Raw genomic sequence first — 51,307 nt, forward strand, 5'->3', positions numbered from 1 at the left:
TTTTATATCTTATCACAGTGATTCATTTTTGTCAACCACTTTTTTCATTTTCTTCAAAACTCTCTCAGCGGTCAGGCCGGACGTTTTTCGGAAAAGTTTGCCGCCGTTTTCAGCGGCGAGGTATATCATACCAAAGCATTTGACAAAAGTCAACACTTTTTTCGCATTTTTTATTTTTTCTTTCGCGGAGCCGCTTAGCAGCCTGTTGGGAGGGGTATCCCGACTATCGATTACGGTTTACTCTACGAAAGAAGCCGGTCCGTGTTTTGCGCGGGCCGGCTTCTCTCCGTCCAGTTCTCAGTTACGTTATAGGATTTCTGCTGCGCTTTCTGTTTTTCACGGTTCCGCCATCACTAAATCTCCCGCGGCCTTCACTTTCACACGGTTCGTATTTCCCGGATAATACGCCAGCGGCACATCCTCCACTTCAATGATTTCCACTGTCTCACGGACAGCCCCGGCCTCGACAGCGAGTTCCACCGCCTCGGCCCTTGCCCGCTCCAGTGCCGCCTCACGTGGAATCTCATCGTAATTAATCAGCTGCTCCAATGTCCCGCTTACCTTTGATATAGCCGATCCGATGGCATTGGCAGTCCCAAAATAATCAGGTTTCACCACAGATTTCGTTCCGGCCAGCCGGTCCGCGGGAATAATGACGGAGCCGCCGCCTACCAGGATCACATCAATGTCTGCGCTGGACACCTTCATTGCATCGATGCTGTCCTCGACCATGGAACGAATCACTTCCATGGCTTTTTTAGCCGTATCAACACTCAGCTTCTCTACCTTCGACTTATCTCCAATATCTGCCATCCCCAGCTTTACCGCCACATCCGTGGCAGTCAGAGTATCCCCGCCAAATACAAGGGCTTTTTCTGTAATCCGGTATCCCACACTGTCAGGACCTACCGTCACGCTTCCGTCCTCCTGCTGCCTGACAATGGATCCGCCTCCAAGACCGATGGAGATTACATCCGGCATGCGAAAATTCGTACGGACGCCGCCGATGGTCACAGCAACGCCGGATTCCCGAGGAAAACCAGCCTGGATCACGCCAAGATCCGTGGTTGTCCCTCCGACATCGATCACAATTGCATCCTTCAAATTGCTTAAGTAGCTGGCACCACGGATCGAGTTGGTTGGTCCGCAGGCAATTGTCAGAATCGGATACTTCTTCGCATATTCCATCGTCATGAGTGTACCGTCATTCTGTGACAGATAGACTCTGGCTTCCGCAACACCCTCTGCCTCCAGTGATTTTGCAAATCCGGTCGTAAACCGTTCCGCCACTTCATATAATGCGGCATTTAAAATGGCGGCATTTTCCCGTTCGATCAGTCCCATGGAACCTATTTCACTGGAAATTGACACATGGACCTCCTCACCCAGCACTTCCCGGCACAGAGCCGCCGCCTCCAGTTCGTGATCATTTCTCACAGTGGAGAAGACACAGGAGATCGCCACGGATTTTACCTTTCCCTTGAGTCCTTCAAAGAAACGGCAGGCCGCTTCCCGGTCAAATGGAGCGAGTTCTTTTCCGTCATACTCGAAGCCGCCTCCCACAACCGCATAATCCACGGCAATTTTCTGAATGTCCTCTTCCCAGTCCACCATAGGCGGTATGCCCAGGGTTGCCGGAGCCCCAATCCGGAGGATTCCAACAGGTGCCAGGGTTTTCCTTTCCACAATAGCATTGGTGCACTGGGTGGTTCCCAGCATGGCCTGGCTGATCTCTGCCCGGTTGATTCCGGACTTTTTAAGACAGGCGCGCACTGCACCCAGAATTCCGTCATAGATATCGCCGGAAGTCGGATATTTGACTTCTGCTACCACATTTCGAGCGCTGTCAATCAGAACCGCATCCGTATTCGTCCCTCCAACGTCAATTCCTAATTTATACATCTGCATTCCCTCCAATCCGTTCTTCCAGCGGCACATAGTCCGTATCTATCCCAAAATAACGCGGCCCCACCAGTTTAAGGCCCGCCTCACTTCTCCATGCCTCGAAGCATTTGAGTCCAACTGCAAGGACACGCTTCCCATATTTTAAGGCATCTGTAGTCACTGGAATAAAAGTCTCCGTGTCGACCAGACAGATCAGATCCGGCACGGTGGCAAGAATGACGCCATCCACGGCGGCAGACAGATTTTCATTCTGAAATACTACTTCCGCCTTTTTCCCCCGGTCACTTCCGATTCCCTCGATGACAACCCGGCCCAGATTAAATGCTCCATTAGTCTCCCGACGCACATCGGCAATCTTCCCCTTGAACAAACGGTACCCTTCGGAAAATTGCAGAAAGCGTTCTTCAGGAGTCATATCCGTTATCTCCTTTACTCTGCGTATGGCCTCTCCCAGCTTCTGGCTTCTGGTAACAATCCCTTTCACTGCGTGCTTTTTAAGAATGGAGCCTTCCACACAGTAGAGGGAAACCGAGACCGAACCTCCGCAGCTCATGGTAACCGACCGTGCCAGTTCCTCGGTCCACTGATTTGTGATGGTATTAAAGATCACGCTGTTTCCTTTTTCATCCACCAGAGCCATGGGTGTCGCCGATATTCCGGCCATGGTAAATGTCACCATCTGAAGCTCCGGGAACGCCCTTCCCATTCCATCCGCATCCACCATGGGAAGCCCCAGTCTGGCCGCAGCAGCGATGGGAAGCATGGAGTTGACGCCGCCCGCCTCAATAGGCATAAATGCATAAATCTTTTTGCCGTAGTATTGGGAAATCATTTGATACAGCACTTCGTACTCTTTTCCCCCTACGCCCTTTTCACCGAGAATCGTTGGCGCTCCCATCATGGCAATGGGGACCACCAGCGCATCATCCGGAATCTCTTCCGGGTCCAGAAGCGTCACCGGCCCCCGTTCCCTGACCGCTCCCATGGCTACCAGTTTTCCTATGTAAGGGTCTCCGCCTCCGCCCGCCCCCAGCAGGGAAGCGCCCAGGGCAATATCTTCAATTTCACTCAAACCGATTGTACGCATAAACCGCCACACTCCTTATCTTCCTGACTTACTGCTCTCTTTCTGAAAAACAGAAAGGCCAACGTCTTCGTTGACCTTTCTACTATCATAAAGGATTCGTGTAGAAAAATGAATCCCTCATAAAAACGAAAATCAGCCGGTTTCTTTGTCACTTTGGACAAAAAGTCAGCAGCCGGTTTACCGCCACCGCGCAGTACAGAGAAAATGTATCCGGGAAATCTCCGACGCGGTAGCCCAAAATATCTGAAAAACGCTGAATGCGGTATTTCACCGTATTTTTATGGAGATAGAGCAGTTCTCCTGTCTTTAAGTAGCTGCACTGGGCATCCAGGAGATAGACCTCCAGCGTCCTGATCCCCTCCTTCTCCTCCTTTGCATCCCGAAGGGCTTCTAACGGCTTTAAGGCTTCCTGCACCGCCTCTTCCCCTTTCCCGATCCTGTCCCGGCATTCTCTCGCAAATCCCAGTTCCTGAAGGCGGTACGCCTCCTTCTCCGGAAAAATTGCAATCGCATCTTCTATATAATCCCGGTGCAGCAAAAACGCCTCCCTCACCGCAGCAGTATCAGCCAGGTGATTACAGCAGGTAATGGTATAAAAAACCTTAAACGGTTCCATGTATGTCCGGATTGCCCCCAGCACTTCCTTTTCTTCACTGAGAGACTGCGGTCCCTCCACGAAGATCACGATCTCTCCCTCATAAGTGTCTGCAACCACCGTCTTATAAAAAGAAGACAGCAATCCGGAAAGGCCTTTCAACACAGAGACACCGTTCAGTTTCTGCCGCTCCGCTTCCATATGAAAGATCAACATGGAATGGATAGAGGCCACATCAATATGAAAAATATCAGCCAGCCGACGCATCTTCATGGGCTCGTCTTTTAAGATTGCGCGGACCAGTTCCGTCACCTCCACCTCATCATGCTGCGTACTCCAGATATTGACCGCCAGCTGCACAGCCCGGGCGACCTGCTGCCGCACGACCGCCGGCAGCGGCTCTCCCTCTTTAAAAATGAACAGTTCCATATGGCGGTCTTTATGAAGCGGGATCGGAAATCGGGCCAGTAAGTATTCCGTACCCGCGATGTGCACGGTTCTCTCATTCCCCATCTCCGGCAGCGTCCCCTCTGTCAAAAAGCGGCTCAGCGTCCTCTCCTGATTTAACGGCCAGACTGCCTCGTTTAAAACGCGGAACGACTGGTCGGTTAAAAGGAGCGATGCCATGATTCTCTCACTGAGCATCCGGAGCATGGTTCCCACCGAGCGCTGATGCTCCGGAAGACGCGCCACCTGATCGAGAAGTTCACCGACGAAGGCCGTATTATTTAACCGGTCTTTGACAATGGCTTCCATGATTTCACTGATCGCGTCGGAATACCGGAAATCCATACGTTTTTCCGGCATGACGATCAGAACAAAATTATGATCATCGGCGATCCGCTTCATCGCTTCCGGTATACGCGGCATAAAGAGGCCGACGTAATACAGAATCAGGCCCACCTCACCGGCCTCGGCCAGCCGTTTCGTCACAGCGCACTGCCGCTCCTCATCCTCTGGATTATTCATAAATCCGGTTATGACGATTTCGCTGCCATAGTATTCATCATTTCTAAAAAAAGCATCCACCATCTGATCCGGATCGGCATACTCCAGCACGGACAGAGACGCCACGATGCGGGACAGGCCACCTTTTCCCGCCTCCACCCGCGCATTTCGCAGGGAGGAGAGCCGGAGTAAATCCGCTACGGTCACACTCATGTTCATGGTCCCCTTTCTCTGTTGCTTCTGGGATCATTGTACCATACGCAGTAAATTCATGAAAGATAAGTATTTATTCTGCACAATAATTTTATTATACCTGATCGATAAGAATTATTATAGATTTGTTCTGACTTTCCGCTTGCGCGCACCATCCCGTCATGATAAGATAGGGATAAGTATAACTGGGGGAAATTGAGGGAAAAACCGTGAAATGGAATATCGCTGCTGAATGCATATCAACCGTCATGCTCTGCATCATCTGGAACTACTCCAGACAGAGCCATTCGTTGCCAACATTGAAAAACAAACTGTTTCAGATTTGTTTCTTAACGACGTTCCTGGCTATGACGTCGAATATTATTTCTACAATCTGTATTCAAAATACAGGAGTAATTCCGCTGTATGTAAACTGGACGGTCACGACGATCTATTTTATCGCCACTCCGCTTATGGGAGTCACGTATTTTTATTATGCGCTTTCCATACTTTATGAAAATCAGCCTTATTTTCCGAAACGGTGGCTGCTTTTACTGCTTCCGGCCGCCGTCTATCTGCTTATGGTTTTAACCAATCCCTTTACCGGCTGGCTGTTTTCTTTAAGCCTCGCTGCCCGGTATACACAGGGACCGCTGATCATCACCACGTACATTGTCTTCTATATTTACTGCCTTTTCACCTGTGTCACGGTGATTGCGCTGGGAAAAAGAGTGGATCCCACGATTCGAAATATTCTGGCCTGTTTTCCGTTGATTGCCGCTCTGGTTGTCATCATCCAGCAGATCTTTCCGGAAATCATTCTCTCCGGCTCTGCTGCCACCTGCGCGCTGCTGATCCTTTATCTGTATCTGCAGAATAAGCAGATTTCGATCGATTATCTGCTGGGGATACCAAACCATAAGGAATTTTTAAATTCCCTGCAGCTTCATATCAAACGGCACAGGGATTCCTCCTTCACGGTACTCCTCATTTCGCTGAGGAACTTCAAACAGGTGAATGACACCTACGGTCAGCAGAACGGGGACGAATTTTTGAAAACCATCTGTACATACCTGCGCAACACCGTAAAGCCGTATCAGCTTTACCGCTACAACGGGGATGAATTTGCCGTGTTGATTCCGGAACTAGATAAGGAAACCCTTCTTCGTCTGGTTACAGCCATAGACGACCGGTTCAGCCAGCCATGGGATATCCGCGACTTTCGCTGTATGATCGGAATGGCGGCCGCCGTGATCAACTATCCCAAAAGCGCGGACACCATGGAAGACCTCATTAATGCACTGGAATACACGGTTTCCATCGCCAAAGACGGTAAAAACGGCAATATCTGCTACTGCGGCCCGGGTATGCTCGATCACGTCAAACGCCGATTTAGGGTGATCGATATCCTGAAGGATTCCCTGACACGGGGAGATTTCAAAGTATATTACCAGCCTGTCTGGTCTGTGGAGAAGCATTGTTTCACTCTTGCGGAATCGCTTCTGCGCCTGCCGGCCACGCCCCTTGGCCCCTTATATCCCTCGGAATTTATTCCCTTAGCGGAGGAGACCGGACTGATCGTGGACATTACTTACTATGTTCTGGATACGGTATGCCGTTTTATTCACGACCTGCTGGAAAGCGGGATCACGATGCTGGAAAGCGTCACTGTTAATTTTTCCGGCGTACAGTTTTCCCAGCACAACCCGGCCGAAAAGGTGATCTCCATCATCGAAAGTCACGGGATTCCATACCGGATGATCAAGATCGAAATCACAGAAAGCGTTCTCGCAGAAAACCGTCAGGAACTGGAAGAATTTATTGATCTCATGCATACAAAGGGGGTGGAAGTGAGTCTGGATGACTTTGGAACCGGCTACTGCAACCTTGTATCCGTACTGAGCATGGATGTCGATGTGATCAAGCTGGACAAGAGCCTGCTGTGGGCGGCTCAGAAAGACCAGAAAACGGCCATCATGATGAAAAGCCTTACCCGCTCCGTTCACGATCTGGGCATGCGTGTTGTGTCAGAGGGTGTTGAGACTGAGGAGCAGAGACTATTCGCTGAAGACTGCTGCTGCGACTGGATTCAGGGCTATTATTACGCGAAACCGATGCCAGAGGACAAAGTGAAAACGTTTCTGGCAGAGCGAATGATGACAGAATCATGAGTCACGGTATTCCATAAAAAGTTGATAAGACGAAAAAGACAGGGTGTGGATCATAATCGGTCCACGCCCTGTCTTCTTTGTCCTGTTCTTATATCCTCCAGCTGATCCCACTGTGTGTCATCTGATCATTCTCGCTGTTGGATATCACATAAGAAGTATTCTCTCCTTTTAAAATGCTGATGGAAATATGCTGTGCCACCCCTTCGTCATTATACGTAATCTTGAAGATATCAAATACAGGGTCGCCCGCCTTACACTTTAAATACTCAGAAAATTCCTTTGATGCCTTTCTAACCTTTAACACCTTATAATAACGGTCCAGCTTTGCATGATACTCCTGGCGCAGAAGCTGAAAAACAGAGACATCGCCCTCCATCTTTTCGAAAATCCCCGGGAAACGCTTCAGCGGAATATAAGACATATCAATCATCATGGGAATCTCATCCGCATACATAATACGCTTCAAATAAACCACCTTGTCATCCACCGCAATCTGCAAATCATTGGCATAGGATGGCTTCACTAAAATGATGGATTTCTCCAGTATCTCCGTCCGGACTGCCCGTCCCTGGCTTTCCATGGAATCATGAAATCCGGCCAGCTGGTCGAACCGGCTCTGAACTCCGCAGCTCAGCACAAACGTTCCCTTACCCTGTTTCCGAACCAGAATTTCTTCCTCACATAGCTCTTTCACAGCCCTGCGGACCGTAATTCTGCTTACCTGGTACTTTTCCTCCAGTTCCGCCTCACTGGGCATCCGGTCACCCGGCCGGTAGATCTGTGCCTGGATATCCTCTTTAATTGCGTTTTTCAGCTGCTCATATAACGGAGTCAATGCGTTCTGATTTAGCATATCTGCATCTCCTGTTCCCTTCTTCATCTAATGCCTATGATCAATTATAGCTCACAAAATCAGTCAAAGCAACCTTTTTAACCAGAGGCGAAGGGACCTTATTATTCCATTTTATGAGGATAGCCGAAGCCTCCCCGAATCATACAGGTGGCCGCGGAACGGGAAGCCGCATAGTCAAGCGCCTCCTCCATCCCTTTGCCGTCTCCGTACGCGGTCAAAAAACCGGCAATAAAGCTGTCTCCCGCCCCCATGGTGTCGATGGCGTCCACTTTTTTAATTCCCTGGCGGTATACCCGCTCTCCATCATAGAAGACAGCTCCTTTATGCCCTCTGGTCACGCCCACAATTTTCGTTCCCAGTTCATGGACTTTTCTCATCAGGGCAATGCACGCTTCCTCCTCTAAGTCGGAGCCTGAAAAAAATGCGAACGTCAGATACGGACACGTCCGCTCTAAATACTCTTCATCCCGTTTATCAGAGAAATCGAAAGATACGCTGCAAATCTCCTTCAGCGTCGGAAGTTCATATTCCAGATTCGAGTAACAGCTGGAATGGCAGATATCATACTCCTTTATGATCTCCATATCCTCCGGAACGATTTTTATGGCAAATAAGTGCTGGCAGCTGTCACGCAGTCCCGGAGCGAAGACACGGTCACCGTCTTTTAAGTACACCCGGGGCTGTGCCGTGTGGGCATATACCTTTCTCGACCGGTCGTAAGTCACGCCCTCTTTCGTCAGACACTCCTTAATATAATCCGCACGCTCATCATCCCCGAATACACCAATATAATTGACGCGCTCCGCTCCGTTTCTCTTACAGTTAACCGCTACATTGACGGCATTCCCGCCGGGAAAATACACACCCTCGTCCATATAGCAGTCCGTTACATTATCTCCAATTGCAATTAATTTCATATCTCTATCCTTTCACTGCACCCGCGGTCATACCCCTTACGAAGCTCTTCTGCATCAGCAGGAAGAGAACGATAATCGGCAGACAGGAGATGACCATACCTGCTAATACGACGCCCCATTCCGTCATGAGGCCGTCACGGAATACCATCAGTCCTACCGGAATGGTACGAAGCCTTGAGCTGTCCACAAAGATCGTGGCAAATACGAACTCGTTCCACGCATAGTATGCCGTCATGATGATAACCGTTGAGATGATCGGTTTGGACAGCGGCAAGTAAATATGACCGTAAATCTGCATCAGCGTAGCCCCGTCGATGGTTGCAGCCTCCTCCAGTTCCTTAGAGATTCCGACGAAAAATGACCGGATCAGCATAATCGAGACAGGAAGCCGGAACGCGATGTAGGGCAGTATCATGGCGAACAGCGTATTTTTAAGCTTCAGGCTTTTTAACAGCATAAACAGCGGAAGCAGGCAGACCTGAGGGGATAACAGCAGGCCGCAAAGACAGAACAGGAATATGGCATTTCCCAGTCTGCCTTTCATCTGGCAGATACCAAAAGCCGAAAATGTCGATACAAAGACCACTCCGACCAGCGTACAGGCTGTTACAATCAGGCTGTTGACAAAATACTGGGAGATTCCTCTGTTCCAGGCCGTCATATAATTTTCCGCGTGCCAGATATCGGGAAGCCCCCATACATCACCGTAAATGCCGTTGTAGTCCTTAAAAGACGACATCAGAATCCAGAACAGCGGATACAAAATCAGGGCGGCTAAGAGGAACAGGATTGCCAGCCAGAGGATCTCGCCGGGTCCATATACTCTTCTTTTTCTTACTTTCACCTTCTCCATCAGCGATCCCCCTTTTCCGTTCCGAAGCTTGCGAACTGCACGGAAGACAAAATTGCCGTTATGACGAAAATCAACATGGCGATCGTGGATGCATAGCCCATATTGTTCTTAACGAAACCGGTCTGATACATGTGAAGCGACAGAACCATGGTTGCCGTTCCCGGCCCCCCTCCGGTTAAAATATACGGTTCGTTGAACACGGTAAATGCACCGACAACCGTTAAAATCATGGTAACAAAGAACATCTGGCGTACCTGCGGCACCGTTATGTAGAAGAAGCGTTTCAGCTTTCCGGCGCCATCCACCTCTGCCGCCTCATATAAATCCCTGGGGATTTTCTGGATGGCCACAATGAACAGCATGGCAACATATCCGGTACTCTGCCATTGAGAAACCGCAATCACCGCATACATCGCTGTCTTCTTGCTTCCCAGCCATATCCTCGTGAAACCGTCAAGTCCGACCAGCTCCAGGAAACTGTTTAACAGCCCCATCTGTGGATTGTATACAAAATCAAACAGCAGACATACAACTGTCATGGATATAACGGTTGGAATAAAATAGATGCTGCGCAGTGCAGGAGCAAACTTATGGAACGCGATATCCTCCAGTACCGCCGCCAGCACGAGTCCGAATCCCACCTGAATGACAATAGAAATGACAGCATAAAGGATGTTGTTTTTCAGGGAGACCAGAATGATCTTATCGGAAAACAGATGCCTGTAGTTATCGAACCCCACCCACTCCTTCGTTGCGGAAGACAGGGTAAAGGACTGAAAACTATATATGAAATTTTCAATCAGCGGAAAATATACGAATATTCCCAAAATCAGAATAGCTGGTACGGCAAATGCCAGTGCCTGTAAATTTCTTTTTTTCTCTCTTTTCAAGCGGATAGTCCCCCCTCATATGCATTCGGCGGAATGTTATGATCCATCCCATTTCTTCTTTCAGCTCTGTCCGGCCCCCCGATGGAGGTATCCGGACAGAACTGTACTCTTATTAATGTAAGGCAGCCGCAGCCTCCTTTACCTGTTCCATAACACTTTCCGGTGTCTCATCACCCGTAGCGATCGCCTGTGCCCCCTGGCCGTATACGGTATAAACAGACGCGTCGCAGGCATTGTCAAACCACGGTACCAGCGTGGATGCGGACTTGATAATCTCCATCGCCTCCAGCTGTGCCGGAAGGGCATTGGTTTCATCCACTGCACCAGCCACACTGGAGATCTCTCCGCTCTTTGTTGTCAGAGCCTCTCCGCCCTTCTTGCTGACCAGCCACTTTAAGAATTTCACACACTCTTCCGGATTTTTAGCCTTGTTGCTGATCATAAATCCTTCCGGTGCGCCGGTCAGTCCTTCCGGATCGCCTTTCCCGTCTTCAAAGGCCGGGAAATTGAAGAAGCCGTATTCAAAGCCTTCCGGAATTACCTTTTCAAGCATCGTAATCTCTGCAAACTGCAAATACATAATCGGAGCCTCACCGGTTGCAAAGTATGTATTTCTGGCAGTCTCATGATCGATGGCTACGCAGGTATCACCCATGTAGGAGGTGAGCTGTTTCCATTTTTCAAGCACTTCCACGTAAGCCGGATCTGTAAATTCACCGGTTGCCGCATCGTAATCCTTCGCGATCACAGCAGGATCTACCATTCTCTGATTCATGGTTCCCAGATAGTGAAGAATTGCCCAGTTATCGGATAATCCCTCTACCACCGGTGTTTCATAACCGGCTGCCTTCAGTGCATCCAGCACTGCGATAAACTCGTTCCATGTCTTCGGCACTTCTAAGTTGTTCTCTGCGAATATCTTCTTATTATAATAGAAAGCCTTGCCATCCTGTGACCACGGAACCCCGTAGATCTTTCCGTCAAAGGTAAAGCCGTCGACGCTGGCGCTGGCGATCTTGGAAGACCACTCTGTATCACCGTCATAAATATCGTTCAGCTCCATGACATTACCGGAATCAATCATCTCTTTCGCAAAGGTTCCCGACCAGGAAGAGAAGATATCCGGAATTTCGTCCGTTGCAACTACCATACGGATTTTCTCTTTATACTGATCGTTTAAAATGCAGTCCATGTTGATCGTCACATTTGGATTCTCAGCCATATATTCCTGAATCAGCTCCTGGAACATGGAATTCTTCGGATCATTGGGCCAGCGGTGGAAAAAATTGATTACAACCTTCTCTCCGGAGCCGTCTTTTGCCTCGCCGCCTGCTGCGGCAGTATCTGATGTCTTATGATCCGGTGCCGCGGTTGTCCCCGCATCTCCTCCACTGCCTGATCCGCCACATCCGGTCAAAGACAGACCCATGGTAAGAGCCAGTGCAAGCGCCATGATTTTCCTGATACTTTTCCTCATATGATATCCTCCTTTTTCTAAAAACGACGGAATTCCAGCCTGCCTGCCAAAACTCCGTCGTTCCCTCTTATTCTGTCAATGTTCCTATTAATATTCCATTCTCCACATATAGCGGCGCACACTTAAATCATGACCTCTCTCATACGCAAATGCGTCTGCCAGGGAACGAAGTACCGCTCCGGCCAGAAGCGGGGCAAAGTACTCTCTCACTTCCTCGTCAATGCCCGTCATATCAAAGGTTTCCGCATCTACCAGCATAATCTTATCGGAATACTTCTGGCAGAAGTTGTAAGCTCTCTCATCGAGCGGTCTCGTTGCGCCGACACCTTCGATAATGATGAACGGAACATCAAAATCAGTCACCTCAAACGGACCATGGAAATATTCGCCGGAATGGATGGCGTGGGAATGAATCCACTGCATTTCCATAAGCAGACAGATTGCGAAGGAGTATGCCTCGCCGTAGCAGGCACCGCTGCCCATGGTATAGATCAGCTGCTCTCTCTTATACTTGCTTCCCCACTCCTTAATGGTATCCGCGTACTGCTCTTTGGCTTTCTCGATCGCATCGTTCAAATTCGCCACAGAAGCGATGCCCTTCTCATATTTCTCACATGGGCTGACTGCATTTAAAATACTGAACATTAAATAGTATAACACAGCCTTGTTTAAATCGCTTGCATCAGCATCTTTTCCCCAGTCATAATGGATCGGATATTCCGCTGCATTCCATAATGGAGAGTCCTCTAAGTGAGATAAGGCGATAGTCAGCGCACCTTTTTCTCTGGCGACTTCCGTTGCCTTTACTGTCTCAGGCGTATTGCCGGAATGGGAACAGGTAATGACTACGGAATCCGGGCCCAATGCCTTTGGAGCTCTGTGCACAAATTCGTTGGAAGAGTAGATGCTGGCCGGAATCGAAATCTCACGGTCGAACGTGTACTGGGCCGGCATCATGAAGGCCTGGGAACCTCCGCACGCTACAAAGTAAAAATGATTAATAACTTCCTTGGCCGCTACTGCCGCCACTGCTGTGTTAATCTGGTCGATGTGCTCTTGTCTCATAATGAATCCTCCACTCGATATTATTATATATTGTTATATAACGTTATATGATGTATTTATATAATATATGATCACAGCGCAGATGTCAAGCATTAATTGTAAAATATGTTCAAAAATTTTTATAATGCAATTTTTCTTATATGCAAATTGCTTGCTTCCCAAAAAGAAAAAGACATACCGACTATGGAAATCCATTGATTTCAATCATAATCTGTATGTCTTTCTGCTGTAGCCACGCAATGTGCCTTTTTTATAACAGCTCTTCACCGTCAAAGACAGCCAGCTGTCCGATGACTTCTTTCTCCTGAGGAATAATTGATATCTCCCCTTCCCCGGCTACCGCAACAGTCAGTACTTCAGCGCGAGTTTTAAAAAATTTTATGGGTGTACGGTTAAGGAATATAAGCATAAAGCCGGGTGACTGCAGCAAAAAGGCCGCTTTCATAACATCTCATTGAAAGCGGCCCTTCTATATTCTATACAGCCAAACCTCTGCTGCCTTAATGCAGCAGGAAAAAATAACCTGCACCGACAACAATCAGCAGAATAACAAGTACAACCGGTACCAGCATGAGGAATGCTGACAGCATCATGGCCGCTACATCCCCCTTCTCCACCTCCAGCCGGTCTCCCCCGTATTGGTCACAATACTTCTCTGCCTTTTTCATCTGCTTTTTATGATGATATTCCATGGCTTTATCCATCTTTTCCTGAATAACCATGCTGCCACCGCCTCTCTTTTTTACGGATTACCTATGTTTCAATCACCACCCCGGATGCACCTGGGCGTTTTTTGGATACTGTCATTTCTGATTATTGATTTTCAGCTTATGGTGACACGCCACAAAATGATTGGGACTGATCTCTTCCCAGTCAGGAACGACCTGCTCACAGATTTCCGTGCAGTACTTGCACCGGGTATGAAACTTGCAGCCTTTTGGCGGATTAACCGGACTGGGTATGTCACCCTCAAGAATCTGCAGTTCCTTCTTATTGTCGCCAATATCCGTCGTAGGGATAGCGGCAAGCAGCGCTTCCGTGTACGGATGCCCCGGATTTTCAAAAATCTCCTGGGCTCCCGCCAGTTCCACCATTGCTCCCAGATACATGACCCCGATCCGGTCGCTGATATATTTTACCACGGATAAATCATGGGTAATAAACAGGTATGTCAAATTTTCTTTTTCCTTTAAGTCCTGAAGCAGATTGATCACCTGAGACTGAATCGATACATCCAGCGCAGAAACCGCCTCGTCACAGACAACAAATTTCGGTCTTACGCCCAGACTTCTGGCAATACCGATTCTCTGTCTCTGCCCTCCTGAGAACTGGTGGGGAAAACGGTGAAGGAAATACGGAGCCAGCCCGCATTCTTCCATGACCCGCAGCACTTCCTCCTGCATCCTTCCGTCATTTTTCCGAAACATCCCGTGGGCCAGCATCCCCTCTCCGATAATCTGCCCTACCGTCATCCTCGGATTCAGGGAAGAATAGGGATCCTGGAAAATCAGCTGCAGATCGCTGCGCAGGAGCCGCATCTCATTATAAGTAAGCCGGGCGAGATCAATCCCGTTATCCTGGTATGTTTCAATACGCTGAAACTCTTCGTCTTCGGAATAAGGCGTTCTCATCTGGTCGATCTTTTCCAGGATGGCAGCCAGTTCTCTCTCGATGGCGACAATCTCGTCCTCCGCTTTTTTTACCTTTGCAGCGTCCTCGTCCACCTTTTTCTGCCTGTCATTCCCTGACTTCCCCGCTTCTTTGGCAAGCTTTGCCTTATACTCTGAATCGGCCAGCTTCACCTTCGCTTTCCGGAATTTCTCCTTCGCACGTTTCGCCCTCAGGGAAATTTCATATTTCTGCAGAAAAACCTCCTGGACAGGCCTTAAATCCTCCGCTGTCATCAGGCCGCCTACAATACTGGCCATATCTAAAAATGCATCGTTCGCTTCCTTTACAGCCCGGTCAAGCTTCTCCTTCTCCACATACTTTTGTTTCTCGTCCATCGTTTCATACACGGCCTGCAGTTCCCTCTTCTTTGCTTCCAGTTCCCGGTACTCCCTGCGGCGCTTTTCCAGACTGCGTATCGTCTTCTTTACGTATCCCGGCGCAAACTCTTCCACATTGCGCCCGTAATACATCGTTCTTCCATCCGTCTGTTTATAAAACTGCAGCAGCGTCCTTCCAAGCGTAGACTTCCCGCAGCCGGATTCCCCCACCAGGCCAAAGGTCTCCCCCTCATAAATATCCAGGGAGATACCGTCATTTGCCTTAACGTACTGCCCCTTTTTTTTCAAAGGAAAGTACTGTTTCAAATTGCTGACTCGAATCAGCACCTTATTTCTGTTTTCCATGTCTCTCCTCCTTTAACGGATAGAAACAGCGGACCTGCTGCCTGTTGGACACATTCACAAGTCCCGGTTCCTCTGCCCGGCATCGTTCTCCCGCATATTTGCAGCGTGGTGCAAACTTACACCCCTTTGGCAGATCCAGCGGATGAGGCACCGAACCCGGAATCGCCTCCAGCCTTTTTCCCGCCGGCGTGTCCAGCCTCGGAACAGAAAACATCAGCCCCTCCGTATACGGGTGAGAAAAACGGCAGTCCGGCGCAAACAGTACATCAGCCGGCGCCAGCTCCACCACCTGGCCGCAGTACATGACCGCCACATCGTCAGCCATCTGATTAATGACGCCCAGGTCATGGGTCACGAACAGAATCGAAGTCCCGTGTTCCCTCTTCAGTTCATTCATCAGGTTTAAAATCTGCGCCTGTATCGTCACATCCAGGGCGGTCGTCGGCTCATCCGCAATCAAAAGCTTCGGCTTGCATGCCAGAGCCATGGCAATCATGACACGCTGGCGCATTCCTCCGGACAGCTGGTGCGGATACTGCTTTGCAACCACCTCCGGATTGGGAATCTTTACATCGGCCAGCATTTTTACTACTTCCTTGGCCGCCTGCGCCTTATTCATCCCCTGGTGGATGATGAAAGGTTCACTGATCTGCCTCTCAATGGTAAAAACCGGATTTAAACTGGTCATCGGTTCCTGGAAGATGACGGAGATATCGTTGCCGCGGATTTTGTACATGTCCTGGCGGCCAAGCTTCGTAAGATCCTGTCCGTCAAAAATAATTTCGCCGCCGGCAATATAGCCGTTCCCGTCAATCAGCTGCAGCATGCTCATTGCTGAAACACTCTTTCCCGAGCCCGATTCTCCTACCACTCCCAGCGTTTTACCCGCTTCCACCGAGTAGGATACACCGTTAACTGCCTTCACAATTCCACGTTTTGTATGAAAAAAGGTATGAAGATCCTTCATTTCAAGTAATGGCATCATTCCACCTCCTTATCTTTCTTCTGATTTTGGGTCCACAGCGTCTCTTAAACCGTCTCCCATCAGATTAATGGCAATCGTACAGATACCAAAAATCAGAGCCGGGAAAACCCATCTCCACCAGTACTGCTGGATTACCACCGAATTGTTTGCTCCGGTCAGCATATTTCCCCAGGTAGGCGTGGGCGGTATAATCCCGAATCCCAGATAAGAAAGGGAAGACTCTGTCAGCATACACGTTGCAAAATCCAGTGTAATATTAACCAGTACCACAGAAAGGATATTCGGCAGAATATGTTTGAATACGATCGTAGTTTCCCTCACCCCCATGGCTTTCGCCGCCATGACATACTCCTGCTCCCGGACCGCCAGAATCTGCGCCCGCACCAGCCTTGCCAGAGGCGGCCAGCTTAAGACGCCCAGCACCACCATTATTAAATACATTCTCTGGGTCAGAGACACGCTGGAGCTGACCACGGAAGACAAAATTAATGCAAACGGCAGGAACGGAATCCCGCTGATTACCTCCGCAATACGCATCAGTACCACATCCAGCCGTCCTCCAAAGTAACCGGAAAGCCCGCCTGCGATAATTCCAATCACCAGCATGATGATAACGGAGACAGCCCCGACCGTCATCGTCACGCTTCCACCGTTTACCAGCCGTGTCAGAACGTCACGCCCCAGGTTGTCGGTTCCCATGATATACCCCTTAAGTCCCCAGGTATCAATTTTCCCATCTTCCTTCACGGCGTAATTCTGATAATAGCCGACGTAAATATCCTGAACGCAGTCTTTCCCTTCCGCCAGATTATCCGGCACCTTTGCCTGGCCGAAATGGTTATTTCCCCAGGAGATGATTTTTCCCGTATCGAGAAGAGCCGTGTAGTGATAACGGCCGCCGTATATCTCCCTGATCTCTCCCTCAAATTCAGGAACATCATTCTCCCCATTCGTCACATTTCCCCAAATGGCAACCTTACCGTTGCCGTCAACCGCCGCAAACGTGGTGGAAGAAGCCGCAATATCGGTCACTCCGCTCTCTAACCCCTCCGGAATCTGGGCATAGGAGGTCGTTGCATTGTAGCCGGTATACTTCACACTGCCGTCATCCATGAGACAGACATAGGCGTAATCAGACAATGCAAACTTTACAATATGGTTCTGATAATCCTTTTTTACTTTTATATCCGCAGTATTTCCGTTTCCCCACAGGTATAAGTAACCGTCCTTTGTCAGTGCTACAGAGTACTGCGTGCTGGCTCCGATCTGGACGAACTCCTTCCGCTGTGCTTTCTGAGGGATATCTGCCTGAGATAAGCGGGTATTTCCCCAGACGTACAGCTTACCCTGATCCGACAGGGCAAGCACATGATCGTAGCCCGCGGCCACATTCACGATATTGGCTTCCTGAACCTCTTCGGGAATCTCCGCCAAATCAATTTTGTCCGTAATCTTTGTATATCCCCACGTGTGAACCTTTCCATCTTTGCTGCACCCGATCCCGTAGGTAGTACCGACCGACAGCACATTTAAATTATCCTTAAGCTCCTCGGGAACTGAGGCCAGCTTCCTGGTAGGCGGTACATTCTGCTGGGTGGCATCTGAATACGATAAATCCAAAGGCAGAAAGATCGGTCCGATCATGACCAGCAGAAGACAGGAGATAAATACGATCAGTCCCGTCATAGCAATTTTATTCGTAAAAAAACGCTTCGCCATCGAACGCAGAGGGCTCTGCACCTGTTCTTCTTCCAGAAAACTGAGTTCCTTGCCGGGGCCAAAGAACATGCGCCGAAACCAGGTGGAAATGCGACAGCGTCTTTTCTCTTTCTTATCCATAGCGTTTCCTCCTTTATTTGTCTACGCGGACACGAGGATCAATCAATCCGTAGCTGATATCCGTAATCAGGATGCCCACCAGGCTGATGATCGTATAAAACAGCTGAATGGCCAGAACCAGTTCGTAATCGCTCTGCTTTAAGCCGGTTACGTTCAAAGCTCCCATTCCCAGGAAGGAGAACGTGTTCTCCACCACAACGGAACCACTGAAAATCCGCAAAAACCATCCTATAATAACCGTCACAACCGGAAGCAGGGCGTTTCTCCACGCATGAGAGTAGATAACCACTTTTTCCTTAAGCCCCTTCGCACGGGCCGTCCGTATGTAATCCATCCCCAGAGCATCTATCATAGCCGCCCTCACATAGCGAGTCATACTTCCCAGGTTGGCAAACGTCGTAACAATCAGAGGAAGCGCCATATAGTACAGTCTGTCCTTAACAGCAGCAAACCCGGTATATTCCACTCCCGAGCTCTTAACGCCGCCTACCGGAAAAATCTTAAATTTCACAGCCAGAAAAAAGATAAACACCAGCCCGATAATATAGATCGGAATGCTGTAGCCGACGATGGTAAAAACCTGCACAGCCTGATCAAATTTTCCATTTTTCCGGACTGCGCAGAAAATTCCCAATGGAATTGTAATGACCAATGCCAGGATCGTGGCAAAGACATTCAAAAACAGTGTGTTCTGTAAGGGAGCAGCAATAATATTCACCACATTGTCCTTATACATCGTGGAGTACCCCAGATTCCCCTGAAATACGCCATCCAGATTTCCTTCTACAGAAGGATATAAACCAAGCCATCGAAAATAACGAATCACGATAGGGTCATCCAGTCCCAGGCGTGCTCTCACCTGCTGATACATTTCCTCATAATCATCCGCACTGATTTCGTCACGGATTGTCTGGAGTTCGATGGCTGCCGGGTCCCCTGGGATCATATTATACAGCATGTACATGATAAACGAGATGACAAAAAAGACGACGACCATATACACCAGCCGCTTCCCTATATATTTCGCCATACGATACCCTCCTTTCTCTAAAGAGCCTTTATTCATAAACAGCAAAAGCGGGGCAGGCGCATTCCCACCCCGCTTTGGGTCACATCACTTTTATTATCCTGCTATTTTACTGTCGCATAAAGAATCGCATACTGGAAGCTCCAGATATTCGTTTCCTTAAATCCATCAAGCTTACTGTTGTATACCGCACAGTAAGTCCAGTTAAATAAAGGAACCTCGGGCAGTGTTTTATTAAATTCTTTCTGATATTCGAACCAGATATCCTTAAACGTATCGTCATCACCGGCTTCCACACCGTATATCATATCCATGGACAGATCATCCAGCGTATGGTTGAAATACCGGTTTTTGTTATTTGCAATCAGATTTTCATCGAAGGTCCAGCTGTAGGTCTTGTCAAATTTAGCCGCGCCCAGGCCGGAGGCCAGGGAAATCACGTGATAGCTGGGCTGTGTATACTTTTCTTCACCGTTTGCACCGCGGCGGTTTAAATAGCTCAGCAGCTCGGAATCGGCCATGACGGTGCGGTTAAACTTCATACCGGCCTTGGCTGTATTGTCATTTTCACATAGATAAATGGTCAGAAGCTCATCGAGAACGGTCTCGATTCCATCGCCTTCCGCATGGCCTAAATACTCCAGTACCAGAGGCATGTACCATTCTCCGTTTACTTCCACGCAGCCGTTCATATATTCCGTTTCTTCCTTCGGAACCTTTTTATAGCGGATCTCACCGCTTCCATCCGCATAATCGCTGCCGTCGGCGTTATAAACCCATCCGTCTTCTTTTAATATCTCGACCGCCTTATCCGGATTATAGGCGTAAGCTTCCAGCTCCGTGCTCAGTTCCTCTTCCATATCCTGGGCCATCCACTGGGCAAAGCTGTACTGTCCGTTCGTTACATTGCCGTATCCAAGCGTGGCTTCCTGACACATCTCTTCCCGGTTGGTTAAATAGGCAACCGCCTTTCGGACCGGCTCGTACTGGGTCGGCCCCCAGTCACACTGGTAGAACAGCTTCATATAACCGCTGTATTTATAACAGTCGGCGCCGTATTCGCCCGTATCCGCCAGGTCAAGGCACGCGTTGATAATATCGCCCTCACCGATTCCGTCAATCAGATCGACGCTCCCTGTCTTTAAGGCATCCAGCATCGTCGCCGAGTTCACCGCTTTTACAATAATCGTCTCAATCTGTGCCTTCTGTCCCTCAAAGTTGCCGTTATAATACTCGTTCAGCTTTAAGGTCGCTTCTCCGGCGCCTGTATCCAGGCTTTCCAGATAGTACGGTCCGGAACAGATCCGGCCCTCGTAAAGATAACGGCCGGCTGTGATTGCTTCACCGCAGTTTGCGCCGTTGAACTCCACATCCCCCTTGAAATAACAGCCGTTTCCATCATCAACGATATCCCAGTTTCCTTCCGGAAGCCACTGCTCGTAAGCCGTCGGGAAGATATTTAAAAGCGCCAGTCCATAGTAATAAGGGTTATAATCCTTTGCAACGGTAATACTGAAGGTCAGGTCGTCAATCAGATGAATACCCTCGAAAACGCTGTTCTCGCCATTTTTATACGCCTGATGTCCCACATATTCCTTTCCTGCGGTACCGTAAGCGCTGACCCCTACCGCGGCCGGCGAAGAAAACAGCAGCGGATACGCCACATAATGTTTGGCGGTAATCTGGGAACCATCGCTGAACCGTAGATTGTCCTTCAGCTTAATGGTATAGGTCAGCGTACCATCGTCATTCGATTTCGAATCATGGGAATCCACAACCGTTTCGTCCCACAGCCAAAGGGCATCCTGATCGTAGCAGGTCGGCGAATATGCGTTGATCAGAAACAGAATCGGCTTGTCCCCTCCGACGCTGGACCACTGATTCAATCCCATATCACCTGCGATTGTACTGGTCACGCCATACACGATCTGGTCAGCGGCCGCTTTTTCTCCCCCCGCGGACTCGCTTTGAGACTCATTTTCCGCCTCTGCTTTGGCGGGCTCTGTCGTACTTACCGTGCTGGTTGTGCTTTTATTCCCGCCGCACGCGGCCAGGGAAAGTACCATCACACCAGTAAGCAGTAATGAAACCATTTTTTTCATTAGAGTTCCTCCTCTTTTTTATACTTTAAACAGGTTTCCCCGCTTAAGTTTGTGGATATCCGCTTCATTTTAAGTTTTCCGGATTCAATCCCAGAAGCTCCGGCAGTATAAATCTTCCATCCCTGCGGATCAGCACGTCGTCAAAATACATCTCTCCTCCGCCGTATTCCGGTGTCTGGGCATATACCAGATCCCAATGAATCGAGGAGTGATTTCCGTTATCACAATTTTTATAAGCATTTCCGGGCGTAAAATGGATACTGCCCGACATCTTCTCATTAAACATGGAATCTTTCATCGGTTTTACCACATAGGGATTCACTCCGATCGCAAACTCCCCGATTCCTCTGCAGCCCTCATCGCGGTCCAGAATCTGGTTCAGCCGCTCCGAATCATTGGCAGTGGCCTCTACAATTCGTCCGTTCTTAAACCGGAAACAGATATTTTCGAAGGCAAAGCCATCAAAAAATCCCGTCGTATTATAGGTAATCACACCGTTTATAGAATCCTTTAAAGGAGCCGTGAATATTTCTCCATCCGGTATATTCTGCTTTCCCGCACAGGGAATGGCAGGCATCCCTTTAATAGAAAATGAAATATCCGTTCCCCTGCCCACCAGACGAACCCGATCCGTCTTCTCCATCAATTCCTTCAATGGCTCAAACGCCTTCTCCATCTTAGAATAATCCATGGTGCAGACCTCGAAGAAATAGTCCTCCAGTGCCTCCATACTCATACATTCCGCCTGCGCCATACCATCGGTGGGATAATGCATGACGCACCATTTCGAATCCGTGCTTCTCCTGCTGTGTACCGGCCGCTGATAAATTGCTGCATAATCCGCCATATTTTCAGAAGGTACATCGCTCATCTGGGAAGTGTTTTCCTCTCCCCTCACCCGGATATACACATCCATCCTGCTCATCATCAGGCTGTCGACTTCCTCCATTACCTTTAACTGCTCCCTGTTGCACTGCATCAGAAGCTCCCTCTGCAGTTCCATCGTCCGAATCCACAGAAACGGACTTCCTCCCGCCGCATACACTTCCCGGATCAGGGCTTTTACCAGATCGTAATTGTGATTGCCAAACGATTCAATCACCACGTTTTCCCCCGGCTGCACATTGCAGGAATAGGTCACAATGTTATGTGCCATCTTATCCACTCTTGCATCTCTCATTTTTCTTTATCTTCCTTTCCCACAGAGCGGTATCGCTCTGAGACTTTCCATGTCAAAGAGCTTTTAACAGTCTCGTAAGAAGTATCCAGGACCGGTCAAAGGAAGCGAGGTCAAGAAATTCCTCCGGCCCGTGTATATTTCCGTAGATTGCCCCGCTGGTTACTATATCCATGTCCGGATGCATTTTTTTAAATACTCCGCATTCATTTCCCCCGTGTCCGATCAGGCAGTTTAACGGTTTTTGATAGAGATCAAAGAATACCTGCTTCATAATCTCCCGAAGTTCAGAAACAGCCTCATATTTCCAGCCCGGATAATAACCGGAATACCCAGCACTGGCCCCGAACAGCCTGCCAAGCAGCGCCGCCTGATGCTTCAGTTCTTCCACGGCTCCCTCCAGGGCACTCCTGGCAGAGAGCACGATCACCGCCTGAGTTTCTTCTATAGAAATAATTCCCATGTTAACGGAAGTGACCGGCGGGTTTCCCTCCACCGCCGCATTCCTCGCCTGCAGGCCGCATGGCAGCAGCCCGATCAGGCTTATAATCTCCCGGCTGTCCTCTTCTTTCATGGCTCTTTCCGCCAGACTCTCCGCCGTAAGCTCCACCGTAATATCAGGATCGCTCAGTTCAAACTCTTCCGAAATATTCTGTCCGCACCGTGAGACCAGCTTTCGCAGTACCATTTCCTCCACCGTCGAAGTAAACGTAACTTCCGCCCGGGGCATGATTACATTATGCTTTGTCCCGCCCTGAAAATCACACAGCCTGAAATCAATTCCCCGGCGAATGAGAAAGCCCGATATCCTGGCCGCCAGTTTGCCGGCATTGGCCCTCTCCCGGTCAATCATTCCGCCTGAATGGCCTCCTAAAAGTCCGCTTACAGTCAGACGGTATGTACGATTCCGGTTTTCATCCCACGTGACAGGACGTGTCAGCGTAATCTGCTCTCCACCGCCCATGCTCATATACGTCTTATACTCGCCGGCTCCGTCCAGATTGATCATACGCCTTGCTTTGAAATATTCCGGTTTCAGTGCCTGTGCCCCTGTCAGCCCGGTCTCCTCCTGTGTGGTAAAGCAGCACTCCAGATATGGATGGGCAAGCGTATCGTCTGCCAGGACAGCCAGCATATAAGCACAGCCCATACCGTCATCCGCTCCAAGCGTTGTCCCCTCCGCCCTTAACCGGCCGTCCTCCACATACAGTTTCAGTGGTTCTGTTTCAAAATCATGGATCCAGCCCTCTTTTTTTTCACAAACCATATCCATGTGAGCCTGAATGATTACGCCGGGATGGTCCTCGTATCCCATGGTGGCATCTTTATAAATGATGACGTTCCAAAGTTCATCCTGGATATAGGAAAGCTGATGTTCTTTTGCAAACGATACCAGCCAGTTGCTGAGCTTCCTCTCATTTCCCGAACCATGAGGAATCTTACAGATTTCATTAAAATACCGGCAATACGGTTTTGTCAGATCAAATTCCATTGCTTCTCCTTTATAACTCTTCGATGAATGCCTTCAGGAAACGAATCGAACGGTCAAACGATTCTAAGTCTAAGTATTCTTCCGGGGTGTGATGCTTCGCGTAGACAGCACCGCTGGTTACGATATCCATGTCCGGGAACATATGCTTAAAGGCTCCGCATTCATTCCCGCCGTGGGCGGCAACATGGTTCAGCGGTATCCCGTACTGTTCTAAGAATACGCGGTCCATGGTATCTCGCAGGGGGGAGTCTTTTAAGTACCGGTAGCCGTAGTAATCACGCTTCTCTCTGATTTCCGCATGAAACTTCTCACAAAGAAGCGAAACCGTATACTCCGCTTCATCCATTAGAGATTCAAAGGGGCTGCGGGCTGCATACGCCACCACCGCGGTTTTTCCGCTTACCGAGATGTTCCCCAGATTAGCCGACCAGGAGGGCAGCCCGTCCAGGGTTAAAAACCTGGAAAAGACGCCGTATGGCAGAAGATACAAAAGCTCAATAAATTCCCTGCTCTCCTCTTCCGACGCCGCCGGTACAGCCTCCGTTTCCCTAAGAACCATGGAAATACCGGGATCGCTGAATTCATATTCCTCCGCCACTGCCCTCTCTGTCCGTCTTAACACCCGATCCAGTTCCTCCGGCGCTGCATCAGCAGTAAAAACGACCTCCGCCTCCGCTGCAATTCCCGTTTTTTTACTGCCTGCCGTCATATCCCCTATCCGGCAGACGATTCCCGCATCCAAAAAATGATAGAGCACCCTGGCCGCCAGCTTTCCCGCGTTTGCCCGTTCTTTACCGATATCATCTCCCGTGCGTCCCCCCAAAAGCCCTTGTATCGTAAGGCGGTACGTCCGTCCGGGAGCCTCCGTCATGGACATTTTCTTTTCAATCACCAGATTGCGTGATCCGGCAAGTGTCGTATAGGTCCGGTATTCACCAGCACCATCCAGGTTAATCAGCCTTCTTGCCTTAAAATATTCCGGCTTCAGCGCCATGGCTCCATACAGTCCGATTTCCTCCTGAACGGTAAAGCAGCATTCCAGATAAGGGTGGCCGAGTTTTTCATCGGATAAGATATCCAGCATATATGCGGCTCCCATGCAGTCATCTGCACCGAGCGTCGTTCCTCTGGCTCTCAAATGTGTGTCTTCCACATAAAGCTCCAGCGGATCTGTGTCGAAATTATGATTTGATTCCGGCACCTTCACACACACCATATCAATATGAGCCTGCAGGATGACGCCGGGATGTGTCTCATAACCTGGTGACGCCGGTTTATAGATGACAACATTTCCCATTTCGTCCTGCACATAGGAAAGATTGTGATCGACGGCGAACCGCACAATCCAGTCACTCAGCATTTTCTCATTTTTTGAACCATGGGGAATCTTACACATCTCATTAAAGTAATAGCAATGTGGCTTTGTTATATCAAATTCCATACCAGTTTTCCTCCATAATCTTATCATTATCACAGCTTGGTCAATTTATATTGACCAAATGATACCAGTTTATAAAAACACACCTCTTTTGCGTCTAAGTATAATAAAAAATGATCGTTTCGTCAATAGTATCTTATGAATTTTTCACATAAAGTGTTATAAATATTGTCAAATTCTTGTCTTATTCTCTTCTTGCTTTTCATTTTATGTTGCAAACTTTTCTATTTCCCTCTCTTTTCCGTCGATAATTTAAGCATTTTATTGAGATTTCTTTTTTATTCTGCTCAATTTTTTATTGACTTGTTTTCACAACATTGTTATAATACTGTCATAATATAGATAAGGAGAAGGTTTATCCATGGCTAAAATAACAGATTTAAAAGGCTTTTGCTACCCGCTGTCTCCGGAAGGAACGTGTTCTTTATTAGGCTGCTATCCCTGGCATTACGGTACGGAATACTTAAATATTGTCTACCGCACTGATCCCAATGCACTGGCAAAATGGATCCCGGAACCCCTTACGCCAAGCAGAACGCATCCGGATATCGCCTACGTTGCATTCAGCAAGTGGTGGTCCGTCTGGGAAGACTGCAGGGAGATGCCCAGTATGAATCCGGAACGCACCCAGTATAAGGAAGCGGCCATCTGGACCGGCTGTAATTATAATGGTGAAGAGGCTCAGATCTGCCTCCCCATCTGGGTAGACAACGATTTTTCCATGGCGAGAGGCTGGGCCATGGGCTTTCCCAAGAAGCTGGGACAGATCAGCATAACAGACTATAATCCCTACAATCCGGGCATGCCGAAGATGGGGCCGGGAGCAAGCTTAACTGGAACCGTCGCCTCTCATGGTGAAAGGCTAATAAAAGGCACGCTCACGATTGAGCGTCAGATAACCCCGGATCAGCTGCCCAAGCCCATGGGGCTGCCCCTGATTCATCTGCGTCACTTCCCAAGCCTCGTTCCCGGGCACCGGCCTTCCGTATGCGAACTGGTTAAGCTGGGAGCGGTCAATAAGCAGTCCGATCCGGTCGCATGGGCAGGAAGCGGCCAGCTTGAATTCCTTCCATCCGAACTGGAAGAGCACATGCCTCTGGCACCGAAGGGGGACATTCTCGGAGCCTACTGGTTCCGTAACGGATATACCTTTGATGGAGCTGAGGTTTTACATGATTATACAAAAGACTGGAAATAGAGATAAAAGGCGCCTTCGGGTGCCTTTTATCGGCTTGCTCGTCTTTTTATTTCCATGTTTTTCGCCTCTTCATGTCTTGACTGTTTTATTGCAATATTGTAATAGTATTTTTAAAATATTATGGCAATAAGTAGTTGACATATGGATTCTCTTTGCTATAATAAAGGCATAAGAAAGGCATATTCATTTCATATGAGGGAGAACAAAAACATGCGAACCTACACAAGTGCAAAAGAGTATATTGACGCAGTGATTGAAACGGCAAGGCGCAGGGACGGGGACAAACAGGAATTTTTACAGTGTGTGAAGGAAGTCTACGATTCCCTGGAAAAGGTTATCGAGGCTCATCCGGAATACGTTAAGGCCGACATCCTGACCCGTATGATCGAACCCGACCGTTTTATTTCCTTCCGGGTCGCCTGGGTGGATGATAACGGATTTACCCAGATCAACCGCGGATACCGGGTACAATTCAATTCAACCATTGGACCATACAAGGGAGGCCTCCGTTTCCATCCAACCGTAAACCCCAGCGTTATGTTTTTCCTGGGATTCGAGCAGACCTTCAAGAACTCTCTTACCGGACTTCCTATGGGGGGAGCGAAAGGCGGTTCTGATTTTAATCCGGTCGGAAAGAGCGACAGCGAAGTCATGAGATTCTGCCAGTCCTTTATGACCGGGCTTTACCATTACATCGGACCGGACACCGATGTTCCCGCCGGAGATATCGGCGTTGGTGCAAGAGAAATCGGTTATCTGTTCGGTCAGTACAAACGGATCCGGATTGCATTCGAAAACGGAGTGATCACAGGAAAACCACGTGCCTACGGCGGTTCCCTGATCCGCCCGGAAGCCACCGGCTACGGCGCCGTATACTATACCAATGAAGTTCTGAATCATGAACACGAATCCATCAAGGGGAAAACCTTTGCCATCTCCGGTTTTGGCAATGTCGCCTGGGGCGCTATCAAGAAGATTGCGGAGCTGGGGGGAATTCCTCTTACGATTTCCGGACCGGATGGCTATGTATATGACAAAGATGGAATTATCACTCAGGAAAAAATTGATTACTTATTAGAGATGCGTGCCTCCCGAAACGATCGTGCCAAAGACTATGCAGACAAGTTCGGCGCACAATTCTTCCCGGGCAGACGGCCCTGGGAAGTAAAAGCGGACGTGGCAATGCCCTGTGCGACGCAGAATGAAGTTGATCTGGAAGATGCTAAAAACATTGCGGCCAATGGAACGAAGTATTATATCGAGGTAGCCAATATGCCTACTACCTCCGAGGCCTTAGATTATCTCACTTCCAGAAAAACAATCATTGTAGCTCCGTCGAAAGCAGTCAATGCCGGCGGCGTCTGCGTATCAGGTCTGGAAATGAGCCAGAACAGCCAGAGACTATCCTGGAGTGCCGAGGAAGTTGACAGCCGGCTGAAGGCTGCAATGAAGAACATCTACAAGAACTCCGTAGACGCGGCAGAACGCTATGGCCTGGGCTACAATCTGGTTGCAGGCGCCAATATCGCAGGCTTTGAAAAAGTAGCCGACGCGATGATGACGCAGGGTGTCTATTAACAATTTCATTTCACATGCCTTTCTTAAATTCAAGAGATCCTTCAGCCCGCCGGGTCTGAAGGATCTCTTTTCCTAATGCTTATTAATTCTCTGGATAAACTGTTTCGTCCGCTCATGCCTGGGATTTGCGAAAAATTCTTTTGCCGGCCCTTCTTCCAGGATTACGCCATCCGAAAAGAAGACTACCCGGTCCGCGACCTCCCTGGCAAACGCCATCTCATGTGTCACAATCATCAGAGTCGTTCCCTGATGGGAAATGGAACGGATCACATCCAGAACCTCCCCCACCATTTCCGGATCCAGCGCAGAGGTCGGCTCGTCGAACAGGATCACCCTGGGATTCAAAGCCAGAGCCCGGGCGATTCCCACCCGCTGCTGCTGGCCTCCCGACAGCTGATGCGGATAATAATTCATCCGGTCCTTCAGCCCCACCCGGGCGATTTCTTCGGCGGCAATCTTTTTAGCCTCCTCCTTTTTCATTTTTTTTACCACTACCAGGGCTTCCATCACATTTTCCAGTGCCGTGCGGTGGCTGAACAGATTAAAGCCCTGAAACACCATGGCCGTGTTCCGCCGGACGTCAAGAATCTCTTTCCTGCTGATTTTATCCGACATGTCCAGCGTGATATCTTCCAGCTTCAGCACGCCCTTCTCCGCTCGTTCCAAAAAGTTTAAGGTTCTCAGGAAAGTGGATTTTCCAGACCCGCTGGCTCCGATAATGGCGACAACATCCCCGGTTTCTACCCGGTAGTCCACACCCTTAATCACCTGATTGTCGCCAAAACTTTTTTTCCAGTTTTTAACCTCAATCATCCTTCTTTTCCTTTCTTTCCCTGTAGTTTACCTTTTTCTCCAGCCACTTAAATGCAAAACCGATCAGAATACAGCACCCCCAGTAGATAATGGCAGTGCAGATATACGCCTCAAAATAACGGAGCGTTCGGCCGCCGATGATTTTTGCTTTCCCCATGATGTCCACCACTGCAATCATAAAAGCCAGCGACGTCCCCTTGATCAGTGACGTAATCTGATTACCAAACGTCGGTATCGCCACAACAAGAGCCTGTGGGATCTCTACCTGCAGCATGGTCTGAAATGCCGTCATGCCCAGGGATTTTGCCGCCTCAATCTCTTTTTTATCGATGGAAAGAAGCGCCGCCCTGATAATTTCCGATTCATAGGCAGTCTCCTGAATCACAAATGCAACCAGGGCAAACGCAAAGGCAGGAACCATATTAACATTGAGATCCGTTCCGTGTTTTACATTAACCGCCCTTAGCAAAAGCGGAATCCCATAGTAGGAAAGATACAGCAAAACCATCAGCGGAACCCCTCTGACAAAGGACAGATAGACCGAGCAGAACTGGCTCAGTACAGGGATCTTTCGAATTCTGGCAATTGCCATGCCAAATCCCAGGACCACGCCCAGAATCATGGCCACCACAGTGAGTTCCAGCGTAACAGGAAGACCCTCTAGTATCTTGGGCATATACTCCCAAATAGCTTTCATATCAAATATTTTATTCATATAAAGTCTTCTCCATCTAGTGTTCCGGTACTAAGTCTGTTCCAAAATACTGTACACATAACTCTGCCATTGTACCATCATCGCGGATCTCCGCAAGGACCGCATCAATTTTCTTCTGAAGCTCCGTATTATCTTTTGCATAGAGATAGTAAGAGTCAGGCTTCTGAATTTCGTCGGCGTTTTCAATATCATACAGCTTTAAATCAACGCCCAGCTCCTGACTGGCAATCGCGAAATCGGCCGCCGCATGAATGCAGGCATCGTAGCGTCCGGTAGAAACCATGTTCATAATCTCAATGGCGCTGGCATCTACATAATCTATATTGATCTTTTGCTCCGGATGCTCCTCGTTATATGCTTCCAGCCACATGGCCTGTGCAGTCCCTGCAATATGAGCGATGTTCTTACCGGCCAGATCTCCGATCGTCTTTATCTCTGTCTCGTCCTGACGGACGCCCAGCACGGTGGGGCTGTGGAAATAGGGGACTTCCGAGTATAAATAGTTGTCCGCCCGCTCCTGCTTCCACGAAATCCCGCCTCCAATGATATCATACTGGCCGGATTCCAGTCCCGGGAACAGAGCTGAGAACTCCCCGGTATAGACCAGTTCGATCGCAACGTCTTCCAGACGTTTATCCACTTCCTTCATAATTGCAATCTCATATCCGTCCAGTTCCCCATCCTCATTTACAAAGTTATAACGGGCTGATTTTCCGGGGCAGGCATATGTAAGTTTCGTAATCGCCTCACTCCCTCCCGCCGGACTGCCGGCCTTGCCGCCGCAGGCTGTCAATGATAGAATCGCCATAAGTGCCATTACAGTTGCCGCTGTTCTCTTCATATTTCTTTCCTCTCTTTCTTCCAGTTAGACTGTTCCGACAAACGTTTTTTAAAGCAGTACTGATACCGCCGGCATCAGCGTCTACTACAGATATACAATATCATGACAACTTTGTCAATTATTTTTTAACATTTTTTGTATATATTCCTCTAAATACAGTCATGATATCGTATTTTAGTTGTCATTATTCATTATATAAGCCCGGCTTTTTTCCATAATCTGGAAATATTTTCTTACTTTTTCCCTTTTCCTTGCTAAAAATCCTATTTTCTGATAGAATGAAAGAAAAATGATGGAAACGGAGAGACTTTTCATGAAAATGTTATCAGTTCAGCGTCGTGAAGCGATTCGTGCGATGTTACTAGAAAAAGAAAGCATTACCATTTCAGAGGTAATGGAAAAATTTCAGATCAGCGTGGAGACGGCTCGCCGTGATTTTGATGCATTGGCAGATGAGGGGTTTCTAAACAAAGTTTATGGAGGCGCCACCTTAAAAAAGCGTACTTCCGCACTTCCCCCAAAAGAGCTTCTCAACAGCACCTTTTCCGAAGGGAAAACCCGCATTGCCAGACGTGCCGTACGCTTTATGAAAGCAGGTGATACCATTTTTCTTGATAATTCCAACACGGTCTTTCATATGTGCGAGGGCCTTCTGAATATGGATATCACAGTTTTGACTAATTCGCTTGCCGTAATCAACTACTTATCAAAGAGCAAAACCATTAATCTAATTTGTGTGGGCGGCCGGTATGATGCTAACGAGGAATCCTTTTTAGGGCCTACGGCGTCCGAGTACCTGCGCCGTTTTCAGGTGGATCGCGCTTTTTTTTCCTGTAAATCTTTTGACATGACAAGAGGCCTGGGAGTCTCTGACGAAAGAGTCGCCGACATGAAGAAAACCATCATCCAGTGCGCCGAGCAGACCTGCCTGCTTGCTGATCACAGCAAATTCGGCAAAGTATCCTTTGCACATTTCTGTGACTTTGAAGATGTTGACAACCTGTTTACCGACGAGCTTGTAACCGATGACTGGAGAGACTACCTGGAGCGTCATAATGTAAGACTCTTTGAATGTCCCGAAAGCGGTGAGATCCAGCCGGAGGAAAATTATTATTAGACCAGCGCAGGAAACAAAAAGGGAGAGAAACAGAAAAATCAGTCTTCTGTTCCTCTCCCTTTTAATTCTTCGGCAGCTGTCCCTCCGGCCGGCTGCCGAGCCCTTTCCCTTAATTTTTCTGACCCAGCCGAAACAGTGAATCCATAATAAAGACAGCCATTGCAATAGCTCCCGCGATCTGAAGTGTCTCTGTCAGATAATACGAGGATAAATCACTGACACTGCGTATCATATAATAAACGCTGCGGTAAATCGAGGCTCCCGGCACAGACGGCAGTATGCCTGCAACCAGAAACACCGTGACCGGCACCTTAAACCGCCTTGCAAAGATATGGCTGATAAAGGCCACCACCAGAGTGGATACAAAGGCCGCAACAATCACAGAACTCGTATAGTTTAAGGAAATCAAATAGATCACCCAGCAGGCGGCTCCTATGAAACCGGCATGAAACACATATTTCCGCGGCACCTCCAGAATCAGTGCGAAGCTTAAAACGGCGAAAAACGCCCCCATCGTCTGAACTACCATATCACGGCACCTCCAAGCACCTGGCTGAACAAGGCCATTCCCATACCGACACCGGCCGCTACGGCCAGGGCGACGACTGCCGCTTCCATGATTCTGGCTGCCCCCGCTGCGTAATCCCCATTCAAAGTATCCCGGATAGCGGTTGTAAAAATCACGCCCGGCACCAGGGGCATGATGCATCCAATGATGACAATATCACGCTTCAAGTCAGGAAACACCCATTGTTTCATCATAAGAGCTGCCACGGCTATGGAAAATGCACCCAGAGACGTCTGGCAGAACACATTAAGCCTGATCCGGCCCGACATCCAGATGACTCCCGCAGACAATGCGCCCGCAAATGCGGCGGCCGTACAATCTACAGTTCCTCCGCCCAGAAGCAGGGCAAAGAACAGGGATACACAGATGACTCCTGCATTCTTCATCCAGGGCCTGTACTGCTGTGCCTTACACGCTTTCTGAAGCTCTTCATAAGCGGCTTCCACAGTCATATTACCGCTGCAGAACTGTCTGGAGACATTATTGACCAGGTAAACCTTATTAAGATTTGTAGACCGGTCGGTCACCCGCCTGATCACCGTGATCGGTTCCAGTTCCGGATCGTTCAGCGTCACGAAGATCCCCGTTGACAGTACGATCGCTTCTGAGGTACGCCTGTCCGCATTTTGCAGAATGCGCTTGATGGTGTCCTCCACCCGGTAGATTTCCGCTCCGCTCACCAGCATTACTTCTCCGGCCAATACAGCCGTCTCCACAAGCAGCTTGTCATTCATCTGAATATGCTCCTTTTATCTTCCATTCTTCAATTTTTCCAGTTATCACAGGGTCTTCCGGCCCATCGACCATCATATCACAAATTGATGTATCTTCGCAATCCCAATGAGCCTTTTCCCTGCACCCATGGCACGATGCCGCTTTTTAATCAGGCAGACAGAGAGCGATGCCGTTTTTGTTTCGGCATCGCTCTCTTATGATACTGTCCTATTTTTTTCGTTTGCTCAGATCCAGCTTATCGCCCCAGAAGGTATTATGGATACCGGAAAATCCGGCTTCCAGATCCAGCCATTCCTGTACCGGATAAAATGGCTGTGCACTCTGTCCGGAGATATTGTAAGGCATATCATCACGCGGATAAATATTGTTCTGATCCTCCGCCACACGAAGCGCATAGTCCAGCATTCCCACCATGGCTCCTTTCATCAGGAAATGCATGGTGACAATATTATAACCCAATGGATACAAATCCTTTGCATCCATGGTCGGCTGTTTTACGGACTGGTTGATATCGGGGAACATCCTCCAGACATCCGGGAATTCTTTGGAAACCCGTTCAGCCTGTTCCATGGTCTTTAACTGATTGATCAGCAGCATGTCCGCACCGGCTTCCAGCGATCCTCTGCAGCGCTCAATCGCATCCTGAAAACCTTCTTCTGTATTAATCAGCACATTTGTACGCGCAATAAAAATACAGTCTGTGCCTTCCAGAGCCGCTTTTGCCGCCCGAACTTTTGCCCAGTACTCTTCTTTCGGAATAATATTTTTCTCTACAACGCCTTTGGCGAATCCCGGTTCCGATTCATCTTCCATGAGAATTGCCGCAGCTCCGGCTGCAGCCAGGCGCTTGCAGGTACGGTATACGTTCTGTGGTCCTCCGAACCCGTCTTCCGCGTCCACGATAATCGGAAGTGGGCAGTTCTCTGTGATACGGCTGACAATCCACTCCAGCTCCGGCAAACTAAGAATGCCAAGATCAGGCAGACCGTCCATAGCCATGGAAAGTTCCGCGCCGCTTAAGCACAGGGCTTTGAAACCGGCCAGGTATGCAGCTCTTGCTGAAGCAGAATCAAATACACAGGGGGCTATAACCCCTTTTTCCTTCTCCAACAGTTCCTTAAAAGATACTCTTTTCTCTCTGATACTCATGAAAATCCGTCTCCTTTCGGCTTAGCCATTAAATTTTTCTCCGTTTTGCATTTGGAAGCAAAGCGGAAAATGATTTTATCTTCATTCTTACTATACTTGCCCGCATACGTTTTGTCAATCCGTTTTGATAAGTTTTTGATAAGTTTTTATTTTTATTAGACAAGTTTATTGTTATATATTGCAAACTTTATATTGAAAATCGATTGACAAACTATCATCATCATGTTACAATCTGGGTAATTATTACAATATGCAAAGGAGCGGATTATCCATGTTTGAACATCTGGCTCAGGGCTATGCCCTGAAAAAAGCACCATCTACCGTCATTCCGGTAGGCATTTCCATTAAGGCTGCAAAAGAAAAATACAACCTTGATACACTCTACAAGCTGGCATCTAACGAAAACCCCTATGGCGTATCACCTAAGGCTCTGGAAGCGATGGCAGCGTCTTTGGCAGACTGTCATCTGTACCCGGATTCTACCCGCGATACTGTTTTAAAAAACAAACTGGCACAGAAGCACAGCTTGCTTCCTGAGAACATCATGATCACCTGCGGCGCTGCCAATGCACTGGCCTTTGCGGGTGAGGCATTCATCAAACCCGGAGACGAATGCATTATCACCTCCCCGGCTTATCCGCCTTACTACTATATTGTCTATAAAAATAATGGAACGATTGTAGATATCCCTTCGAGAAAGGATGATATGAAGCTGGATACCGAGGCTGTGTTAAATGCAGTTACGGATAAGACCCGCCTCGTATTTGTATGTAATCCCAACAATCCTACAAGTACCTGTCTTTCCGGAGATGAACTGTATTCCTTCATTCAGAAATTCCCAAAGGACGTTATCGTTGTTGTAGACGAAGCTTACATAGACTTTACAGATAACCCGGAGAAGACCACCATGGTCTCTCATCTGAAGGATCTTCCCAATATGATTGTGGTACGTACCTTCTCAAAGCTCTATGGTATGGCCGGCATTCGTATCGGCTATGCTCTGGCCTGCCCGGAAATCATTGGATATATGAACAAGGCGATGGCAGCCCGTTCTCTCAACACCGTGGGAATCGAGGGGGCAATCGCAGCCCTGGATGACGAAGACTTCCGTCTTCTGACAATTAACAGCAACCGGGAAGAGCGGGATTATCTGACCAGAGAGTTTACAGCGCTGGGATACAAAGTATACGAATCTCAGGCGAATTTTATCTACGCAGATTTTGGCTGTTCCTGTCAGGATCTTTATTTTGCACTCCTTCCCTATGGAGTAATGATCCGGGGCGATTTCCCATACGCCCGTATCTCAATCGGCACCCACATCCAGAATGAAACTCTTGTAAATGCAGTAAAAGATCTCAGAGAGAAAGGCGAACTGTAGATCCTTCCATATTTGTGCATCAAAGGTCATATCATTTTACGGCCAGGTCTTAAAACAGAAGGTTTACTGTTTTAAGCCTGGCCCTTCCTCTACGTGGCTGCAGGTATCAGTAAAGCCAAAAGAAAGCGGATCTCCATCACTGGAAATCCGCTTTCTTTCTCTTATTCTCAGAGCGCGAGACGGGGATCGAACCATACCGCTTTTTCTCCATCAGGACAGCATGAGAAGTGTCTACAACTGTCTACAACATTTTGGAGAACGCAAAAGGCTGAAACCCCTTGTAAATCAAGGAAATTTCAGCCTATGAAAAGAGCGCGAGACGGGACTCGAACTCTCCCAATGTCGAGAAAGCTACTAAAATCAAGGAGGAACGCACACTGTCTACCGTGTGTCTACCGGCTGTCTACAACTTGAAAATCAGAAAAAAGGAAATTACGTAGTAAACATTATTTACCCTTCTACTGCCTTTTGTAGTAATTGATACAACAATTCTAATAAGTAGGGACATACCTTCCTGCCGCTTTCCTTGCCTCTATTATATCTTGCGGCAGATTAGTCCAGAAATTTTTACAATTCTCTTGAAAGCTTTCAGAACTGCTAGTTAGGGCGAAATCTGAATCCGGCCAATTAATAATTTCATTTTTAGTTTCTTCTGAAATGCCCACTGTTAATCCTTGTAGGCCCTCATAAGAATATTTTAACTCCCACCACTGCCCATCTATAAAAAACAGAAGATTTCTGTTATAAGGTCTTACAATTCGAACTTCGTCCGTTGTAATATCCGAAGTAGGATATGCTACTTCTTGCCAATATTGATGGAATAAATAAGAAATAAACAGTGCATGCTCCTTCTCATTTAAAGCAATATTTCCATTCCATATATCGTAACTCATCTTTCGGAGTTGAATCCCCTGCAAATGCAAATCTATGGTGCTATTTCCTGTAAACTCACTCTTGTCTACTTCCCATGGATATATTCTATGGGGAGCATTGATGTCCATTTTTATTCGTGTATTCACCTCTTTTAAAAATGTATTCAATTTCTCGACACGGTTATTCGAACTACTTTTACTTTTTAATATTACGTCATCAATAATTGGCTGAAGTTTATTCTCCCATTCTTTTTCTATTGGAATTAACTCATCAACTCGTTGCTGTGCACCGGGATTTTTCCTACAAAAATCATCATTTAGGTCAAGTGCTTTTGTATCGAGTTCTACCTTGTTCCAGTCCCAAAAATCATGTAACTGCCATTTCTCTATCGGAGATTCGTAACCATCACAAAACCTGATTGTATCATCTAAACCGTCACCATTCGTGTCTATAGCCTCCCATGCAAAGGCATTTATAGGAAACATCGCTAAAGACATCACTACAGAAGATGTTATCGTTGCAAGAATCATTTTGGTAAATCTCATTTCTAAAATCCTCCTTTTTTGTTCTATCAGTTTATATAATTATACACCTAAAGTTTATGTTTTGTCTATAAACTTCTAGTAAACGGAGGTGTAAACTTATAATGAATAGTGCTGAAAGATTGAAAAATTTGCGTGAACGCTATCATCTATCACAAAACGATGTTGCAAAAGTCTTGAAAGTATCTCCCGCTTTAATCAGTTCATACGAAAGAGGGGAACGCACTCCAAGTCCACAGAAGCTATCTTCACTTGCTGATTTATACCATACGTCCACTGACTACTTGCTTTGCCGTAGTAACAGCTATGACGATACATTATTTATCCCCGTTGATGGGTTAACATCCAGACAGATAAAACTATTAAGAGAATTGATAGATACCATGAAAAATAATTAATATTTCTAAATCGGAGGGGCAAAAGCACCCTCCATTTTTATTTTAGAAATCAGCTTTTTCTAAAATGGTTACACACTTTTATCAAGCGAAACAACTCTTTATATTCCATAGCTTCTTTATCATTATATGATAATAATATTTTCATCAGCTTATATACATACCGTTCTTCGTCACAGGCTATTTCAAAACAGATTGCTTGCCAGTCATAGGGATATAGCTTTACAAGTTCTAGTAAGTATGTTGAATACAGCAATAATAAAGGAGCTTTTATATCTATCTCAAATCTTTTAAATCTCCGTCCCCATTTGGCTAAATCCTTTTTTACGATAGATTTATTTTCTTTGCAAAGTTTTTCTATATTTCCCCACTGTTTATCGTCTTTACTCGGCGGAGTTGTATTATCTACAGCTACTTCTAACAGGAAATCTATATATGCATGAATAAGTGTTTGAGAGGTTTTATCCAACTTACTATACATATAAACATTGATATTGTCTAATATATATAGCATGGTATCCATTTCGCTGACTAGTCGGTAACATTCATATGGCTCTTTTTTTTCCCAAAAAAGAACAGCCTCATGAAACATATTATCAAACAAGTTTTCTTTATGGCTATATTCTTCCTTGGCGTTTGGAGATTTTTTGCTTAAGTTCTCAATGTAATAATCTTTGCCTATTATATCTCTGAATACATAATCCGCTTCTTTTTTATCAGTTAAAATAGTTATTTGTAATTCACTTTCTAATTTTCTAATGACCTCTATATTTAATCTGTAATTATTTCGGGATAATAATGCACGGTTTAGAATTTCCGTACTAATATTTAGCCTTGAAGCTGCCAAATACCGTTTTTCCTTTTCTGCCCCATTTTCAGGTATCTTATTCACCCACTCCGTAATCTCTTTTGCATTTTCAAGTACACTTACATTTACACTGGGATTGTCTACAACAACCTTTAGGTCAGTTTACAAGGAACTACACGCAGACCACGAAACGGGGGCTGCTGACAACAAATAAAGGCTGAGTATCAAGCACCGGGAAAGTGCGGGATATTCAGCCTGTTTTGTTGTCAGGGGTTTCCAAAGGGGCTTGCCCCTTGGCACACGACTTTGCTCGCAAAGTGTAGTGTGTTATACGCTCTGTCGGCGTTGCCGTGAAAATGCCGTTGCCGCCGGAGAGGGCAAGGGCATTTGAAGCGGCAGGAAAGCAGGGCTGTGATTGCGTGGCGTGGAGCCGCAAACGCAGGACTGGTTTTATCAGCAGACAGGGCGTATATGAAAGCCCCCGTTCCTCGTCCCACGCCGGACTTCGGGACAAAATGTCCCGAACTTGTGGACACACTCACGAAAAAACAGACGGATTTTTCTCTCAAAATTGAAATGGGCGGGAAGCCGTTTTAGGGCTTTGCTATTTCCCCGATAAACTTGAAGTTGTACTTATGCACAGGCAATCAAGCATCCCGTTTAATCAAAGCGGCATCGGAGTCCGGGCAATCACAATGACTGCCAAAACAGCGCCCGCAAACGCTGCTGCGCCGATAACTGCCGCCGTTTTTTTGCTGAGGTTCTTCTTTACTGCCTTACAGATTAGCATGGCGCAAACCACGCAAACAGCCGCAACCGCAAGCGCAATAACCAGCGTCTCCCATAACCATGAAAGTTCGTATAATATTCTCATTCGCTCACCATACCTTTCTCTTGCAAACTGGAAGTTACTTTTTCATATACACGCCTTTGCCAAATCCCGATTTATCCCTTTACTTTCTCCCCCGCTGCGGTTTTGGGTTTTTCAGCAAGTCCGACTTCTGCGCAATCCTTTTCAGCCACTTTCTTTCTTCCTCCGACAGCTTCCCATAGTTCAGCTTGAGCCGTTTACAGATAAACGCCATCGCCGCCTGTTCCGGGTCGCTGCCCGGAGTGGACGCTGCTTCTGCGGCTTGCAAAAAATCTTCCAGAGGATTGTCCTCCGGGACGCTGAAAAAATCGTCCTTATGGGCTTCCCGCAGGTCAAGGGCTATGCCGTTTATGTCCTGCTGTATTACATAGCGGCAAAAGCTGTCATCGTCAATATGGGCGGCGATAAGCTGCCTTAGCTGCGGGTCGGACAAGCCGGGATTGTGCTGCTTCATAATGGTTGCGCTCATAATATCCACAATGGCATTTGCGCTCTGTACCTGCTTGACTGCCGTTCCGTTCACATAGATTTCAAGGTCAGCCATGAGCCGGGGGAAATCCGGGTGTACCGCCAGTTCACACAAGAGGAAATTATCCACCAGCCCGCTTTTCAACAGTTCAATCATATCATCACTCACACGCAGGTCTGCAAGATCGGCGTTTGGGTGATTTTTTGTTTCGGACAGCCCCAGCAGGTAATCGGCGGTCACGCTGTAAAACTTCGCCAGCTTGATAAGGGCATAGTGGCTGATGTCCTTAAAATCCTCCGCTTCATAACTGCCCAGCGCAGACTTGGAGAGGTGGGTCTGCTCCGCAAGCTGTTCCAGCGTCAGCCCACGCTCTACACGCAGGTCTTTTAGGCGCTCTTGAATGGTTAAAGCCATATTTTGTTCCTCATTATATTGCCGTTATCATATTTTCTAACTTAAATCTTTCGAGCTGCGGAATGTTCTTGGCAGAAATATTTAGGCCATATTCTGGTTTCGACTTTTTACCCTCGTATGAATGGTAAACAAAAGTATTACTACTGTCGTTATCCCATGTGGTCGCAGGAATTAAATATTCTATGGGGTGTTCGCCATCATTTAGCAAAAGCAAGAACAAGTAAAGTGATTGGTCTGAAATATCAAAATATTCCTCCCGCATAAAAACATAGCCTGTTCCTTTGCGAATGGCTTTAACTTGAAACTTCAAAAATCCTCTCTTGCTTTCTGCAATAAAATCTATTCCATGGTCATCAACCTCGGAAGTATAAATGCTCACTCCATAAGAGGCTAATGACATTTTTGCGTAGTATTCACAGAACGTCCCCAGCTTTTGCCGGGTGAGGTCACTTCTTGACCAATTTAGGTTATACATTTCATTTCCACCTCCTGCTACATTTCTCTTTTTCATTCTACCACAATTCCGAGAGCGTGGAAATAGGCAGTTTTTTTGGCGGATTTCCTACCTCTTGGATATACGGGACGAACGGTCATTTAGGTGTAGACTTAGGGTAGTTCATCGATGGACAGCACCTTGAAAACCGAATGACCGTCCGAAAAGAAATACCCCGGCCGGGGAAGCACCGCAAGGAGACGGACTTCTGGACACTTTGTCCAGAGGTCACTTCGGGACAAGTGTCCAGAAGCTGCGGGGAGCGTGCCAACGCCGGAACACGCCGCAGGAATGGGGCAGGAAGCCTTTTCGGGGCGAACGGCAAAAGCGAAAAATGGAGGGAACGCATGAGAGATAACCCCTATAAAGACTTGCCACCGCTGGAACGCAGGCCGGACGGTTCCCTTTACCGCATGACCCCAGCGCAGCGGAAACAGGCAAACGCCCTGATCCGCCGGGAGTGCTGCTGTTATGAGGACGGGAACTGTATGTTCCTTGACGATGGGGACACCTGCACCTGTCCGCAGACGGTTTCTTTCTCGGTCTGCTGTAAGTGGTTCCGCTGGGCGGTTTTGCCGCTGGACAAGACGCTGGAAGCGGAGATTTTCCGGGATAAGGACTTGAAACGCTGTGCGGTCTGCGGCGGTGTGTTCGTCCCTAAATCCAACCGGGCAAAGTACTGCCCCGACTGCGCCGCCAGAGTTCACAGGCGGCAGAAAACAGAAAGTGAACGGAAAAGGAGGTCTACTGTGGACAGTTAGGGGCTGAAAAGTCCTTGATTTTCAAGGCTTTGCAAGCACAGAACAGGGGCAGGCAATAGAAACTACCGTCTGCCCCCGGAAACAGGCTTCTAACCGTCCACAAAACACGATATGGCAAACACCATTTATATCCATCAGCCGGAAAAGGCGGTCAGCTTTACCCGGCTTCCCAATTTCCTTTTTGAAGCCCCCACATTCACACCCCTGTCCAACGAAGCAAAGGTTCTGTACGCCTTTATCCTGCGCCGGACAGACCTATCCCGAAAAAACGGCTGGGCAGATGAATACGGGCGGATTTACCTCTACTATCCCATTAACGAGGTAGTGGAGCTGCTCCACTGCGGGCGGCAGAAAGCGGTCAATACCCTGCGGGAGCTACAATATGCCGGACTGGTGGAAATCCAGAAGCAGGGCTGTGGAAAACCCAACCGCATTTATCCAAAATCCTATGAAGCGGTTTCAAACACCGACTTCAAGAAATCCGGTTATGGAACGCCGGAGGACTGAAAACCGCACTCATAGAGTACGATAATCAATCCTCTTGAAGTACGAAAACCGGACGGTATATAGAAATACAGAGATTAAAACGATTTTATTTATATCTATTCCATTCCAATCCTATCAGAGATAGTTTCGGCGGGATTTTCCCTGTGGAAAACCCGCTGGAAAAGAATGGAACGAGGAAAGGAGCAGAATGGCACAACACGCAATCTTGCGGTTTGAGAAACACAAGGGCAACCCGGCAAGGCCGCTGGAAGCCCATCACGAACGGCAAAAGGAACAGTACGCCAGCAATCCCGACATTGACACCAGCCGGAGCAAATACAACTTCCACATTGTTAAGCCGGAGAGCAGGTACTACCACTTTATACAGAACCGTATTGAACAAGCTGGCTGCCGCACCCGTAAGGATAGTACCCGGTTTGTGGATACGCTGATTACCGCCAGCCCGGAGTTTTTCAAGAAGAAGCCCCCAAAGGAGATACAGGAATTTTTCCATAGGGCGGCTGATTTCTTAATCGGGCGGGTAGGCCGGGAAAATATCGTATCGGCAGTGGTACACATGGACGAGAAAACACCCCACCTGCATTTGGTCTTTGTCCCTCTGACAGAGGACAACCGCCTGTGCGCTAAGGAGATTATCGGCAACAGAGCCAATCTCTCAAAATGGCAGGACGATTTTCACGCCTATATGGTGGAGAAATATCCCGACTTGGAGCGTGGGGAAAGTGCCAGCAAGACAGGCAGGAAGCATATCCCCACCCGTCTGTTCAAGCAGGCGGTCAATCTATCCAAACAGGCAAGAGCCATTGAAGCCACGCTGGACGGCATTAACCCGCTGAATGCCGGAAAGAAAAAAGAGGAAGCCCTCTCCATGCTGAAAAAGTGGTTCCCACAGATGGGGAATTTCTCCGGGCAGTTGAAAAAATACAAGGTCACAATCAATGACCTGTTAGCGGAAAATGAAAAGCTGGAAGCAAGGGCAAAAGCCAGTGAAAAAGGCAAGATGAAAGATGCGATGGAACGGGCAAAGCTGAAAAGCGAACTGGACAATTTACAGCGGCTGGTTGACCGTATCCCGCCGGATATACTGGCGGAACTGAAACGGCAGCAGCGGCAGCATGGAAAGGAAAGGTGATTTTATAAGTACCACTATCAGATACAAAAAGGAAACGGAAGTCGTGACTTTTCAAGGCAGGGAAATCACGCTGGAAAACCTCTCCCCGGTGTTCACGCCGGAGCAGGAAGCGGCAAAACGCCGGGAACTGGAACAGCAACTTTATGAGGTGTTCCGCAAGTATGCCGACAAACGGCAGAGTGAGGAAGCCGGGGCATAAGGTTTTCCAAAGCCATCGTTGATTTGCGGGGCTGCTGACGGTATAATAAAGGTGTCAGCAGCTCCGTTTCTTTTTTAAGAAAAGGAGCGACAATATGAATAATCGAATAGACGCAATCTATGCAAGGCAATCGGTAGACAAAAAGGACAGCATTTCCATTGAAAGCCAGATTGAATTTTGCAAATACGAGTTGAAAGGCGGTAACTGCAAGGAATACACAGACAAGGGGTACAGCGGCAAGAACACAGACCGTCCGAAGTTTCAAGAACTGGTGCGGGACATCAAGCGGGGCTTGATTGCAAAAGTCGTGGTTTACAAACTCGACCGTATCAGCCGTTCCATTCTGGACTTTGCCAACATGATGGAGCTGTTCCAGCAGTACAATGTGGAGTTTGTGTCCTCTACGGAAAAGTTTGATACCTCCACCCCGATGGGGCGGGCTATGTTGAATATCTGTATTGTGTTCGCCCAGTTGGAACGGGAAACGATACAGAAGCGGGTAACGGACGCATACTATTCCCGCAGTCAGCGGGGCTTCAAAATGGGCGGCAAGGCTCCTTACGGCTTCCACACCGAGCCTATCAAAATGGATGGTATCAATACAAAAAAGCTGGTGGTAAATCCAGACGAAGCGGCAAATATCCGGCTGATGTTTGAGATGTATGCTCAGCCCACAACCTCCTACGGGGACATTACCCGGTACTTTGCCGAACAGGGGATTTTATTCAACGGCAAAGAGCTGATACGCCCCACGCTGGCGCAGATGTTACGCAATCCTGTCTATGTGCAGGCAGACCTTGATGTGTACGAATTTTTCAAAAGTCAAGGGACGGTCATTGTCAATGACGCTGCCGATTTTACTGGCATGAACGGCTGCTATCTGTATCAAGGGCGAGATGTGAAGCCCAGCAAAAAGAACGACTTGAAAGACCAAATGCTGGTACTGGCTCCCCATGAGGGCATTGTTCCCTCCGACATCTGGCTGACCTGCCGCAAGAAGCTGATGAACAACATGAAAATCCAGTCTGCCCGAAAAGCTACCCATACATGGCTGGCGGGAAAAATCAAGTGCGGGAACTGCGGGTATGCCCTTATGAGTATCTTCAATCCCTCCGGCAAGCAATACCTTCGCTGTACGAAACGGCTGGATAACAAGAGTTGTCCGGGGTGCGGGAAAATCATTACTTCGGAACTGGAAGCGGTTGTTTATCAGCAGATGATAAAGAAACTGGCAAGCTACAAGACGCTGACAGGCAGAAAGAAAGCGGCAAAGGCAAACCCTAAAATTGCCGCCCTGCAAGTGGAACTTCTCCATGTGGACAGCGAGATTGAAAAGCTGGTGGACAGTCTGACGGGTGCAAACAATGTTCTGCTCTCCTATGTGAATGTGAAGATAGCGGAACTGGACGGGCGCAAACAGGAACTTGTGAAGCAGATAGCCGAGTTGACGGTGGAAGCCATCAGCCCGGAACAGGTCAATCAGATTTCCGGCTACCTCGACACATGGGACAATGTATCCTTTGACGACAAGCGGCGGGTGGTGGATTTGATGATTACCACCGTTGCCGCTACAAGCGACAGCTTGAACATCACATGGAAAATCTGATGGGTGGAACCCCTCCCGTCAGATACCTACCCTGTGTAGTCCCTTGTAAACTGTACTTTGCTATTAAATAATCTACTAATTCCTCATACGTTTTAAAGTTCATTTTTCCCTCTGTCAATTTTCGATTTATGCAATTTTTTTTCGGCATTTTCCTGCATTTTTCAAAAATTCTCAAATTGCTCCATGTGGAGTATACTAGCATTATAACACAAAGCGCTTTGAGTTAAAACATATTAATACGGAGGTAAACATAATGGAGAAATCCATATCTGACTTAGTCTCTTTAATAGAGGAGACACCTAAGGGAACTTTCTTCTCTTACAAAAATGGTGTCATTCAAACATATGCTTGTAGGGACTTTCGCGGTAATCTATATCTCAATAGATTACCCGCGCTGAACTACTACATAGAGCGTCCGAATGAACTTAGCCTTTTTTTCGCAAATGATAACTCTTCACACATTAGCTATGAGAAGTTTGTTTTCAGCGGAACCGACAGTATCTACACAATAGCAACCGTTGCTAAAACGTATGCAATCGCTCCACGGATTGTTGCATATTTTAACGAGTTGTTAGACTACACAGAAAAGGGAGGGAAATTATATGTTAAGACCAAGTGACTTTATCATCACCAATTTTTCAGACTTAGCCCAAGGACAGACCGCACTGTGCGTAGGGGTACGCCCTAATTATAAGGATTACAAGAACGGTATTGCCGGAGATATTTGCGGCTATAGTTACGAACTCGTATTGCCGTCACGGAAGTACGAACATATCGCTATGAAGGTGCCCGGTTCTGCCTTGATTAATCCTGAATTGTTCAGCACCCCCAACACCGTTGTAGCAATCGAGCAGATTCAAGACTTTTGTGCTCGTTGGTACAAAACTGCCAATATGACGGAATATTCCCTGTCATGCAAGGCTTCCGGATTCACAATATCAAAGGAGGCAAAAGCATAATTGGATAAGTGGCTAGAGAAATTCGACCGCTTGACCGATGGAGCCGCGGAGGGACTGAAAAAAGTCCCTTCACAACTCCGCGATAACAAACGGCTGATATCGAAATTAATTATATTTATTTTGATTCTAGGTTTGGCTCTGATGTCCGTTATCTGGGTTCTGACTGCATTTTTAAAAGCCATAGAATACCTCTATGGAATCTGGGTTGAGAACACGGAGTTGATTATCATACTCTTTGTTAGCCTGTGCATGTTATTAGGTTCCGTCACTTCGCAGATAAGTAAATACCGTGAGGAAAAAGAACGCAGAAAACGGGAAGAACTGGCACGCCAGCAAAAGAATGCCTCTACACAATATGCGTACCTGCGCCTTTTCCTCTATAAAATTTTGGACGAAAGACTATGTAGCATAATAGAGGTGGTGAAACCTGTTGCCCCCAACCAGTTGAACGCTATCACGCCAATAACAATAGATGATGGGCACGCTATTATTTACTATAATTTTCAAGTTCATAAAGCAAAGACCTTGCCGTTTTCACAAGGAACCGACTACGTTAGCAACCTGATTTCCTCTCATGTTATAGCGAAAACGCAAATTGAGGGAATAGAGGGAATCACTGCACCTGTAGGGGATAGCCTCCTTACCCCTGTGCATGTAGATTCCGTGAAAGACCTTGGTTCAACCGCTATTATCGTTTTAGTTTTAGACTGTGAAGCATACAGGGAGTTAAAGGAACAGCAGGGGCATTCCATGCAATCCCGTGAATTAGTTGAGCATATCTAGGAGGTGGCTTATGATACTAGGATATAGCCTTGTAGATTGGGAAGAATACGGAATAAAGACCGCAATTCATACTGATATTTGCAAAAATCCCCATTCCCTGATTACGGGCAAGTCTGGAAGTGGTAAGTCACAGAGCTTTCTTTGGTTTGCCTATCATATTTTACAGGGGCAGGAAAGCATTTTGTATCTGGCAGACTTTAAAGCCGGAAAGGAATATGCTCCCCTGAAAGACTGTTCCGCTTATTCCTGTGCTGATAATGCTGTTTTTATGATATACGACTTCTACAAGTTATATACGGAAATGCGACAGCACCAAAATCCAGAGATAGGTCATGTGACGCTTGTCATTGAAGAATGGTTCGGCTTATTGGGCTACATAGAAAGCATAGACAAAAAGCGAAAAAATGATTTGATGGCTAAGGTCGGCGAAATTCTAGCTTTAGGGCGAGGAATTGGAAATGGAATAGGAATTTTTCTTCTTGTCCAAAGGGCAGACAGTTCAAACTTTTCCGCTGGATCACGCGAGCAATTTCAAAACCTCATCTGCTTCGGAAGACTTAGCCGTGAACAACGTCTTATGCTGTTCGCCGGCGAGGATTTAAATACCCGGTACTATAAAACCGGTCAGGGAATCGCTCTGATTGACGGTCAGGAAGGGGCTACAGAAATTATCGTCCCTTGGGTTCCTGAACAAGATATACTGTTGAAACGTATACGCAACTATATGGACAGACAACCCTCGATTCAGGAATTGCTACACCAGATACAGTCAACCGGCGGCGTTGCGGAGCATAAGCCATAGGTTGACCGGAGCAGGGGGCGAAGCCCCTTGCTCCATACCGAAGTTGCATAGTATTACCACAACTTCGGTGTCAGTGTCAAAAATGCAAAAAATCCTTTAAAATCAATGGTTCCGGCATACCCCTCGATTGTGTCGGCTCTGTGTCGGAACTAAGAAAGGAAGTACCATGACAACCAAAAAGAAAAACATAAATAATAATCGGCGCAGCCGAAAATACCAATTAACATTTAACAACCCGGAAAAGCACAAGAACTGTTCCCATCAGGCGATTAAAGAAAAACTGTCAAGCTGGGAGAATATCATTTACTGGTGTATGTGTGATGAAATTGCAAAGGCTCCACACACTCACCTGTTTGCACAATTTAAGAATCCTGTTTACTTTTCCAGCATAAAGAAAACTTTTCCATCTTCCCATATCGAAGAAGCACAAGGAACAGCAGAAGAAAACCGGGCGTATATCCGCAAAGAGGGCAAGTGGGAAGATACAGAAAAGGGAACCACAAATTTAAAGGATACCTTTGAGGAATGGGGAACCATGCCACAAACGGGACAGGGACGAAGAAGCGATTTAGCCAACTTATACCAGATGATTAAGGACGGCTATTCGAATGTAGAGATTCTGGAAATCAACCCTGACAACCTAATGAACCTACAGCACATTGATAAGGCACGTTTAGAGATACTTTCCAGCCGCTACAAGGCAGAACGGCGCATGAACCTATTAGTAACCTATGTGAGCGGTGCAACCGGCTTTGGAAAGTCCAGATATATCCTTGATAATCACGGCGATTCCAATGTATACCGGGTAACGGACTACAAGCACCCCTTTGATACTTATTCCGGGGAAGATGTGATAGTCTTTGAAGAATTTAGAAGCGATTTGCCCATAGGCAATATGCTGAACTATCTTGATATCTACCCCTTGCAACTTCCTGCAAGGTACAACAATCGGCAGGCCTGCTATAACTTCGTCTATATCGTTTCCAACTGGAAGTTAGAAGACCAGTACCATAATATCCGCTTGGAGCAAATGGAGACTTGGAACGCCCTTATACGGCGTATTCACAAGGTAAGGATATACACGGCTCCCGGTGAATGGCAGGAATATGATACTACTGATTATCTGCATGGATTCCAGCCGGTTGACAGGGCAGATACACCATTTAATAATTAAATCTGACAGGCGTTGGGACTTCACAATATACGCTGATAAAATTATTGCAAACAAAAAACATAACGAAAATAATCATACTTACAAATTATAAAATCATAAACCATATCAAATTTCAATCAAACAATCTCACAAATAAAACTTTGCTCCCTGCGCCTGTTGCAAGGCGGCGTATATGAATGACAATAAAAATACTTCGGAAATCTTCAATCTTTCTTTATTGAAAGAAGCACTTGACTGCGGTATAATCAGTACAGACAGTGTGCTTGATACGCTTATGTCAACAAAGAGAGAACAAGTCCGAAAGATACATACTTACGCCATCACCCCACCAGCAAAAGAGGGGGGACGGTGGCAGACCTGCTACAAAGGTACAGACGGAAAACGAAAGAATATCAAGGCACAGACGGAAGATGAATTATTGGATAAACTGATTCCAATATACTTCCAAAATTCGCACATTGACAAAATGACTTTTTACGAACTGTATGAGGAATGGTTAACATATAAACGGACTGTAACCAATAGTCCCAATACCATCAAACGGCACAAACAGCATTACAGCAAATATTTTGAACCATCTGCCCTACATAACAAGAAAATCAAACGAATAGATGAATTACTGCTGGAGTCAGAGTGTAACCGCATAGTAAGAGAATTTAATCTTCCCCGTAAGGAATGGGGAAATATTAAGACCATCTTAAACGGTATGTTTGAATATGCCATCAGGAAAAAATATCTGTTGGAGAACCCCATGGACAAGGTTCAGATTCTTGTCAAATTTAAGCAGGTAGTCAGAAAAACAGGCAAGACCGAAACTTATAATTCGGACGAACTGAAAGACCTGAACCAGTATCTTGACCGCATGTATACAGAAACGCTTGATACTGCTTTCTTGGCTGTCAAATTAAATTTCCTGCTCGGCTTACGTGTGGGGGAACTGGTCGCTCTGAAATGGGACGATTACACCAATATCAACCATCTGCATATTGTCCGTGAAGAAGTCAGAAATCAGGTTACAAACCAATATGAGGTAGTGGAGCATACAAAGACCAACCGTGACCGATTCGTGGTTCTGGTTCCAAAGGCAATCAATATCCTGCAAAAGATAGGGCATACCGGCGATTACATTTTTATGAGGGACGGGGAGCGGCTTACATCAAGGCAGATTGCCTATGTACTGGAAAAATATGCGGAACGTCAAGGACTGTCTACAAAATCCACCCACAAAATGAGAAAGACGTTCGCCAGCAACCTAAACGCCAGTGGCGTGCCGCTTGACTGTATACGGGAACTGCTGGGACATAGCAACTTAAATACCACCCTTGGATATATCTATAATCCATTGACGGAAAAAGAAACTTATGACCTCATATCTAAGGCTTTGTAAGCTGTCTACAACTGTCTACAGCCTGAAAGACACACAAATATAGCGGAACCCCTGATAAATCAAGGATTCCGCTACTAATTAAAAGAGCGCGAGACGGGGATCGAACCCGCGACCCCAACCTTGGCAAGGTTATTTAATATATATAATAAGAAGTAACACATACAAAAAGCGGCTTAAAATCAAGGTTTTTTGAAAAGTAGATAGTGTATAATACCATTTCAAGCACATATCGACTTTAAGCAAAACTTTAAGCATTTTTTAATAGTGAAAATAGTGATTTAGCATCGGTGAATAGTAAAATGCCGACCGATCTAACTTATATTACATCAGTAATGCCAAGGATCAAAGATATCATTGGCATAGAAGGACAAAGTTACCAGCTATTAAGTGATGTAGCATATGCGATATCCGTCAAAGGAATAAAGTCTGGAGGGTTTGGTTTTAATAATCAACTTTATTCAGACCGGCCAGTAAATACTAGCAATTGGGGGTATGTTGAATACTTTCAGCATGCGGATAATTATGTTACAGTTAAGTTGTATCCAGAATCATCTCTTGACATTTTTATTCGCCGTTTTACGATAAACACCATGACATGGAACACTGATTGGAGAAAACTCTCAACAACAGACGTAGTAAATTGATCATTTTTGTACCCAACCTGAGTTCCACTGTCCGTTAAAAAGGGTCCGATAAAATGAGCTTAATTCTCCACCGTATCTATGAGCAATGACCATGATTCGAGACGTATCGTTTTCTTTAATAATTTCTATTGCAAACTCAGCAGCTTGCAGAGGAATATCTGGTGGAAAATAAGGAGCTGCAACAAAGAGATTATGTACATTATCCCCCATATTTTTTATAGCATCAAGTAATGTTCCCGATGTAATAGTTATTGCGTTCAAACGCTTGTCTAAATCACTATTTTTTCCAGTTGTATTTCGAACATTTGTTTGTTATCATGATATCAAAGGAGATGATACTATGGCAATATGCACCCTGGAGCCCGACATTAACCAGTGCCCGTATTATAACGACGTGTCACAGACATGCAATGGCGGCCCGCAAGAATGTGGATTTTATAAAAAAACAGAGCCACAAAAGGCAGAACCGGAGCAGATGGAGCGCCGGGTGAAGTGGTATGAGAAGTACTACGAGAAACGATAAGACGGCAGGACGAAGCTAATTGGGTGGCTACCGCCCTGCTGATATGAGCATACTTATTTAACAGTTTGCAGACTGCGTTGTGACGAATTCACATACAAATGCCGCTCTGGTAGTGGGGGATTGTGCAAACCAGGGCGGCCGTAAGAAGAGTTGACACACAAATTATATCACTTTATACAAATAAATCAATATTATTATTGTCAATTTATCAACAAATTCATATAAAAATACGGCCCGCCAAAATGGCTAGGCCGTAAATTAGAAAAGCAAAAACACAGTGATTATAGCACGCGTATTTCATTCTGTAAAGAAGGAATTTAAGGGTACCCATTTACTGATCACCTATACATGATTACGCACAAAAACCGCCCAGTGTATAGGGATACTGAGCGGCTTTGCATGAATGCTCTTACTGGGCGTGCCAGAAAGATATAAGATATATAATACGAGCAGCCTGATTATATCATTTCCAGAGAGTTCTGGCAATACCTTTCTTCTCCAAAAAT

At 47.1% G+C, this 51,307-nt stretch carries 48 protein-coding genes; 18 read left to right on the forward strand and 30 right to left on the reverse strand.

Annotation, left to right across the window (positions count from 1 at the left end; translation table 11 throughout):
• Positions 1-336: 336 nt before the first annotated feature.
• The 3 genes from NE473_RS26710 to NE473_RS26720 form a co-directional block, all read right to left on the reverse strand.
• Positions 337-1,902: a hydantoinase/oxoprolinase N-terminal domain-containing protein gene (locus tag NE473_RS26710; RefSeq protein ID WP_055652099.1), complete on the reverse strand. Its 1,566-nt coding sequence runs from the start codon at positions 1,900-1,902 to the stop codon at positions 337-339.
• The gene (locus NE473_RS26715; protein ID WP_055652100.1) at positions 1,895-2,992 is read right to left on the reverse strand and encodes an S-methyl thiohydantoin desulfurase family protein; all 1,098 of its coding nucleotides are present in this window, start codon (positions 2,990-2,992) and stop codon (positions 1,895-1,897) included. The genes NE473_RS26710 and NE473_RS26715 overlap by 8 nt, the downstream gene beginning before the upstream one ends.
• 148 nt (positions 2,993-3,140) lie before the next feature.
• Positions 3,141-4,748 carry a PucR family transcriptional regulator gene (locus NE473_RS26720; RefSeq protein WP_055652101.1) on the reverse strand — a complete coding sequence of 536 codons (1,608 nt, stop codon included), beginning with the start codon at positions 4,746-4,748 and terminating at the stop codon, positions 3,141-3,143.
• 209 nt (positions 4,749-4,957) lie between these two features.
• Here NE473_RS26720 and NE473_RS26725 point away from each other — a divergent pair, with 209 nt between their 5' ends.
• Positions 4,958-6,898, forward strand: a complete 1,941-nt coding sequence (locus NE473_RS26725) for an EAL domain-containing protein (protein ID WP_055652102.1) — start codon at positions 4,958-4,960, stop codon at positions 6,896-6,898.
• A gap of 88 nt (positions 6,899-6,986) precedes the next feature.
• On the opposite strand, the gene NE473_RS26730 is transcribed toward NE473_RS26725, so the two are convergent.
• The 15 genes from NE473_RS26730 to pepD (NE473_RS26805) form a co-directional block, all read right to left on the reverse strand.
• A complete protein-coding gene (locus tag NE473_RS26730) occupies positions 6,987-7,751 on the reverse strand; it encodes a GntR family transcriptional regulator (protein WP_055652103.1) in 765 nt (254 codons plus the stop codon).
• Positions 7,752-7,852: 101 nt separating this feature from the next.
• Positions 7,853-8,668, reverse strand: a complete 816-nt coding sequence (locus NE473_RS26735; protein WP_055652104.1) for a PfkB family carbohydrate kinase — start codon at positions 8,666-8,668, stop codon at positions 7,853-7,855.
• Positions 8,669-8,672: 4 nt separating this feature from the next.
• The gene (locus NE473_RS26740) at positions 8,673-9,521 is read right to left on the reverse strand and encodes a carbohydrate ABC transporter permease (protein WP_022031981.1); all 849 of its coding nucleotides are present in this window, start codon (positions 9,519-9,521) and stop codon (positions 8,673-8,675) included.
• Complete coding sequence (locus NE473_RS26745) at positions 9,521-10,411, reverse strand: carbohydrate ABC transporter permease (protein WP_055652105.1); 891 nt, start codon at positions 10,409-10,411, stop codon at positions 9,521-9,523. The genes NE473_RS26740 and NE473_RS26745 overlap by 1 nt, the downstream gene beginning before the upstream one ends.
• 112 nt (positions 10,412-10,523) lie before the next feature.
• The gene (locus tag NE473_RS26750; RefSeq protein WP_055652106.1) at positions 10,524-11,888 is read right to left on the reverse strand and encodes an ABC transporter substrate-binding protein; all 1,365 of its coding nucleotides are present in this window, start codon (positions 11,886-11,888) and stop codon (positions 10,524-10,526) included.
• A gap of 87 nt (positions 11,889-11,975) precedes the next feature.
• Positions 11,976-12,953 carry an SIS domain-containing protein gene (locus NE473_RS26755; protein ID WP_022031978.1) on the reverse strand — a complete coding sequence of 326 codons (978 nt, stop codon included), beginning with the start codon at positions 12,951-12,953 and terminating at the stop codon, positions 11,976-11,978.
• A 500-nt stretch (positions 12,954-13,453) separates the two neighbouring features.
• Positions 13,454-13,675 carry a hypothetical protein gene (locus NE473_RS26760; RefSeq protein ID WP_055652108.1) on the reverse strand — a complete coding sequence of 74 codons (222 nt, stop codon included), beginning with the start codon at positions 13,673-13,675 and terminating at the stop codon, positions 13,454-13,456.
• A gap of 81 nt (positions 13,676-13,756) precedes the next feature.
• Entirely contained in the window at positions 13,757-15,307 is a 1,551-nt protein-coding gene (locus NE473_RS32630; protein WP_055652109.1) for an oligopeptide/dipeptide ABC transporter ATP-binding protein, read from the reverse strand.
• Positions 15,291-16,289, reverse strand: coding sequence for an ABC transporter ATP-binding protein (locus tag NE473_RS26775; protein WP_055652110.1), 999 nt, complete (start codon positions 16,287-16,289; stop codon positions 15,291-15,293). The genes NE473_RS32630 and NE473_RS26775 overlap by 17 nt, the downstream gene beginning before the upstream one ends.
• A gap of 12 nt (positions 16,290-16,301) precedes the next feature.
• Positions 16,302-18,131, reverse strand: coding sequence for an ABC transporter permease subunit (locus NE473_RS26780; protein WP_242866256.1), 1,830 nt, complete (start codon positions 18,129-18,131; stop codon positions 16,302-16,304).
• Between the two features lie 13 nt (positions 18,132-18,144).
• Entirely contained in the window at positions 18,145-19,161 is a 1,017-nt protein-coding gene (locus NE473_RS26785) for an ABC transporter permease (RefSeq protein WP_055652111.1), read from the reverse strand.
• Positions 19,162-19,262: 101 nt separating this feature from the next.
• Positions 19,263-21,260, reverse strand: a complete 1,998-nt coding sequence (locus NE473_RS26790) for an ABC transporter substrate-binding protein (RefSeq protein WP_055652112.1) — start codon at positions 21,258-21,260, stop codon at positions 19,263-19,265.
• Positions 21,261-21,324: 64 nt separating this feature from the next.
• The gene (locus tag NE473_RS26795) at positions 21,325-22,440 is read right to left on the reverse strand and encodes an aminopeptidase (RefSeq protein WP_055652113.1); all 1,116 of its coding nucleotides are present in this window, start codon (positions 22,438-22,440) and stop codon (positions 21,325-21,327) included.
• 52 nt (positions 22,441-22,492) lie between these two features.
• Positions 22,493-23,929 (reverse strand): beta-Ala-His dipeptidase, encoded by a 1,437-nt coding sequence (pepD, locus tag NE473_RS26800; RefSeq protein ID WP_055652114.1) that lies wholly within the window; start codon positions 23,927-23,929, stop codon positions 22,493-22,495.
• A 10-nt stretch (positions 23,930-23,939) separates the two neighbouring features.
• Positions 23,940-25,370, reverse strand: a complete 1,431-nt coding sequence (gene pepD / locus NE473_RS26805) for a beta-Ala-His dipeptidase (RefSeq protein ID WP_055652115.1) — start codon at positions 25,368-25,370, stop codon at positions 23,940-23,942.
• A 358-nt stretch (positions 25,371-25,728) separates the two neighbouring features.
• Between pepD (NE473_RS26805) and NE473_RS26810 the strand changes: the two genes are divergently transcribed.
• Entirely contained in the window at positions 25,729-26,565 is an 837-nt protein-coding gene (locus NE473_RS26810; RefSeq protein ID WP_055652116.1) for an acetoacetate decarboxylase family protein, read from the forward strand.
• A 210-nt stretch (positions 26,566-26,775) separates the two neighbouring features.
• On the forward strand, positions 26,776-28,143 hold the full coding sequence (gdhA, locus tag NE473_RS26815; protein ID WP_055652117.1) for an NADP-specific glutamate dehydrogenase: 1,368 nt from the start codon (positions 26,776-26,778) through the stop codon (positions 28,141-28,143).
• Positions 28,144-28,215: 72 nt separating this feature from the next.
• Here gdhA and NE473_RS26820 read toward each other — a convergent pair whose 3' ends face one another.
• From NE473_RS26820 to NE473_RS26830, 3 genes are read right to left on the reverse strand one after another with little or no spacing between them, the layout of a single operon-like run.
• Positions 28,216-28,956: an amino acid ABC transporter ATP-binding protein gene (locus tag NE473_RS26820; RefSeq protein ID WP_055652118.1), complete on the reverse strand. Its 741-nt coding sequence runs from the start codon at positions 28,954-28,956 to the stop codon at positions 28,216-28,218.
• Positions 28,949-29,671, reverse strand: a complete 723-nt coding sequence (locus NE473_RS26825) for an amino acid ABC transporter permease (protein ID WP_155560989.1) — start codon at positions 29,669-29,671, stop codon at positions 28,949-28,951. Before NE473_RS26825 ends, NE473_RS26820 begins: the two co-directional genes overlap by 8 nt.
• A gap of 16 nt (positions 29,672-29,687) precedes the next feature.
• Positions 29,688-30,512 (reverse strand): transporter substrate-binding domain-containing protein, encoded by an 825-nt coding sequence (locus NE473_RS26830; RefSeq protein ID WP_055652120.1) that lies wholly within the window; start codon positions 30,510-30,512, stop codon positions 29,688-29,690.
• 313 nt (positions 30,513-30,825) lie between these two features.
• Between NE473_RS26830 and NE473_RS26835 the strand changes: the two genes are divergently transcribed.
• Positions 30,826-31,629 (forward strand): DeoR/GlpR family DNA-binding transcription regulator, encoded by an 804-nt coding sequence (locus tag NE473_RS26835; protein ID WP_055652121.1) that lies wholly within the window; start codon positions 30,826-30,828, stop codon positions 31,627-31,629.
• Between the two features lie 109 nt (positions 31,630-31,738).
• Here the strand turns inward: NE473_RS26835 and NE473_RS26840 are convergent, their stop codons facing one another.
• The 3 genes from NE473_RS26840 to NE473_RS26850 all read right to left on the reverse strand — a co-directional run bounded on the left by NE473_RS26840 (position 31,739) and on the right by NE473_RS26850 (position 34,081).
• The gene (locus NE473_RS26840; RefSeq protein WP_055652122.1) at positions 31,739-32,158 is read right to left on the reverse strand and encodes a threonine/serine exporter family protein; all 420 of its coding nucleotides are present in this window, start codon (positions 32,156-32,158) and stop codon (positions 31,739-31,741) included.
• Positions 32,152-32,931, reverse strand: coding sequence for a threonine/serine exporter family protein (locus tag NE473_RS26845; RefSeq protein ID WP_055652123.1), 780 nt, complete (start codon positions 32,929-32,931; stop codon positions 32,152-32,154). The genes NE473_RS26840 and NE473_RS26845 overlap by 7 nt, the downstream gene beginning before the upstream one ends.
• 208 nt (positions 32,932-33,139) lie before the next feature.
• Positions 33,140-34,081 carry an isocitrate lyase/PEP mutase family protein gene (locus NE473_RS26850; protein WP_055652124.1) on the reverse strand — a complete coding sequence of 314 codons (942 nt, stop codon included), beginning with the start codon at positions 34,079-34,081 and terminating at the stop codon, positions 33,140-33,142.
• Between the two features lie 271 nt (positions 34,082-34,352).
• Between NE473_RS26850 and hisC the strand changes: the two genes are divergently transcribed.
• Entirely contained in the window at positions 34,353-35,459 is a 1,107-nt protein-coding gene (gene hisC / locus NE473_RS26855) for a histidinol-phosphate transaminase (RefSeq protein ID WP_055652125.1), read from the forward strand.
• 491 nt (positions 35,460-35,950) lie between these two features.
• Here the strand turns inward: hisC and NE473_RS26860 are convergent, their stop codons facing one another.
• Entirely contained in the window at positions 35,951-36,877 is a 927-nt protein-coding gene (locus NE473_RS26860; protein ID WP_055652126.1) for a hypothetical protein, read from the reverse strand.
• A 101-nt stretch (positions 36,878-36,978) separates the two neighbouring features.
• Here NE473_RS26860 and NE473_RS26865 point away from each other — a divergent pair, with 101 nt between their 5' ends.
• A complete protein-coding gene (locus NE473_RS26865; RefSeq protein WP_081035033.1) occupies positions 36,979-37,272 on the forward strand; it encodes a helix-turn-helix domain-containing protein in 294 nt (97 codons plus the stop codon).
• A gap of 49 nt (positions 37,273-37,321) precedes the next feature.
• On the opposite strand, the gene NE473_RS26870 is transcribed toward NE473_RS26865, so the two are convergent.
• The 4 genes from NE473_RS26870 to NE473_RS26885 all read right to left on the reverse strand — a co-directional run bounded on the left by NE473_RS26870 (position 37,322) and on the right by NE473_RS26885 (position 40,342).
• A complete protein-coding gene (locus tag NE473_RS26870) occupies positions 37,322-38,161 on the reverse strand; it encodes a hypothetical protein (protein ID WP_256265438.1) in 840 nt (279 codons plus the stop codon).
• A gap of 580 nt (positions 38,162-38,741) precedes the next feature.
• Positions 38,742-38,951 carry a hypothetical protein gene (locus tag NE473_RS26875; RefSeq protein ID WP_003503778.1) on the reverse strand — a complete coding sequence of 70 codons (210 nt, stop codon included), beginning with the start codon at positions 38,949-38,951 and terminating at the stop codon, positions 38,742-38,744.
• A gap of 79 nt (positions 38,952-39,030) precedes the next feature.
• Entirely contained in the window at positions 39,031-39,831 is an 801-nt protein-coding gene (locus tag NE473_RS26880) for a helix-turn-helix domain-containing protein (protein ID WP_006772920.1), read from the reverse strand.
• Positions 39,832-39,844: 13 nt separating this feature from the next.
• Complete coding sequence (locus NE473_RS26885) at positions 39,845-40,342, reverse strand: hypothetical protein (RefSeq protein ID WP_006772919.1); 498 nt, start codon at positions 40,340-40,342, stop codon at positions 39,845-39,847.
• A gap of 329 nt (positions 40,343-40,671) precedes the next feature.
• Between NE473_RS26885 and NE473_RS26890 the strand changes: the two genes are divergently transcribed.
• The 11 genes from NE473_RS26890 (at position 40,672) to NE473_RS26940 (ending at position 49,634) form a co-directional block, all read left to right on the forward strand.
• Positions 40,672-41,085 carry a cysteine-rich VLP domain-containing protein gene (locus tag NE473_RS26890; protein ID WP_009256047.1) on the forward strand — a complete coding sequence of 138 codons (414 nt, stop codon included), beginning with the start codon at positions 40,672-40,674 and terminating at the stop codon, positions 41,083-41,085.
• 111 nt (positions 41,086-41,196) lie between these two features.
• Positions 41,197-41,592, forward strand: a complete 396-nt coding sequence (locus NE473_RS26895) for a replication initiator protein A (protein WP_006772917.1) — start codon at positions 41,197-41,199, stop codon at positions 41,590-41,592.
• A gap of 187 nt (positions 41,593-41,779) precedes the next feature.
• Positions 41,780-42,724, forward strand: a complete 945-nt coding sequence (gene mobV / locus NE473_RS26900) for a MobV family relaxase (RefSeq protein WP_006772916.1) — start codon at positions 41,780-41,782, stop codon at positions 42,722-42,724.
• 43 nt (positions 42,725-42,767) lie between these two features.
• Positions 42,768-42,923, forward strand: a complete 156-nt coding sequence (locus tag NE473_RS26905) for a hypothetical protein (protein WP_187383133.1) — start codon at positions 42,768-42,770, stop codon at positions 42,921-42,923.
• Positions 42,924-43,017: 94 nt separating this feature from the next.
• Positions 43,018-44,529, forward strand: coding sequence for a recombinase family protein (locus NE473_RS26910; protein WP_006772914.1), 1,512 nt, complete (start codon positions 43,018-43,020; stop codon positions 44,527-44,529).
• Between the two features lie 253 nt (positions 44,530-44,782).
• On the forward strand, positions 44,783-45,148 hold the full coding sequence (locus NE473_RS26915; RefSeq protein ID WP_055652128.1) for a hypothetical protein: 366 nt from the start codon (positions 44,783-44,785) through the stop codon (positions 45,146-45,148).
• A complete protein-coding gene (locus NE473_RS26920) occupies positions 45,132-45,488 on the forward strand; it encodes a hypothetical protein (RefSeq protein WP_055652129.1) in 357 nt (118 codons plus the stop codon). Before NE473_RS26915 ends, NE473_RS26920 begins: the two co-directional genes overlap by 17 nt.
• On the forward strand, positions 45,489-46,271 hold the full coding sequence (locus NE473_RS26925) for a hypothetical protein (RefSeq protein ID WP_055652130.1): 783 nt from the start codon (positions 45,489-45,491) through the stop codon (positions 46,269-46,271). It begins immediately after the preceding gene.
• 10 nt (positions 46,272-46,281) lie between these two features.
• Positions 46,282-47,073: a P-loop NTPase family protein gene (locus NE473_RS26930; protein ID WP_242866257.1), complete on the forward strand. Its 792-nt coding sequence runs from the start codon at positions 46,282-46,284 to the stop codon at positions 47,071-47,073.
• 166 nt (positions 47,074-47,239) lie between these two features.
• Positions 47,240-48,247, forward strand: coding sequence for a hypothetical protein (locus tag NE473_RS26935; RefSeq protein ID WP_055652131.1), 1,008 nt, complete (start codon positions 47,240-47,242; stop codon positions 48,245-48,247).
• A 172-nt stretch (positions 48,248-48,419) separates the two neighbouring features.
• Positions 48,420-49,634 (forward strand): tyrosine-type recombinase/integrase, encoded by a 1,215-nt coding sequence (locus NE473_RS26940; RefSeq protein WP_055652132.1) that lies wholly within the window; start codon positions 48,420-48,422, stop codon positions 49,632-49,634.
• 644 nt (positions 49,635-50,278) lie between these two features.
• Here NE473_RS26940 and NE473_RS26945 read toward each other — a convergent pair.
• Positions 50,279-50,539, reverse strand: a complete 261-nt coding sequence (locus NE473_RS26945) for a hypothetical protein (protein WP_154658220.1) — start codon at positions 50,537-50,539, stop codon at positions 50,279-50,281.
• A 79-nt stretch (positions 50,540-50,618) separates the two neighbouring features.
• Between NE473_RS26945 and NE473_RS26950 the strand changes: the two genes are divergently transcribed.
• Positions 50,619-50,801 carry a hypothetical protein gene (locus NE473_RS26950; protein ID WP_118043186.1) on the forward strand — a complete coding sequence of 61 codons (183 nt, stop codon included), beginning with the start codon at positions 50,619-50,621 and terminating at the stop codon, positions 50,799-50,801.
• Positions 50,802-51,307: the final 506 nt, after the last annotated feature.

Source organism: Hungatella sp. SL.1.14 (genome assembly GCF_024460495.1).
Lineage (GTDB): Bacteria > Bacillota > Clostridia > Lachnospirales > Lachnospiraceae > Hungatella > Hungatella hathewayi.

Coding starts and splice junctions, on each gene's coding strand:
- NE473_RS26710 (WP_055652099.1), bottom strand. CDS start 1,902: ATGTATAAATTAGGAATTGACGTTGGAGGGACGAATACGGATGCGGTT.
- NE473_RS26715 (WP_055652100.1), bottom strand. CDS start 2,992: ATGCGTACAATCGGTTTGAGTGAAATTGAAGATATTGCCCTGGGCGCT.
- NE473_RS26720 (WP_055652101.1), bottom strand. CDS start 4,748: ATGAGTGTGACCGTAGCGGATTTACTCCGGCTCTCCTCCCTGCGAAAT.
- NE473_RS26730 (WP_055652103.1), bottom strand. CDS start 7,751: ATGCTAAATCAGAACGCATTGACTCCGTTATATGAGCAGCTGAAAAAC.
- NE473_RS26735 (WP_055652104.1), bottom strand. CDS start 8,668: ATGAAATTAATTGCAATTGGAGATAATGTAACGGACTGCTATATGGAC.
- NE473_RS26740 (WP_022031981.1), bottom strand. CDS start 9,521: ATGGAGAAGGTGAAAGTAAGAAAAAGAAGAGTATATGGACCCGGCGAG.
- NE473_RS26750 (WP_055652106.1), bottom strand. CDS start 11,888: ATGAGGAAAAGTATCAGGAAAATCATGGCGCTTGCACTGGCTCTTACC.
- NE473_RS26755 (WP_022031978.1), bottom strand. CDS start 12,953: ATGAGACAAGAGCACATCGACCAGATTAACACAGCAGTGGCGGCAGTA.
- NE473_RS26760 (WP_055652108.1), bottom strand. CDS start 13,675: ATGGTTATTCAGGAAAAGATGGATAAAGCCATGGAATATCATCATAAA.
- NE473_RS32630 (WP_055652109.1), bottom strand. CDS start 15,307: ATGGAAAACAGAAATAAGGTGCTGATTCGAGTCAGCAATTTGAAACAG.
- NE473_RS26775 (WP_055652110.1), bottom strand. CDS start 16,289: ATGCCATTACTTGAAATGAAGGATCTTCATACCTTTTTTCATACAAAA.
- NE473_RS26780 (WP_242866256.1), bottom strand. CDS start 18,131: ATGGATAAGAAAGAGAAAAGACGCTGTCGCATTTCCACCTGGTTTCGG.
- NE473_RS26785 (WP_055652111.1), bottom strand. CDS start 19,161: ATGGCGAAATATATAGGGAAGCGGCTGGTGTATATGGTCGTCGTCTTT.
- NE473_RS26790 (WP_055652112.1), bottom strand. CDS start 21,260: ATGAAAAAAATGGTTTCATTACTGCTTACTGGTGTGATGGTACTTTCC.
- NE473_RS26795 (WP_055652113.1), bottom strand. CDS start 22,440: ATGAGAGATGCAAGAGTGGATAAGATGGCACATAACATTGTGACCTAT.
- pepD (WP_055652114.1), bottom strand. CDS start 23,929: ATGGAATTTGATCTGACAAAACCGTATTGCCGGTATTTTAATGAAATC.
- pepD (WP_055652115.1), bottom strand. CDS start 25,370: ATGGAATTTGATATAACAAAGCCACATTGCTATTACTTTAATGAGATG.
- NE473_RS26810 (WP_055652116.1), top strand. CDS start 25,729: ATGGCTAAAATAACAGATTTAAAAGGCTTTTGCTACCCGCTGTCTCCG.
- gdhA (WP_055652117.1), top strand. CDS start 26,776: ATGCGAACCTACACAAGTGCAAAAGAGTATATTGACGCAGTGATTGAA.
- NE473_RS26820 (WP_055652118.1), bottom strand. CDS start 28,956: ATGATTGAGGTTAAAAACTGGAAAAAAAGTTTTGGCGACAATCAGGTG.
- NE473_RS26825 (WP_155560989.1), bottom strand. CDS start 29,671: ATGAATAAAATATTTGATATGAAAGCTATTTGGGAGTATATGCCCAAG.
- NE473_RS26830 (WP_055652120.1), bottom strand. CDS start 30,512: ATGAAGAGAACAGCGGCAACTGTAATGGCACTTATGGCGATTCTATCA.
- NE473_RS26835 (WP_055652121.1), top strand. CDS start 30,826: ATGAAAATGTTATCAGTTCAGCGTCGTGAAGCGATTCGTGCGATGTTA.
- NE473_RS26840 (WP_055652122.1), bottom strand. CDS start 32,158: ATGGTAGTTCAGACGATGGGGGCGTTTTTCGCCGTTTTAAGCTTCGCA.
- NE473_RS26845 (WP_055652123.1), bottom strand. CDS start 32,931: ATGAATGACAAGCTGCTTGTGGAGACGGCTGTATTGGCCGGAGAAGTA.
- NE473_RS26850 (WP_055652124.1), bottom strand. CDS start 34,081: ATGAGTATCAGAGAGAAAAGAGTATCTTTTAAGGAACTGTTGGAGAAG.
- hisC (WP_055652125.1), top strand. CDS start 34,353: ATGTTTGAACATCTGGCTCAGGGCTATGCCCTGAAAAAAGCACCATCT.
- NE473_RS26860 (WP_055652126.1), bottom strand. CDS start 36,877: ATGAGATTTACCAAAATGATTCTTGCAACGATAACATCTTCTGTAGTG.
- NE473_RS26865 (WP_081035033.1), top strand. CDS start 36,979: ATGAATAGTGCTGAAAGATTGAAAAATTTGCGTGAACGCTATCATCTA.
- NE473_RS26875 (WP_003503778.1), bottom strand. CDS start 38,951: ATGAGAATATTATACGAACTTTCATGGTTATGGGAGACGCTGGTTATT.
- NE473_RS26880 (WP_006772920.1), bottom strand. CDS start 39,831: ATGGCTTTAACCATTCAAGAGCGCCTAAAAGACCTGCGTGTAGAGCGT.
- NE473_RS26885 (WP_006772919.1), bottom strand. CDS start 40,342: ATGAAAAAGAGAAATGTAGCAGGAGGTGGAAATGAAATGTATAACCTA.
- NE473_RS26890 (WP_009256047.1), top strand. CDS start 40,672: ATGAGAGATAACCCCTATAAAGACTTGCCACCGCTGGAACGCAGGCCG.
- NE473_RS26895 (WP_006772917.1), top strand. CDS start 41,197: ATGGCAAACACCATTTATATCCATCAGCCGGAAAAGGCGGTCAGCTTT.
- mobV (WP_006772916.1), top strand. CDS start 41,780: ATGGCACAACACGCAATCTTGCGGTTTGAGAAACACAAGGGCAACCCG.
- NE473_RS26910 (WP_006772914.1), top strand. CDS start 43,018: ATGAATAATCGAATAGACGCAATCTATGCAAGGCAATCGGTAGACAAA.
- NE473_RS26915 (WP_055652128.1), top strand. CDS start 44,783: ATGGAGAAATCCATATCTGACTTAGTCTCTTTAATAGAGGAGACACCT.
- NE473_RS26920 (WP_055652129.1), top strand. CDS start 45,132: ATGTTAAGACCAAGTGACTTTATCATCACCAATTTTTCAGACTTAGCC.
- NE473_RS26930 (WP_242866257.1), top strand. CDS start 46,282: ATGATACTAGGATATAGCCTTGTAGATTGGGAAGAATACGGAATAAAG.
- NE473_RS26935 (WP_055652131.1), top strand. CDS start 47,240: ATGACAACCAAAAAGAAAAACATAAATAATAATCGGCGCAGCCGAAAA.
- NE473_RS26940 (WP_055652132.1), top strand. CDS start 48,420: ATGAATGACAATAAAAATACTTCGGAAATCTTCAATCTTTCTTTATTG.
- NE473_RS26950 (WP_118043186.1), top strand. CDS start 50,619: ATGGCAATATGCACCCTGGAGCCCGACATTAACCAGTGCCCGTATTAT.